Annotated in this window: 54 protein-coding genes (2 of these 54 running past the window's edge); 35 read left to right on the top strand and 19 right to left on the bottom strand. The window is 60.1% G+C overall.

The annotated features are described in order from the left end of the window. The 5 genes from DYI22_RS13405 to DYI22_RS13385 all read left to right on the top strand — a co-directional run. Positions 1-1,453: the 3' portion of a xanthine dehydrogenase family protein molybdopterin-binding subunit gene (locus DYI22_RS13405; RefSeq protein WP_228301014.1), read on the top strand. Its footprint begins 749 nt before the window's first position; 1,453 of the gene's 2,202 nt are visible here — the last part of the coding sequence; its start codon lies off the left edge, out of view; it ends in the stop codon at positions 1,451-1,453. A gap of 110 nt (positions 1,454-1,563) precedes the next feature. Then, positions 1,564-2,184 (top strand): methylthioribulose 1-phosphate dehydratase, encoded by a 621-nt coding sequence (locus tag DYI22_RS13400; RefSeq protein WP_213478598.1) that lies wholly within the window; start codon positions 1,564-1,566, stop codon positions 2,182-2,184. Beyond that, the gene (locus DYI22_RS13395; RefSeq protein ID WP_213478597.1) at positions 2,184-2,741 is read left to right on the top strand and encodes a 1,2-dihydroxy-3-keto-5-methylthiopentene dioxygenase; all 558 of its coding nucleotides are present in this window, start codon (positions 2,184-2,186) and stop codon (positions 2,739-2,741) included. Before DYI22_RS13400 ends, DYI22_RS13395 begins: the two co-directional genes overlap by 1 nt. Next, positions 2,741-3,433: an acireductone synthase gene (gene mtnC, locus DYI22_RS13390; protein ID WP_213478596.1), complete on the top strand. Its 693-nt coding sequence runs from the start codon at positions 2,741-2,743 to the stop codon at positions 3,431-3,433. The genes DYI22_RS13395 and mtnC overlap by 1 nt, the downstream gene beginning before the upstream one ends. Before the next feature lie 142 nt (positions 3,434-3,575). Further along, on the top strand, positions 3,576-4,544 hold the full coding sequence (locus DYI22_RS13385) for a DUF3080 domain-containing protein (protein ID WP_213478595.1): 969 nt from the start codon (positions 3,576-3,578) through the stop codon (positions 4,542-4,544). Positions 4,545-4,550: 6 nt separating this feature from the next. On the opposite strand, the gene DYI22_RS13380 is transcribed toward DYI22_RS13385, so the two are convergent. From DYI22_RS13380 to arsC, 4 genes are read right to left on the bottom strand one after another with little or no spacing between them, the layout of a single operon-like run. Then, the gene (locus DYI22_RS13380; RefSeq protein ID WP_213478594.1) at positions 4,551-6,332 is read right to left on the bottom strand and encodes a GspE/PulE family protein; all 1,782 of its coding nucleotides are present in this window, start codon (positions 6,330-6,332) and stop codon (positions 4,551-4,553) included. An 11-nt stretch (positions 6,333-6,343) separates the two neighbouring features. Next, positions 6,344-6,712, bottom strand: coding sequence for a DUF2069 domain-containing protein (locus DYI22_RS13375; protein ID WP_213478593.1), 369 nt, complete (start codon positions 6,710-6,712; stop codon positions 6,344-6,346). 42 nt (positions 6,713-6,754) lie between these two features. Then, a complete protein-coding gene (gene wrbA, locus DYI22_RS13370; protein ID WP_213478592.1) occupies positions 6,755-7,357 on the bottom strand; it encodes an NAD(P)H:quinone oxidoreductase in 603 nt (200 codons plus the stop codon). Between the two features lie 13 nt (positions 7,358-7,370). Next, a complete protein-coding gene (arsC, locus tag DYI22_RS13365) occupies positions 7,371-7,724 on the bottom strand; it encodes an arsenate reductase (glutaredoxin) (RefSeq protein ID WP_213478591.1) in 354 nt (117 codons plus the stop codon). 69 nt (positions 7,725-7,793) lie between these two features. Between arsC and DYI22_RS13360 the strand changes: the two genes are divergently transcribed. From DYI22_RS13360 to DYI22_RS13280, 17 genes are all read left to right on the top strand, one after another. Then, positions 7,794-8,261, top strand: coding sequence for a TlpA family protein disulfide reductase (locus DYI22_RS13360; RefSeq protein ID WP_416234601.1), 468 nt, complete (start codon positions 7,794-7,796; stop codon positions 8,259-8,261). A 44-nt stretch (positions 8,262-8,305) separates the two neighbouring features. Next, positions 8,306-11,788, top strand: coding sequence for a DNA polymerase III subunit alpha (gene dnaE, locus DYI22_RS13355; protein ID WP_213478589.1), 3,483 nt, complete (start codon positions 8,306-8,308; stop codon positions 11,786-11,788). A gap of 179 nt (positions 11,789-11,967) precedes the next feature. Then, a complete protein-coding gene (gene accA / locus DYI22_RS13350) occupies positions 11,968-12,921 on the top strand; it encodes an acetyl-CoA carboxylase carboxyl transferase subunit alpha (protein ID WP_213478588.1) in 954 nt (317 codons plus the stop codon). After that, positions 12,905-14,257: a tRNA lysidine(34) synthetase TilS gene (tilS, locus tag DYI22_RS13345; protein WP_213478587.1), complete on the top strand. Its 1,353-nt coding sequence runs from the start codon at positions 12,905-12,907 to the stop codon at positions 14,255-14,257. The genes accA and tilS overlap by 17 nt, the downstream gene beginning before the upstream one ends. A gap of 88 nt (positions 14,258-14,345) precedes the next feature. Next, a complete protein-coding gene (locus DYI22_RS13340; RefSeq protein ID WP_213478586.1) occupies positions 14,346-15,974 on the top strand; it encodes a CTP synthase in 1,629 nt (542 codons plus the stop codon). A 2-nt stretch (positions 15,975-15,976) separates the two neighbouring features. Further along, a complete protein-coding gene (kdsA, locus tag DYI22_RS13335; protein WP_213478585.1) occupies positions 15,977-16,822 on the top strand; it encodes a 3-deoxy-8-phosphooctulonate synthase in 846 nt (281 codons plus the stop codon). A 206-nt stretch (positions 16,823-17,028) separates the two neighbouring features. Then, positions 17,029-18,324 carry a phosphopyruvate hydratase gene (eno, locus tag DYI22_RS13330; RefSeq protein WP_213478584.1) on the top strand — a complete coding sequence of 432 codons (1,296 nt, stop codon included), beginning with the start codon at positions 17,029-17,031 and terminating at the stop codon, positions 18,322-18,324. A gap of 203 nt (positions 18,325-18,527) precedes the next feature. Further along, positions 18,528-18,800 carry a septum formation initiator family protein gene (locus DYI22_RS13325; protein ID WP_213478583.1) on the top strand — a complete coding sequence of 91 codons (273 nt, stop codon included), beginning with the start codon at positions 18,528-18,530 and terminating at the stop codon, positions 18,798-18,800. A 9-nt stretch (positions 18,801-18,809) separates the two neighbouring features. Then, positions 18,810-19,511: a 2-C-methyl-D-erythritol 4-phosphate cytidylyltransferase gene (gene ispD, locus DYI22_RS13320; protein ID WP_213478582.1), complete on the top strand. Its 702-nt coding sequence runs from the start codon at positions 18,810-18,812 to the stop codon at positions 19,509-19,511. 33 nt (positions 19,512-19,544) lie between these two features. Continuing rightward, on the top strand, positions 19,545-20,024 hold the full coding sequence (ispF, locus tag DYI22_RS13315) for a 2-C-methyl-D-erythritol 2,4-cyclodiphosphate synthase (RefSeq protein ID WP_213478581.1): 480 nt from the start codon (positions 19,545-19,547) through the stop codon (positions 20,022-20,024). Next, positions 20,021-21,118 carry a tRNA pseudouridine(13) synthase TruD gene (gene truD / locus DYI22_RS13310; RefSeq protein ID WP_213478580.1) on the top strand — a complete coding sequence of 366 codons (1,098 nt, stop codon included), beginning with the start codon at positions 20,021-20,023 and terminating at the stop codon, positions 21,116-21,118. The genes ispF and truD overlap by 4 nt, the downstream gene beginning before the upstream one ends. Before the next feature lie 69 nt (positions 21,119-21,187). Further along, positions 21,188-21,952, top strand: a complete 765-nt coding sequence (gene surE, locus DYI22_RS13305) for a 5'/3'-nucleotidase SurE (RefSeq protein ID WP_213478579.1) — start codon at positions 21,188-21,190, stop codon at positions 21,950-21,952. Further along, entirely contained in the window at positions 21,952-22,608 is a 657-nt protein-coding gene (locus tag DYI22_RS13300; RefSeq protein WP_213478578.1) for a protein-L-isoaspartate(D-aspartate) O-methyltransferase, read from the top strand. The genes surE and DYI22_RS13300 overlap by 1 nt, the downstream gene beginning before the upstream one ends. Positions 22,609-22,661: 53 nt before the next feature. Further along, positions 22,662-23,546 carry a DUF368 domain-containing protein gene (locus DYI22_RS13295; RefSeq protein ID WP_213478615.1) on the top strand — a complete coding sequence of 295 codons (885 nt, stop codon included), beginning with the start codon at positions 22,662-22,664 and terminating at the stop codon, positions 23,544-23,546. Positions 23,547-23,801: 255 nt separating this feature from the next. Further along, positions 23,802-24,611: a peptidoglycan DD-metalloendopeptidase family protein gene (locus tag DYI22_RS13290; RefSeq protein ID WP_416234600.1), complete on the top strand. Its 810-nt coding sequence runs from the start codon at positions 23,802-23,804 to the stop codon at positions 24,609-24,611. A 193-nt stretch (positions 24,612-24,804) separates the two neighbouring features. Further along, complete coding sequence (gene rpoS / locus DYI22_RS13285; RefSeq protein WP_213478577.1) at positions 24,805-25,803, top strand: RNA polymerase sigma factor RpoS; 999 nt, start codon at positions 24,805-24,807, stop codon at positions 25,801-25,803. 203 nt (positions 25,804-26,006) lie between these two features. Further along, complete coding sequence (locus tag DYI22_RS13280) at positions 26,007-26,582, top strand: chalcone isomerase family protein (RefSeq protein WP_213478576.1); 576 nt, start codon at positions 26,007-26,009, stop codon at positions 26,580-26,582. Positions 26,583-26,633: 51 nt separating this feature from the next. On the opposite strand, the gene nth is transcribed toward DYI22_RS13280, so the two are convergent. From nth to metG, 8 genes are read right to left on the bottom strand one after another with little or no spacing between them, the layout of a single operon-like run. Beyond that, a complete protein-coding gene (gene nth / locus DYI22_RS13275; RefSeq protein WP_213478575.1) occupies positions 26,634-27,272 on the bottom strand; it encodes an endonuclease III in 639 nt (212 codons plus the stop codon). Position 27,273: 1 nt separating this feature from the next. Continuing rightward, the gene (locus DYI22_RS13270) at positions 27,274-27,990 is read right to left on the bottom strand and encodes an electron transport complex subunit E (RefSeq protein ID WP_213478574.1); all 717 of its coding nucleotides are present in this window, start codon (positions 27,988-27,990) and stop codon (positions 27,274-27,276) included. Between the two features lie 2 nt (positions 27,991-27,992). Continuing rightward, positions 27,993-28,694, bottom strand: coding sequence for an electron transport complex subunit RsxG (gene rsxG / locus DYI22_RS13265; RefSeq protein ID WP_213478573.1), 702 nt, complete (start codon positions 28,692-28,694; stop codon positions 27,993-27,995). 3 nt (positions 28,695-28,697) lie between these two features. Further along, positions 28,698-29,750: an electron transport complex subunit RsxD gene (gene rsxD / locus DYI22_RS13260; RefSeq protein ID WP_213478572.1), complete on the bottom strand. Its 1,053-nt coding sequence runs from the start codon at positions 29,748-29,750 to the stop codon at positions 28,698-28,700. 22 nt (positions 29,751-29,772) lie between these two features. Continuing rightward, positions 29,773-31,566 (bottom strand): electron transport complex subunit RsxC, encoded by a 1,794-nt coding sequence (gene rsxC / locus DYI22_RS13255; RefSeq protein WP_213478571.1) that lies wholly within the window; start codon positions 31,564-31,566, stop codon positions 29,773-29,775. Continuing rightward, positions 31,566-32,144: an electron transport complex subunit RsxB gene (rsxB, locus tag DYI22_RS13250; RefSeq protein WP_213478570.1), complete on the bottom strand. Its 579-nt coding sequence runs from the start codon at positions 32,142-32,144 to the stop codon at positions 31,566-31,568. Before rsxB ends, rsxC begins: the two co-directional genes overlap by 1 nt. A gap of 28 nt (positions 32,145-32,172) precedes the next feature. Beyond that, the gene (rsxA, locus tag DYI22_RS13245; protein ID WP_213478569.1) at positions 32,173-32,754 is read right to left on the bottom strand and encodes an electron transport complex subunit RsxA; all 582 of its coding nucleotides are present in this window, start codon (positions 32,752-32,754) and stop codon (positions 32,173-32,175) included. A 37-nt stretch (positions 32,755-32,791) separates the two neighbouring features. Beyond that, positions 32,792-34,825: a methionine--tRNA ligase gene (metG, locus tag DYI22_RS13240; protein ID WP_213478568.1), complete on the bottom strand. Its 2,034-nt coding sequence runs from the start codon at positions 34,823-34,825 to the stop codon at positions 32,792-32,794. Positions 34,826-35,014: 189 nt separating this feature from the next. Between metG and apbC the strand changes: the two genes are divergently transcribed. The 4 genes from apbC (at position 35,015) to DYI22_RS13220 (ending at position 38,855) form a co-directional block, all read left to right on the top strand. Beyond that, positions 35,015-36,115 (top strand): iron-sulfur cluster carrier protein ApbC, encoded by a 1,101-nt coding sequence (apbC, locus tag DYI22_RS13235; RefSeq protein WP_213478567.1) that lies wholly within the window; start codon positions 35,015-35,017, stop codon positions 36,113-36,115. A gap of 242 nt (positions 36,116-36,357) precedes the next feature. Then, a complete protein-coding gene (gene dcd, locus DYI22_RS13230) occupies positions 36,358-36,924 on the top strand; it encodes a dCTP deaminase (protein WP_213478566.1) in 567 nt (188 codons plus the stop codon). Next, on the top strand, positions 36,921-37,520 hold the full coding sequence (locus tag DYI22_RS13225) for a YjaG family protein (RefSeq protein WP_213478565.1): 600 nt from the start codon (positions 36,921-36,923) through the stop codon (positions 37,518-37,520). Before dcd ends, DYI22_RS13225 begins: the two co-directional genes overlap by 4 nt. A 66-nt stretch (positions 37,521-37,586) precedes the next feature. Then, positions 37,587-38,855: a valine--pyruvate transaminase gene (locus DYI22_RS13220; RefSeq protein WP_213478564.1), complete on the top strand. Its 1,269-nt coding sequence runs from the start codon at positions 37,587-37,589 to the stop codon at positions 38,853-38,855. On the opposite strand, the gene DYI22_RS13215 is transcribed toward DYI22_RS13220, so the two are convergent. The 3 genes from DYI22_RS13215 to purM all read right to left on the bottom strand — a co-directional run bounded on the left by DYI22_RS13215 (position 38,852) and on the right by purM (position 41,445). Then, positions 38,852-39,631, bottom strand: a complete 780-nt coding sequence (locus DYI22_RS13215) for a DUF3108 domain-containing protein (protein ID WP_213478563.1) — start codon at positions 39,629-39,631, stop codon at positions 38,852-38,854. The two genes, DYI22_RS13220 and DYI22_RS13215, sit on opposite strands and share 4 nt — an antisense overlap. 78 nt (positions 39,632-39,709) lie before the next feature. After that, entirely contained in the window at positions 39,710-40,384 is a 675-nt protein-coding gene (purN, locus tag DYI22_RS13210; protein ID WP_213478562.1) for a phosphoribosylglycinamide formyltransferase, read from the bottom strand. Continuing rightward, positions 40,381-41,445 (bottom strand): phosphoribosylformylglycinamidine cyclo-ligase, encoded by a 1,065-nt coding sequence (gene purM / locus DYI22_RS13205; RefSeq protein WP_213478561.1) that lies wholly within the window; start codon positions 41,443-41,445, stop codon positions 40,381-40,383. The genes purN and purM overlap by 4 nt, the downstream gene beginning before the upstream one ends. Before the next feature lie 193 nt (positions 41,446-41,638). Between purM and DYI22_RS13200 the strand changes: the two genes are divergently transcribed. The 5 genes from DYI22_RS13200 to DYI22_RS13180 all read left to right on the top strand — a co-directional run bounded on the left by DYI22_RS13200 (position 41,639) and on the right by DYI22_RS13180 (position 45,431). Next, the gene (locus tag DYI22_RS13200; protein ID WP_213478560.1) at positions 41,639-42,922 is read left to right on the top strand and encodes a DUF2066 domain-containing protein; all 1,284 of its coding nucleotides are present in this window, start codon (positions 41,639-41,641) and stop codon (positions 42,920-42,922) included. A gap of 24 nt (positions 42,923-42,946) precedes the next feature. Next, positions 42,947-43,504: a CDP-alcohol phosphatidyltransferase family protein gene (locus DYI22_RS13195; protein WP_213478559.1), complete on the top strand. Its 558-nt coding sequence runs from the start codon at positions 42,947-42,949 to the stop codon at positions 43,502-43,504. After that, positions 43,501-44,199 (top strand): DnaA regulatory inactivator Hda, encoded by a 699-nt coding sequence (gene hda / locus DYI22_RS13190; protein ID WP_213478558.1) that lies wholly within the window; start codon positions 43,501-43,503, stop codon positions 44,197-44,199. Before DYI22_RS13195 ends, hda begins: the two co-directional genes overlap by 4 nt. 83 nt (positions 44,200-44,282) lie before the next feature. Next, positions 44,283-45,080, top strand: a complete 798-nt coding sequence (locus DYI22_RS13185; protein ID WP_213478557.1) for a ParA family protein — start codon at positions 44,283-44,285, stop codon at positions 45,078-45,080. A gap of 12 nt (positions 45,081-45,092) precedes the next feature. Next, positions 45,093-45,431: a YqcC family protein gene (locus DYI22_RS13180; RefSeq protein WP_213478556.1), complete on the top strand. Its 339-nt coding sequence runs from the start codon at positions 45,093-45,095 to the stop codon at positions 45,429-45,431. Between the two features lie 8 nt (positions 45,432-45,439). On the opposite strand, the gene nadC is transcribed toward DYI22_RS13180, so the two are convergent. Then, positions 45,440-46,279, bottom strand: coding sequence for a carboxylating nicotinate-nucleotide diphosphorylase (gene nadC, locus DYI22_RS13175; RefSeq protein WP_213478555.1), 840 nt, complete (start codon positions 46,277-46,279; stop codon positions 45,440-45,442). Positions 46,280-46,510: 231 nt separating this feature from the next. On the opposite strand from nadC, the gene DYI22_RS13170 reads away from it, so the two are divergent. The 4 genes from DYI22_RS13170 to DYI22_RS13155 all read left to right on the top strand — a co-directional run bounded on the left by DYI22_RS13170 (position 46,511) and on the right by DYI22_RS13155 (position 52,504). Then, positions 46,511-48,757, top strand: coding sequence for a DUF1631 domain-containing protein (locus DYI22_RS13170; protein ID WP_213478554.1), 2,247 nt, complete (start codon positions 46,511-46,513; stop codon positions 48,755-48,757). 75 nt (positions 48,758-48,832) lie between these two features. After that, positions 48,833-49,462 (top strand): 1,6-anhydro-N-acetylmuramyl-L-alanine amidase AmpD, encoded by a 630-nt coding sequence (gene ampD / locus DYI22_RS13165; protein ID WP_213478553.1) that lies wholly within the window; start codon positions 48,833-48,835, stop codon positions 49,460-49,462. Beyond that, positions 49,462-50,349, top strand: coding sequence for a histidine kinase (locus DYI22_RS13160; protein ID WP_213478552.1), 888 nt, complete (start codon positions 49,462-49,464; stop codon positions 50,347-50,349). Before ampD ends, DYI22_RS13160 begins: the two co-directional genes overlap by 1 nt. Positions 50,350-50,521: 172 nt before the next feature. Next, positions 50,522-52,504 (top strand): methyl-accepting chemotaxis protein, encoded by a 1,983-nt coding sequence (locus tag DYI22_RS13155; protein WP_228301013.1) that lies wholly within the window; start codon positions 50,522-50,524, stop codon positions 52,502-52,504. Between the two features lie 34 nt (positions 52,505-52,538). Here DYI22_RS13155 and DYI22_RS13150 read toward each other — a convergent pair whose 3' ends face one another. The 3 genes in view from DYI22_RS13150 to DYI22_RS13140 are tightly spaced (at most 13 nt apart) and all read right to left on the bottom strand, a layout consistent with a single transcriptional unit that may run on beyond the window. Beyond that, on the bottom strand, positions 52,539-53,096 hold the full coding sequence (locus DYI22_RS13150) for a cob(I)yrinic acid a,c-diamide adenosyltransferase (RefSeq protein ID WP_213478550.1): 558 nt from the start codon (positions 53,094-53,096) through the stop codon (positions 52,539-52,541). Between the two features lie 13 nt (positions 53,097-53,109). Beyond that, the gene (locus tag DYI22_RS13145; protein ID WP_213478549.1) at positions 53,110-54,003 is read right to left on the bottom strand and encodes a ketopantoate reductase family protein; all 894 of its coding nucleotides are present in this window, start codon (positions 54,001-54,003) and stop codon (positions 53,110-53,112) included. Between the two features lie 5 nt (positions 54,004-54,008). Next, positions 54,009-56,798 carry the 3' portion of a valine--tRNA ligase gene (locus tag DYI22_RS13140; RefSeq protein ID WP_213478548.1) on the bottom strand. 63 nt of this gene lie beyond the right edge of the window, so only the last 2,790 of its 2,853 coding nucleotides appear in the window; its start codon lies beyond the right edge, outside the window; it ends in the stop codon at positions 54,009-54,011.

Below are 56,798 nucleotides of genomic sequence, written 5' to 3'. Positions count from 1 at the left end.
CGTGCTCGAGATTGAGCGCGGCGTGGCCATTGTGGCCAGCAAATACTGGCAGGCCCGCAAGGCCCAGCAACAACTGAAGGTGGAATGGGACAACACCGACGCCCTCGACCTGTCCACGGATGATGTGTTTGCGCATTATCACCGTGCAGCGGATGAGGATGCAGGCGAACGCGAGCGCAACGACGGCAGTTTTACCGGCGCGGCGGAATCCGCCGAGCGGGTAGTGGAAGCCAGTTACGAGCAGCCCTACCTGGCGCACGCCACATTGGAGCCCATGAACGCGACGGCCTGGTATCGCGGAAACACCATGGAAGTCTGGGCCCCTACGCAGGCGCCGGATCTTGGCCGTATTGCGGCGGCGCGTGTCAGCGACCTTTCCCCGAGTGATGTGACCATTAACACCACCTTTCTCGGTGGCGGATTCGGCCGCCGGCTGACCCAGGATTACATCGAAGAGGCCGCTGCCGTGGCCTACCGGGTCAAACAACCGGTGAAAGTGATCTGGAGCCGGGAAGAGGACACCCGCCACGACCTGTTCCGTCCGGCCATGCTGCATCGCATGAAAGCGAGCGTTTCCGGTAATCAGGTGACCGGATGGCACCATCAGGTGGTCGGGCCCCAGATTCTGGACTGGTACGTGCGCAATGCAGCGCCGGCGCAATACCCGTGGTCTCCGAAGTTCCTCTACGACACCCTGGGTAGGGTCGGCCTGATGGCCGAGGGCATTGCGACGCCAAAGGATATGTCCGCCATCGAGGGCGCCGTCGATTACCCCTATGAAGTGGCTAACGTTGAAATTCGACATACCCATACCGATCCGGGTGTTCCCATTACCTGGTGGCGATCGGTGGGCTATTCCCACAACGGCTTTGCCGCCGAAACCTTCATGGACGAACTGGCCCATGAAACCGGGAATGACCCCTATGATTTCAGGCGGGGCCTGCTCAAGGACCAGCCCCGGCATCTGGCGGTACTCGATCGGGTTGCCGCTATAGCGGACTGGCGGGCCGGTGCGCCCGCCGGGCGGGCCCGCGGCCTGGCTCTGTTCCAGAGTTTCGGTACTTATGTGGCGCAGGTGATTGAAGCGAGTATCGAAAATGGCGAAATACGTATTCACCGGGTCTGGTGCGCCGTGGATTGCGGGCAGGTGGTCAATCCGGCCATCGTCCGCGACCAGATCGAAGGCGGCATCATTTTCGGCCTGACCGCGGCCCTGCACGGGGAAATCACTCTGGAGAACGGCGCGGTTCAGCAGAGTAACTTTCACGACTATGCACTGATGCGCAACTACGAGTTGCCGAGCGTAGAGGTCGATGTGGTCGACAGTACCGAGCCACCGACCGGGGTGGGTGAGCCCGGTGTTCCGCCGGTTCTGCCGGCACTGGGCAATGCCTTGTTCGCGCTGACCGGCAAGCGGCAACGGACGTTGCCGTTAAAATCCGCTGCAGGGTAGTACAAGGGTAGTAAAACGGTGGCGCGAGATCGTTTGCGGGCGTCGCCTCCGGCTTTATAATGGCCGCACATTCCCGCCGCAGCAGCGCGGGCTGAAACCGGAGACTGCCAGTGTTTGACGTAACCCGCTACGCTCAGGTGGCCGAAACCATTGCCGAGGCCGGGCGCTTTCTGTACGGGCGGGGTTGGTCCCCCGCCACCAGCAGCAATTATTCTGCTCGCATTGATGACAACCACATCGCCATCACCGTGTCCGGTCGCCACAAGGGCGAGTTGGGCGCGGGGGATGTCATGGTTGTGGATCTGGCCGGGCAGCCGGAGCAGAGTCAGTGCCGTTCGTCCGCAGAAACCCTGCTCCACACGGTCCTGTATAACGTCTTTCCGGACGTCGGTGCCGTGCTGCACACCCACTCGGTCAACGCCACCGTTCTGAGCCGGCTGGTCACAGAGCCATTCCTGACCCTGGAAGGTTACGAGCTGCAAAAAGCGTTTCCGGGCCACGACAGCCACGAAACAAGTTTGGTGGTGCCGGTGTTCGACAACACCCAGGATATCCCGGACCTGGCGGAGCGAACCGGGCAATGGTTCCGCGCCCACCCTGACCAGCCCGGTTATCTTATCCGCGGCCATGGCCTTTATACCTGGGGGCGGACCATGGCAGACTGCCTGAGGCACGTCGAAGCGTTTGAATTTCTGTTTGAATGTGAACTTGCAACCATGAGGCTTCGTTGATGACGACCCTGAGCATCTTTGATCAAAACCGGCCAGAACAGCCACAATCTGTGACGGAAGACCCCGCTGAAATCCGTCGCCTGTTGGCCGAGCAAGGGATCCGCTTTGAGCAGTGGCAGACCCGGGATCTTCCTGATGACGCCTCTCAGGAGGCCATTCTGGAAGCCTATCGGGAGGAAGTGGCTGCGTTGAAAGCGGAGTGCGGCTTCCAGACCGCCGATGTGGTCAGCCTGAACCCGGACAACCCACAGAAAGACGCGTTCCGTCAGAAGTTCCTGGATGAGCACGTCCACAGCGAAGATGAAGTCCGCTTTTTCGTGCGTGGCCAGGGCCTGTTTTACCTGCATTTTCAGGAGCAGGTCTACGCGGTGTTGTGCCAGAAGAACGACCTTATCAGTGTACCCGATGGCACCCGGCACTGGTTTGACATGGGCCCGCAGCCCAGGTTCACCTGCATCCGTCTGTTCAGCAATCCCGAAGGCTGGGTTGCGGATTTCACCGGTGAGGATATTGCTCGTCAGTTGCCCCGCTATGAACAGTTGGCCGGGGTGGCCTGATGATCCGGGTGATTCTCACCGACATTGAGGGCACGACCAGCTCTATCTCCTTCGTCCACGACGTGCTGTTTCCCTATGCGGCGGACCACATCGCGGCTTTCGTCCGCGAGGGTCAGTCGGACAACCCGGCCATTGCCAGCCAGCTCGATGCCGTAGCGGAGCGCTCCGGTGTCCCGCGGGAGGACGTTGAAGCCCTGATTGAGGTTCTGCAGGGCTGGATCAGGAACGATCACAAGGAAACGCCTCTGAAAGCGCTGCAAGGTATGCTCTGGGCCCAGGGCTATCAGCAGGGTGCTTTCCGTGGCCACGTATACGAGGATGCGGCTGAATACCTGCAGCGGTGGCATGATCGGGGATTGCGATTGTTCGTATACTCTTCCGGATCGGTGCAGGCCCAGAAGCTGATTTTTGGTTTCAGTGAAGCCGGCGATCTGACGCCGTTTTTTTCCGGGTACTTCGATACCCGGGTTGGTGGCAAGAAAGAGCCGGAGTCTTACCGCAATATTCTGGAGCAGCTGGGCGTGGAGGCCGACACGGTGCTGTTTCTCTCCGATGTGGAAGCGGAGCTTGATGCGGCCGAGAGCGCTGGCATGGCCACGGCATGGTTGATCCGGGATGGCGTCATTCCGGAGACCGGGCGGCCGGTTGCCCGCACGTTCGCCGAGGTGGACAGACTGCTGCAGCGGCGCTGACCCCCGGTATCCGTCGCGGGTCGGCTGTTCACTGAATCAGGGGAGCCGCAGGGTGTTCTTTCGCCGACCTTTTCCATTAATACTTTGTTCATTGGCAACCCTCGTGCTGGCGGGCTGTAACCCGTTTTCCCAGGCGGATTCCATGATGGATGAATACGTGGAGCGGGTTGCGCGAGTACTGGACGGCGAGGCGGAACTGTCTGATCCGGTTGCGCCGCAGCGCATGCCGTTGCGGCGCAACCGACGGCTCGACATGCCGGAACTCGACATCGATATTCTGGATTTTCTCTCCCTGTACGGCTGCCAGTTGCAGTATGTGGTGGGCGAGCGCAATTCGGTGATGGGGCGGGTCATGGATCCACTGAACCGTCTGCGCTACGAACTGCGGTTCATCGATGCCGCCCGGGATTGCCTGCCGGATATTGACCGCAAGTCGTTGAAGACCAGCGTTCAGGATGCCATTGCCAGCAAGCGTGAGTCCTTACCCGTTGCGATCTGGAACGCCACCTGGGCAACCGAAGAGATCGAGGCGCTGTTCACGCTCTCCAAAGGGTATTATCCGGTGTCACCCGAGGGCAATCCGGTGTCGGATCTGTCGCTGGATCTTGACCGGCTCAATAACACGCTGGCCGCGCTGTTGGCAGGGCAGCTGGACCACTCGCTGGACTACGTTGGCGAGGTGCATCAGCGCTGGCAGGCGGAGCACCGCGCGGGGCAGTTACTCAACAGCGCCAGCTTGCTGATCGCCAGGCTGGACGACGCCACGGCTGTTATCCGCACGCGTCTGGGCAAGCGGCCGCTGTGTTTCGACGGCAAGCCCAACAATCAGTCCGATATTGTTCGCAACATGTTTTTCAGCGTGTACATCGACCGTATCCAGCCGTACATGAGCGATGTCCGCCGGGGGCAGGACGCGCTGATCCTGCCGCTCCAGCAAATGGCGGAGGCCCAGAGTGGCGTCATGCCGGAGACGTTCCGGGGGTGGGCCCAGCGGCATCTTCGTCAGGATGGCGATGCCAGTATCTGGCAGGAACTCGATCGCGCGATGGCCGAGCACACGGAAAGCTGGCAAAGTCTGCTCGGTCAATGCGGTCTGAGGCCCGGAGCGTGACGGCCGTCAGCGCTGGCTTTCCGGTGTCACCCGCAGGATTTCTTCGATGGTGGTCTGGCCGGCGGCGACCTTCTGGGCACCACTCAAACGCAGGGACTTCATGCCGGTTTTGTAAGCCTCCAGTCGCAGCTCTTCCAGCTCGCACTGATCGGTGATCCGCACACTGAGGTCGCCGGAGAGTTTGAGAATTTCATAAACACCCGCGCGGCCGTAATAGCCGGTATTGCGGCATTCCAGGCAGCCCACCGGGCGGTAGATCTGTTCCGGGGTTGCCGCTTTCCAGGGGCGGGTCAGGCTTTGCCAGGCCTGCTCATCCACCGGGCCGGGGGCTTTGCAGTGAGGGCACAGGGTACGGGCCAGCCGCTGCGCCATTACCCCGAGCACCGTTGCCCGGATCAGATAGGGCGGAATGCCAAGCTCCATCAGCCGCGTAATGGCGCTGGGTGCATCGTTGGTGTGCAGGGTCGAGAGTACCAGGTGCCCGGTCAGTGCTGCCTGCACCGCCATTTCAGCGGTTTCCAGATCGCGGATCTCACCAATCATGATGATGTCCGGGTCCTGTCTCAGCAGGGCCCGTACACCGGCGGCGAAGGTCAGCTCGATGTTGTTCTGCACCTGCATCTGATTGAATGCCGGCTCGACCATTTCGATCGGATCCTCGATGGTGCAGATATTCACCTCGGAAGACGCCAGCTGTTTGAGGGTGGAATACAACGTGGTGGTTTTACCCGACCCCGTTGGCCCGGTCACCAGCACAATGCCGTGGGGCCGATCGGTGATGTCGTGCCAGCGTTCCCGGTCTTCGCGGGAAAACCCGAGTTGCTCATAGGATTTGAGCAGCACCTCGGGGTCGAAAATCCGCATCACCATTTTTTCGCCAAACGCGGTGGGCATGGTCGCCAGGCGCAATTCCACTTCGCTGTTGTCGGGCTTGCGGGTTTTGATGCGACCGTCCTGTGGACGGCGTTTCTCCGCCACGTTCAGCCGCCCGAGTATCTTCAATCGGCTGGTCACCGCTACCCCGACCTGCTCGGGGAACTCGTATACGTTGTGCAGCACGCCATCAATGCGGAAACGCACCTGGGTGACGTTGCGCCTGGGCTCGATGTGGATGTCCGAGGAGCGTTGGTCAAAGGCATATTGCAGTAACCAGTCAACGATCTTGACCACGTGCTGGTCATTCGCGTCCGGATGGTCGTTGGCCCCAAGATCCAGTAACTGTTCAAAATTCTGATTACCGGCCGAGCCTTCGCCTTGCCGGCCACTGGCCTTGCTGACCGAGTTTGCCAGCTGGTAGAACTCGACGGTGTAGCGGCGCAGGTCTTCCGGATTGGCCACCACCCGGCGAATGTCCTTGCGAACGGCCTGGCGAAGGTTGCTTTCCCAGTCGCTCTTGAAGGGCTCTGCGCTGGCGATGAGTACTTCGTCCTGACCGATCTCGACCGCCAGTATGCCGTGGCGCTGGGCAAAGGCGTAGGACATCACCTTGGCGATGGCCGGAGTGTCAATCTTCAGCGGATCAATGTGGTACCAGGGCTGGCCTGCCCAGTCCGCCATCCATTGGGTGAGTCGGTCGAGGTCCAGCGTGCGGCCGCTGTTCTGGCTTTTCAGGGCTGCCAGTGCGATCAGTTCCAGCGGATGTCGTTGCCGCGTGTCCGTGCCGATATTGGCCTGCAGAACCCGGTCGGCGTCCTCCTGGGAAATTTCGCCGCTGGTCACCAGCGCGGTGATCAGATCGCGAAGGGTGAGTGTGCTTCGTGGTGGTGCAGGTGCGCGAAGATTACCCATGATGGCTCCGGTCAGGCGTCCGTGGTTGCCGCCGGACGGTTTACTTTCAGGTGCACCATGGCGACGGTAAACAGCAGGAACGTCAGGGTGGTGAGAATCAGCGGCGCGACGGCGCCCTCACTGAGCCAGGTCGATACCACCGCCTGAGTGAAATAGAAAATCACCACAAAGGCCATCCAGATATAGCCCCGGTTATGGCCGCGAAATACCGGTACGGCGAACGCCAGCAGTGGCAACAATTTGACCGCCAGCATCAGCGAGACCGACACCCCTTCCACCGGTGCCGGGTAGAACGTGGTGATCAGCAGCGTGGCCAGAACGGCGATGTAAAGCGCAATGGTCAGTCTGGCGGTAACGCGGGCTTTCGGGTTGTGGATCATGGCTACTTTCCGTTGGCTATCGATGGAGTTTTCACGGCGGTTCTAGCGGAGTTTCAGGGCGAGGGTCGCCAGCCGTTCGCCGAAACTCTGGCAAATTGCTTTCTCGTGTTCGGTCAGCGGGAGCTGCTCGCCCGTACCCGCCCAGTGAGACGGACCATAGGGTGTGCCACCGGATGATGTTTCATTCAGCGCCGCTTCGGAGTAGGGAACGCCGCACAATACCATGCCGTGGTGCAGCAGCGGCATCATCATGGTTAGCAGTGTCGTTTCCTGGCCGCCATGAAGGCTGCCGGTTGAGGTGAATGCGCCGGCCGGTTTGCCAGCGAGCGCGCCGCTCAGCCACAGGTCTCCGGTTCCGTCGAGAAAATGTTTCAATGGCGCCGCCATGTTGCCGAAGCGAGTCGGGCTGCCAATGGCAAGCCCGGCGCATTGAGCCAGGTCGTCCTTGCTTGCATAGGGCGCGCCCTCGTCAGGAACGGGCGGGAGCGAGGCGTCGGTATTCGGGGACACCGGCGGCACGGTGCGGATACGGGCCTCCATGCCGGGCATTCTGGCCACGCCACGGCCAATCTGGCGGGCCATTTCAGCGGTCTGGCCGCTGCGGCTGTAATACAACACCAGTACGTAGGTGGTCTCGGACGACATCAGCACGCTCCGATCAGAGTAGGGACAATACGTTTTCCGGGGGGCGCCCGAGCGCCGCCTTGCTGCCGCGGAGCACGATCGGGCGTTCAATAAGTTTTGGTGTCGCCACCATGGCCCGGATCAGGTCCTGGTCGCTCAGCGCCTCGTTGTCGAGATTCTGCTCGGCGTACTCTTTTTCGCCCTTGCGCATCAATTGGCGCGGCGCCATTCCAAGGGCATCCAGGATCTGTCGCAGCTCCTGCTCTGTTGGCGGGGTTTCAAGGTAGCGTATAATCTCCGGCTCGATACCACGCGCAGCAAGCAGTTCAAGGGTTTGTCTGGATTTTGAGCAGCGGGGGTTGTGGAAAATACGGGTCGGTTCTGTCATCTTCTGGCCTGAGTTGAGTGTGGCTGTCCTGATTTCCGGATGCCCCGTAGTCTAACAGGAGGACTCGCCGTGCAGTACCCTGCAAGGTTCCGTTGCCGGAATCCGTTTTCAAAAGTCGTTCTCGTGCTTGCCTTCGGGTGGCTGGCGGGCTGTGACACGCTGGAATTCGAACAGGCCGAGGGCGAGCCGGTGGGTTGGGACAGCCTGCGAGGGCAGTGGGTACTGGTCAACTACTGGGCGGAATGGTGCAAACCCTGCCTGGAAGAGATACCGGAACTGAACCGGGTGGATAAGAGTAGCCAGATCACCGTGCTTGGTGTCAATTTCGACGGCATCCGCGGTCAGGAACTGACGGATCTGGGCGACACCATGGGCATCGAGTTCACCATGCTGGCCGAAGACCCGGGCAGCGAATTTGGCTGGAAAACGCCCGTTGCTCTGCCGGCCACGTTTGTGATCGACCCGGACGGCGAGCTGCGCGAAACCCGCTTCGGGCCGCAGACTGAAGAAGAACTTAAAGCTCTGACCGGCGGCTGAAGCCGACGGTGACTGGAATTCAACCGCAGGAATACCCCGACGTTATGGCGCAAACCTTTGTACACCTCCGCGTACACTCCGAATACTCCATGGTGGATGGACTGGTGCGGGTCAAGCCGCTGGTCAACCGGGTTGCGGAGCTGAACATGCCTGCTGTCGGGCTGACCGAACAGTCCAACATGTGTTCGCTGGTGCGCTTCTACAAAGCCGCGACCGGTGCGGGGGTGAAGCCGATCATCGGTGCGGACCTGTGGGTGGACAACCCGGAAGAACCGGAGAACCCGTTTCGCCTCACCCTGTTGGCGCGTGACAACGACGGTTACCTCCACCTGACTGAGATCATCAGTCAGGGCTACACCGAGGGGCAGCGCTTCGGCAAGCCCATCATTCAGCGTGCCTGGCTGGAGGCCCGTGCCGGCGGGCTGATCGCCCTGTCGGGCGGCAAGATGGGCGATGTGGGCAAGGCGTTGCTGGCGGGCAAGCCGGACCTGGCCCGGGAAAGGGCCCGGTACTGGATGGAGCTATACCCTGACAGCTACTACCTCGAGCTCCAGCGCACCGGCCGCACGGGTGACGAAGACTGCCTGCACCTGAGTGTAGAGCTGGCGCAACAGCTGGACATTCCGGTGGTGGCCACCAACGACGTGCACTTCCTGACGGCAGACGACTTCGAGGCCCATGAAGCCCGGGTCTGTATCGGCGAAAGCCGCACCCTTGACGATCCCCGCCGCGATCGTCGCTTCAGCGACCAGCAATACCTGCGCAGCGCCGAAGACATGATCGAGCTGTTCAGCGATATCCCGGAAGCCATCGAGAATACCGTGGAAATTGCCCGTCGCTGCTCGGTCAAGGTTCGCATGGGAGAATACTTCCTGCCGAACTATCCGATCCCCGATGGCATGACCATGGACGAGTACTTCCGCAAGGTGTCCGAAGAGGGGCTGGAAGAGCGCCTGGCGAAAACCCTGAGCCGGGACGATCCCGAGTACGACGCCAAGCGCGAGGCCTATTACAAGCGCCTCAATTTTGAGCTGGATATCATCATCCAGATGGGGTTTCCCGGTTACTTCCTCATCGTTATGGACTTTATCAAGTGGGCGAAAAATAACGGCGTCCCGGTCGGTCCGGGCCGGGGTTCCGGTGCCGGCTCGCTGGTGGCCTACGCCCAGTTGATCACCGATCTGGACCCGCTGGAATACGATCTGCTGTTCGAGCGGTTCCTGAACCCGGAGCGGGTCTCCATGCCCGACTTCGACGTTGACTTCTGCATGGAGGGGCGCGACCGGGTCATCGCTTATGTGGCGGAGAAATACGGTCGCGAGGCGGTTTCCCAGATCATCACCTTCGGAACCATGGCCGCGAAGGCGGTTGTGCGGGATGTGGCACGGGTCCAGGGCAAGTCCTATGGTCTGGCCGACAAGCTGTCGAAGATGATTCCCTTCGAGCCCGGGATGACGCTGGAAAAAGCGCTGGAACAGGAGCCCCAGCTGACGGACTTCCTTGAACAGGATGAAGAAGCCCAGGAAATCTGGGACATGGCGCTCAAGCTTGAAGGCGTGTGCCGGAACGCCGGCAAGCACGCCGGGGGCGTGGTGATCGCGCCCACCAAAATCACCGATTTCTCGCCGCTGTATTGCGACGATGAGGGTGGCAGCCTGGTCACCCAGTTCGACAAGGGCGACGTGGAAGACGCCGGTCTGGTGAAATTCGACTTCCTCGGCCTGCGCACCCTGACCATCATCGACTGGGCCCTGAAGATGATCAACCCGCGCCGTGAGAAGCGCGGCCTGGCACCGCTGGATATCAATGAGATTCCGCTGGACGACGTGCCCTCGTTCGACATGCTCAAGAAGGCGGAGACCACCGCGGTGTTCCAGCTGGAATCCCGCGGCATGAAGGATCTGATCCGTCGCCTGCAGCCCGACTCCCTCGAGGACATGATCGCACTGGTGGCGTTGTTCCGCCCGGGCCCGCTGCAGTCGGGCATGGTGGACGACTTTATCGACCGGAAGCACGGGCGCCAGCCGATGTCGTTTCCCCATCCGGATTATCAGTACGAAGGCCTGAAGCCGGTACTGGAGCCCACCTACGGGGTCATCCTGTACCAGGAGCAGGTCATGCAGATCGCCCAGGTGATGGCGGGCTACACCCTCGGTGGCGCGGACATGCTGCGCCGGGCCATGGGTAAGAAAAAACCTGAGGAGATGGCCAAGCAGAAGCAGATCTTTCTGGATGGCTGCGAGAATAATGGCATCAACAAGACCCTGGCGGAGAACATCTTCGACCTGGTGGAAAAGTTCGCGGGCTACGGCTTCAACAAATCCCACTCGGCAGCCTACGCCCTGGTGTCTTACCAGACGCTGTGGCTGAAGGCCCATTTTCCGGCGGAATTCATGGCGGCGGTACTGACTGCGGATATGCAGAATACCGACAAAGTGGTCACGCTGGTGGAAGAGTGCCGGAACATGAAGCTGGACCTGCTGGTGCCGGATGTCAGCCGTTCCGAATACACCTTCACCGTTAATGACGAAGGCCAGATTGTTTATGGTCTGGGCGCCATCAAGGGACTCGGCGAGGGTCCGATCCAGAGCATCGTGGAAGGGCGGGGCGATGGCGAGCCCTACCAGGACATTTTTGATTTCTGCCGCCGGGTGGACCCGAAAAAGGTCAACAAGCGGGCGATGGAAGCGCTGATTCGCTCCGGTGCGATGGACAAGCTGGGTGCCGGTCGTGCGCAACTGATGGCCAGCATTGACAAGGCGGTTCAGCAGGCGGGTCAGCAGTCCCGCAACGACGCCGTGGGTATGATGGACATGTTCGGCGAAACCCTGGAGGCCAGTGGCGACACCGATCCCTACGAGGATGTGGCCCACGTCAGGGAATGGCCGGAGAAAGAGCGCCTGAAGGGTGAGAAGGATACCCTGGGGCTTTACCTGACCGGCCATCCGTTCGATGAATACGAGCGTGAAGTGCGCCGCTTCGTGCGCTCGTCCATTGCGGATCTTAAGCCCAACAAGTCGCCCCAGCGGGTAGCCGGTCTGGTGGTTGCCCAGCGCACCATGAAGACCCGCACCGGATCGACCATGTGTTTTATCACCCTCGACGATCGCAGTGCCCGCATAGAGGCTACTCTGTTCTCGGAAGCCTTCTTTGAGAACCGGGAACTGCTGCAGTCGGATCAGGTGATCGTGGTGGAGGGGCAGGTCAGCCATGACGACTACTCCGGGCAGATGAAGATGCGGGTCAGTTCGGTGATGGATGTGGGCACCGCACGCCAGCAGTTCAGCCGCGGGCTGCGGCTGTCGCTGCACGCCGATCAGCTGCAGAACGGCCTGCTCGACAAACTGGACAATACCCTCAGGCCGTTCCGTTGCGAAGGCAGCCCGGTGTGGATTGAGTACAGCAGCAACGACGCCAGAACCCGCATAGAACTGGGAGAAGGGTGGAGAGTTCAGCCAGATGACGACCTGTTACTGGAACTTCGCTACCTGATGGGCGACCGGGCCGTAGAACTGGTCTATGATTGAGGTAATCCGGCAAGGTTTGGTCTGGTTCATCAGCTGACATATTGATAAGTTACCGTTTTGTCGGAACGCGGTCTCATACCAATGTCCGCTTTAGCCATGGTCCGGGCGCTGTTATCTTTGTCCAAAATTCTGGTTTGGCGGGATGAAATTTCCGTCTGGCAATCAAATGATGGAACATCATGAACCCTAATTATCTGGATTTCGAACAACCCATTGCCGACCTGGAAGCGAAAATCGAAGAGCTTCGCATGGTGGGTAACGACACCGATATCAACATCTCCGATGAGATCAACCGGCTCAAGAACAAGAGCGTCAGTCTGACGGAGAGCATTTTTTCCGACCTGCAGCCCTGGGATGTGGCGCGCCTCGCCCGTCACCCCCGCCGTCCTTACACACTTGATTACATCGAAATGATGTTCGACGACTTTGACGAGCTGCACGGCGATCGCCGTTACGCGGACGATCTGTCGATTGTCGGCGGCACCGCGCGCCTGGACGACAAGCCGGTCATGGTCATCGGCCACCAGAAAGGCCGGGAAGTGCGTGACAAGGTCAAGCGCAACTTCGGTATGCCGCGGCCGGAGGGCTATCGTAAGGCGCTGCGCCTGATGGAAATGGCTGAACGTTTCCGCATGCCGATCCTGACGTTTATCGACACACCGGGTGCGTATCCTGGCATTGGTGCCGAGGAGCGTGGTCAAAGTGAGGCGATTGCCTTCAATCTGGCGGTTATGTCGCGCCTCAAAACCCCTATCATTTCCACGGTCATCGGCGAGGGTGGTTCCGGTGGTGCGCTGGCCATTGGCGTGTGTGACCAACTGAATATGCTGCAGTACTCGACCTATGCGGTAATTTCTCCCGAGGGTTGTGCCTCCATTCTGTGGAAGAGTGCGGAATACGCTGCCCAGGCTGCCGAAGCCATGGGGGTGACTGCCGATCGCCTGAAAGACCTGGGGCTGGCGGACAACGTGATCAGGGAGCCGCTGGGTGGTGCCCACCGGAACCCGGAAAAGATGTCCGAATCGCTTCGTGACACCCTGAAAAAAGGCGTCGCAGAGTTGAGTCGCCTTCCCGTCGATGAATTGGTGTCCCGCCGTTATGAGCGGCTGACACGATATGACACCGGGCGGTAAATCCGCCCCGGACTTCACCTGGCCGGCGGCCCTGAGTGAGTCGGTCAGGCACCTCCCGGATGCTACGCAGGTGTGGGTCGCCCTCAGCGGTGGCCTTGATTCTGTCTTGCTGCTTCACGTTGTATCCCGTCTTTGCAGCGCCGATCGCACTATCCGGGCGATTCACGTCAATCATCAGTTACAGACCAATGCGGATGATGTGGAGCGCTTCTGTCGCAACCTGTGTGAGAGCTTGAATGTGCCCCTGTACGTCGAGCGGGTGACCGTTGGGGCACACACAGGCTCACCGGCAGGTGGAGTGGAAGAAGCGGCCCGCCACGCCCGTTATGGCGTGTTCGAACGGGTTCTGCAGGCCGACGACCTGTTGTTGATGGCCCACCATGGCGACGACCAGGCCGAAACCGTGCTGTTTCGATTGTTGCGGGGCAGCGGTGTCGGTGGGCTCGCCGGCATGCCGTCCACCCGCACGATTGGCCATGGGCAATTGCACCGGCCATTGCTGGCGTTCAGTCGGCAACAGATTTGCGATTGGGCGCAGCAGGCTGACCTGCGGTGGATCGAAGATCCCAGTAACGCCGACCAGACCTTCGACCGGAATTTTCTGCGTCACTCGGTTATGCCACTGCTGAAATCGCGCTGGCCCTCCCTGATCAAACGCCTCTCCCACAGCGCCCACGCCTGCGCGGAACAGCAAGAGCTGGCCGCATCCCTGGCACAGATTCATTACGCGTCGGTTGCCGGCGGCGAGGGGCGCCTGCGAGTTGCCCAGATGCTGGGGTTGAGCCATGCCGAACAGAAGAACCTGCTGCACTGGTGGATAACCCGCCGAGGCTTCCCGTTTCCCGCCGTTGCCAACTGGGAGCAGGTGATCCGTGACCTGCTGCTGGCAGCGCCGGACCGGGAGCCGGAATTCCGCGGCGATGGCTATTGCCTGCGCCGCTTTCACGGCTGGATCTATCTGGTGCCGGATGGGGGCGGATTCGAGGTGGCACCGCAACCCCTGCGTCCCGGCCCGCCAGTGGTGATCGGCAACTGGCGTTTGAAGCTGTTATCCGCAGCTACCCCAGAGTGCCCGCCGCCGCCAATACGGATATCTACGAGGCAGGGGGGTGAGCGCATCCGGCCGCGGGTGGGCGGGCCGTCGACATCACTGAAAAAATGGCTGCAGGCGCAGCGTGTGCCACCTTGGGAGAGGCCTTGTATCCCGCTGGTTTTCGAGGGAGCTGAGGGCGAGGGGGAGTTGGTTGCGGTTGGCGATTTGTGGCTTTCCGACAGATACTGTGGGGAGGCCCCGGCCGCTGGCTGGCGCATCGTTGTGGAGCGGGAATGTGATTGAGTCAGAGGGGGCTTTCTGGTAGTCTGGCGTCCCATCTTGAGATGACAATCTCCCTCCTTCACCGAACCAGACAAATCACGGAATCTGCATGACGCGTTATATTTTCGTCACCGGCGGTGTCGTGTCCTCCTTGGGGAAAGGTATCGCATCAGCCTCACTGGCTGCGATCCTCGAGGCACGCGGCCTGAAGGTCACTATTCTCAAGCTGGACCCGTATATCAACGTGGACCCCGGCACCATGAGCCCGTTCCAGCACGGTGAAGTTTTTGTTACCGAAGACGGCGCGGAAACCGACCTTGACCTGGGCCACTACGAACGCTTCATTCGTACCCCGATGAGCAAGCGCAACAACTTCACCACCGGCCGGGTGTACGAAGAAGTTATCCGCAAGGAGCGTCGCGGCGATTACCTCGGTGGTACCGTGCAGGTGATTCCTCATATCACTGACGAGATCAAGCGTCGGGTGGTGGAAGGTGCCGCCGGAGCCGACGTTGCGCTGATCGAGATCGGCGGTACAGTGGGTGACATCGAATCACTGCCGTTCCTTGAGGCCTGCCGTCAGCTGAAGGTGGAGGTGGGTGCCCAGCGTGCGTTGTTCATGCACCTGACTCTGGTTCCGTATATCGCGACCGCCGGCGAAATCAAGACCAAGCCGACCCAGCATTCGGTGAAGGAAATGCGGTCCATCGGTCTGCAGCCGGACATCCTGCTGTGCCGCTCCGAGCACGAAGTGGATGCCAGTTCCCGTCGCAAGATTGCCCTGTTCACCAACGTGGAAGAGCGTGCGGTCATCCCTCTGCAGGATGCGAAGTCGATCTACGCCATCCCCCGCATGCTCCATGAATACGGACTTGATCAGCTGGTCATTGAGCGCTTCAATCTCGACGCCCGCCCGGCGGATCTGAGCGAGTGGGATGAAGTGGTCGATTCGCTGATGAATCCCGAAAACGAAGTCACCATCGCGATGGTGGGTAAGTACATGGAGTTGCTGGAGGCCTACAAGTCTCTGATCGAATCGTTACTTCATGCCGGCATCAAGACCCGCACCAAGGTAAACATCAACTACATCGATTCCGAAGACATTGAGCGTGATGGTACCGGCGCGCTCGAGAGCGCAGACGCCATCCTGGTGCCCGGCGGTTTCGGTGAGCGTGGTGTGGAAGGCAAGATCCGCACGGTGCAGTATGCCCGTGAAAACAAAGTGCCTTACCTGGGTATCTGCCTGGGTATGCAGGTAGCTGTTATCGAGTACGCCCGCAACGTGGCCGGCCTGAAAGATGCGCACAGCACCGAGTTCCGCGAGCATACGCCGGAGCCTGTGGTGGGTCTGATCACCGAGTGGCTGGACGCCAGCGGTGCCACAGAAGAGCGTACTGAGGAGTCGGATCTGGGCGGTACCATGCGTCTGGGTGCTCAGGATTGCGTACTGACAGATGGCTCGACCATCGCCAACTGTTATGGCAAGAAAACGATCCGTGAGCGTCATCGCCACCGTTATGAGGTGAATAACCACTTCCTGCCGAACCTGGAAGAAGCTGGCCTGCAGATCTCCGGTCGATCCACCGACGGTCGCCTGGTGGAAGTGGTTGAGGCTCCGGACCATCCGTGGTTCGTGGCGTGCCAGTTCCACCCGGAATTCACCTCAACGCCACGTGACGGTCACCCCCTGTTCAAGGGCTTTGTCCAGGCAGCGCTGGCCCGTAAAAAGGAATTCTGATCATGGCTCAGAGCACGGTCAATGTCGCCGGCATAGACGTTGCCAACGATCAGCCCTTCGTGCTGTTTGGCGGCATGAACGTTCTTGAATCGCCTGAACTGGCGATGGAAGTGGCCGAGGCCTATGTGGAAGCCACGGGCAAGCTGGGCATTCCGTATGTGTTCAAAGCCTCCTTTGACAAGGCCAATCGCTCCTCGGTGAATTCGTTCCGGGGCCCGGGTCTGGAAAAAGGCTTACAGATACTGGCGGACATCAAGAGCAAGTTCGGTGTACCCATTATTTCCGACGTTCACGAGCCGGCTCAGGCCGCGCCAGCGGCCGAGGTGTGCGACATCATCCAGCTGCCGGCGTTTCTGAGCCGTCAGACCGATCTGGTGGTGGCCATGGCCAAAACCGGTGCGGTGATTAACATCAAGAAGGCCCAGTTCCTGGCGCCCCAGGAAATGAAGCACATCATCACCAAGTGCGAAGAGGCTGGTAACGATAAGATCATCCTGTGCGAGCGGGGCAGCAGCTTCGGCTACAACAACCTGGTGGTTGATATGCTCGGCTTCGGCATCATGAAGTCGATGAACGTGCCAGTGATGTTCGACGTGACTCATTCCCTACAGATGCCTGGCGGGCGAGCGGATTCTGCCGGCGGCCGACGCGCCCAGGTCACCGACCTGGCGCTGGCGGGTATGTCCCAGGGGCTGGCGGGCCTGTTCCTCGAGGCCCACCCGGACCCGGATCAGGCCAAATGCGATGGCCCCTGCGCCCTACGCCTGAGCCAGCTGGAGCCATTCCTCCAGCGGGTCAAAGCAGTGGATGATCTTGTTAAGAGCTTTAAACCTATCGACACCGCCTGATTGGCGGTGTTCGTTTTTGTCCTGTTCAGGAGTACGAGCAGGTGGGGGATGGCTTTCCGAAACACGCTCCTTGCGGCACGTCCATGTGACGCTTGGGCTCCGCCATCCATGGCTCCGCACAGTTTCGGAAAGCCATCCCCCACCTGCTTTGGACGAATCAACGAGTTAAAACCTTTAAGACATTGAAAACCTGGAGAACCAGAAGAATGACCAAGATTGCCAACATCAAAGCCCGTGAGGTTCTGGATTCACGCGGTAACCCCACCGTAGAAGCGGACGTGATTCTTGAGGACGGCACGCTGGGCCGCGCCTGTGCGCCATCAGGTGCTTCCACCGGCTCCCGCGAAGCGCTGGAACTTCGTGACGGTGATGCGTCCCGCTACCTTGGCAAAGGTGTTCGCAAGGCCGTTGAGGCGGTGAATGGCAAGATCTGTGACGCGCTTGTCGGCAAAGACGCCGCGGATCAGCGTGGCCTGGACAACGCCATGCTGGCGCTGGACGGTACCGACAACAAAGGTAACCTCGGCGCAAACGCGATTCTTGCGGTGTCTCTGGCTGCCGCCAAGGCAGCGGCAATCTCTCTGGGCAAGCCATTGTACGAGCACATTGCCGACATCAACGGCACGTCCGGCAAGTTCTCCATGCCGGTGCCGATGATGAATATCCTGAATGGCGGTGAGCACGCAGACAACAACGTCGATATCCAGGAATTCATGGTTCAGCCGGTGGCTGCAAAAAGCTTTGGCGAAGCCCTGCGCATCGGCGCGGAGATTTTCCACAGCCTGAAGAAAGTGTTGAAGTCACAGGGCCTGAACACCGCGGTGGGTGATGAGGGCGGTTTTGCTCCCAACCTGCCGTCCAACGAAGCCGCGCTGGCGGTTATTCAGGAAGCCGTAGAGAAAGCCGGGTACAAACTGGGCAGCGATGTCACTCTGGCTCTGGATTGTGCCTCCTCCGAGTTCTTCAAGGATGGCCAGTATCAGCTGTCCGGTGAAGGTAAGAGCTTTGATTCTGCAGGTTTCGCTGACTACCTGGCCGGCCTGTGCGAGCGCTATCCGATTGTGTCCATCGAAGACGGCATGGACGAGAGCGACTGGGACGGCTGGAAGATTCTCACCGACAAACTGGGTAGCAAGGTTCAACTGGTGGGTGACGACCTGTTTGTCACCAATACCAAGATCCTCAAGCAGGGGATCGACAAGGGCGTTGGCAACTCCATTCTGATCAAGTTCAACCAGATCGGCAGCCTGAGCGAGACCCTGGACGCCATCAAGATGGCCCAGGATGCCGGATTCACGGCGGTGATTTCTCACCGTTCCGGAGAAACCGAAGACACCACCATTGCTGACCTGGCCGTGGCGACCTGTGCGGGTCAGATCAAGACCGGTTCTCTGTGCCGCTCTGATCGTGTGGCCAAGTACAACCAGCTGCTGCGCATCGAGGAGGCTCTGGAAGGTAAGGCGCCTTACCGCGGGCTGACTGAAATCAAGGGCCAGGGCTGAACCCGGTCAGCGGCATTTTTTACCTGCATTAGCCCCGATTCCAGGTAACAAAATGTTAAGGCCATCGTGTTCTGAATGAAAATTCAGTCACGGTGGCCTTTTTACACAATCATTTAGCAGAATTTGTTGTTAATCTACTCTAACGTCTATACTCAACATCCGATGTTGATTTTTTGTTCGGCTTTCACGAAACGGAATGAGCAATGAAGTTGCTTTGGTCCATCATGGCTGTGCTGATACTCCTGCTGCAGGTTCGCCTGTGGATCGGGGAGGGCAGCTTTGCGCAGGTCTGGACCCTGGAGCAATCCATCGCTGAGCAACGTGAAGAAAATGCCGAGCTGGCGGTTCGCAACGAACGCCTATACGCCGAGGTCCGCAACCTGCGCAACGAACAGGGTGCCGTTGAAGAGCGTGCTCGGATGAATCTCGGTCTGATCCGTGAAGACGAAACTTTCTTCCTCGTCGTGGAAAACTGATCGGTTCCAATGGCGCCCCCCCGTTTCTGGTTGATTGTCCCCGCCGCTGGCATCGGTCAGCGCATGCAAGCTGAATGCCCCAAGCAATACCTGAAGATTGACCAACGCTTTATCCTCGACATCACCCTGTCCAGAACGCTGAGCGCTGCGCCCTTTGCCGGCTGTGTGGTCGCACTCAATGAGGCGGACTCCTGGTGGTCGTCCACCGAGGCCAGCAAGGACTCCCGCATACACGCCTGTCGCGGTGGCTCAGAGCGTGCCGATTCGGTTCTGGCGGCAGTGGATGCGCTGTCCGGTCGGGCCGCACCGGAGGATTGGGTCCTGGTACATGACGCGGCCCGTCCGTGCCTGCATCCGGATGATCTGGGCCGCCTCATCTCGCGGCTGGAACACCACGAGGTCGGTGGCCTGCTGGCGGCACCGATCGCGGATACCATCAAGCGAAGCGATCCCGCAGGTACCCTGAACGTGGTGGAAACCGTGGATCGCCGCCAGCTATGGCGCGCGTTGACGCCCCAGATGTTCCGCTACTCGGTTCTGGCAAACGCACTGCGGCAAGCGCTGAATGAAGGACTTCCGGTCACAGATGAATCCTCCGCCGTGGAGTTTTCAGGTAACATACCCCTACTGGTAGAGGGGCGGCCCGACAACATCAAAGTGACCGTGCCTGCGGATCTCGCACTGGCGGGATTCATCCTCAGCCAACTCTGAATTTTCCTGCACTTTTTTTCGGGAACAGCACCTATGCGTATTGGTCAGGGCTTTGATGTCCATGCCTTTTGCGAAGGCGATTTTGTGACCCTCGGGGGCGTGCGTGTGCCCCATAACCAGGGATTAAAAGCCCATTCCGATGGCGATGTGTTGTTGCACGCGTTGGCGGATGCTCTGCTTGGCGCCCTGGCACTGGGGGATATCGGGCACCTGTTTCCGGATACCAGCGAGGAATGGGCAGGCGCGGACAGCCGGGATTTGCTACGGCGGGTAATGGCCCGGATTCAGGAGGAAGGGTACGGCGTTGTTAACGTCGACACCACCATCGTTGCCCAGGCCCCTAAAATGGCCCCCCATGTTGAAGCGATGCGACTCAATATCGCTGAGGATCTTGGTGTTCCGGCCAGCAGGGTCAGTGTCAAGGCGACCACCACGGAACGTCTGGGTTTTACGGGCCGTGGCGAGGGCATCGCCTGCCAGGCTATCTGTCTGCTTGAGCCGGTGGCCCTGTGAGCGATCCGACGCAGGCATCCGGCACCTGGCGGCTTGATTGGCCAACCTCTCGCGGAGGCCGGGTTGCAGCGGCGGAGCTGAAAAGAACGCCGGAGGACTTCAGAGTCTTTGAAGACCTCGGACTGGCGGGGTTTCCGGACGAGGAAGAGCCTGCGAATGCGCCGTCCGCCGGCGAACACCTTTGCCTGCAGTTGGAGAAGAGCGGCGACAACACCGAGTATGTGGCGCGCCAGCTGGCGTCGCTGAGCGGTTGTCGTCATTTCGATGTGGGCTTTTGCGGGCTGAAAGACCGCCACGCCGTGACCCGGCAGTGGTTCAGTCTCTACCGCCCTGGCATGGACGCCGGCGATGAGGCCTTTGTCGCGCGGGTTTGCGAGCGATGGCCGGTTCTGGCCTGGATTCGGTCACCGCGCAAGCTCCGCCGTGGCGATCATCGGGGCAATCGGTTTGAGATTACTCTGCGTGATGTGGCCGGCGAGCCCGCAGCCATAGACCAGGCGCTGTCGGAGCTGGCGGTCTCCGGCGCTCCGAACTACTTTGGCCCGCAGCGCTTTGGTCGTCATGGCGCCAATCTGGATCGCGCCCTGACTCTGGACCCCACAACGCTCAACAGGCCAGGTCGCAAAGGCGGCAAAAAGGGTGGGCGCGGGCGGCGTAGCTCTGGCAGTCAGGACAGTAAAAACGTATTGTACTTTTCTGCCGCGCGCTCCTGGTTGTTCAATGAGGTGCTGGGGCTGCGCGTCGTCGAGGGTAACTGGCGCGAGCTCCTTGACGGTGAGCCGGGGAGCGGCCCGGAGCCGATGCCTCAGGTTACAGGTCCTCTGTGGGGGGATGGCGGCACCGAAGCGGTGGCCGTACAGGGTGCACTGGAGCGCGAAGTGGTTGCGCAGGCGCCCGGACTGGAGGCGTTGTTCTCGAAAACCCGGATGAAACCGGAGCGCCGCCCGCTCGTCGCCATACCACAGCAGCTGCATTGGCAATGGCTTGAGGCGGACGTATTACGGATCGATTTCTGGCTGGCGCCGGGACAATACGCCACCACGATATTGGCAGACGTTTTTGAGTTGCGAGAAGGGGCATCGAACCCCGAATAAAAAATATCCGGGCAGGCAATCTGGTGACAGATGCGATGACCCGGAACGAAAAGGCTAGCGGAGAAAATTGTGCGCATACTGTTATCCAACGATGACGGTGTTCATTCACCGGGTCTTCAGGCGTTGTATGAGGGGCTCTCGGGGATCGGCGATCTGCAGGTTGTTGCCCCGGATCGCGACCACAGCGGAGCCAGCAATGCCCTGACACTCAACCGGCCCTTGACGGTGGAGACGCATCCGAACGGCTTCCGTTCCGTGGATGGAACGCCGACCGACTGCGTTCATCTGGCGGTGAACGGGCTGTTTGAACAGCCGTTTGACCGCGTGGTGTCCGGCATCAACACCCACGCCAATCTGGGCGACGATATCATCTATTCCGGCACGGTCGCGGCGGCGACCGAGGGTCGCAATCTGGGGTTGCCGGCCATTGCCGTCTCCCTGGTTAACGAAGGGCGCTTCCACTACGAGACAGCAGCCCGGGTAGTCAGGATTCTGCTGGAAGGGAAGAAGCCACTGGTCCTTGGCCCGCGCTGTATCCTGAACGTGAATGTGCCGGACGTGCCCTGGGAACGGATCGCCGGTTTCAGAGTGACGCGCCTGGGCCATCGCGATCGTGCCGAAGGGGCGATTCCCATGACCTGTCCGCGCGGCAAGGAACGCTATTGGATTGGTGCCGCCGGAAAAGGCAGTGATGCCGGGCCGGGAACCGATTTCCATGCGGTCCGCGAAAATTATGTATCCATTACCCCCGTGCATGTGGACATGACCCGTCACGAAGCACTGTCGCCGCTGCGCGACTGGGTCGAGGAAGTGAATGCCGGGGAGGTGCGCTGATGGTCGCGGAACTCCAGGGTATCGGCATGACCTCTCGCAGAACCCGCCTGCGGCTGATCCAGCGTTTGAGAGAAGCGGGCATCCAGGATGAGCGGGTACTTGCCATTATGGGCGATGTGCCGCGCCACATATTTCTGGACGAAGCCCTGTCCCATCGGGCTTACGAAGATACCTCCCTGCCGATCGGCTACAGTCAGACACTGTCACAGCCTTATATCGTCGCCCGAATGACGGAAATCCTGATGCAGCATAATCCGACACGGGTGCTGGAACTGGGCACCGGGTCTGGCTACCAGACGGCAATATTGGCTCATCTGGTGGATCTGGTCTTCAGCGTCGAGAGAATCAAGCCGCTTCAGGACCGGGCCCGCGACAGGTTGCGTCAACTGAACCTGCGTAACACTCTGCTGAAACACGCCGATGGTGGTATGGGCTGGCCGGAAAAAGGCCCGTTTGATGGCATCATGCTGACGGCGGCACCGAAGGATGTTCCGGCGGAACTGAAAGTCCAGCTGGCGGACGGCGGGGTGATCGTCGCCCCGGTGGGGGAGAGCGAACAAACCCTGGTGAAGATGGTCCGGCGCGGCGACAGTTTTGAGACAACACGAATCGAAGCCGTTAATTTTGTGCCGCTTCTTGGCGGGGTAATCCGGTGACTGATCCCTCCCGCGAGCATCGTCTGTTTGCCGTTTTCCTGCGCGGAATCGGTATGGGCGCAGCCGATATCGTCCCTGGGGTGTCCGGCGGCACCATCGCGTTCATTACCGGTATCTATTTCCGCTTGCTGGAGGCCATCAACTCGGTGCCCGGCGCTGTGGTTACCCAGCTTTTTCGCGGCGACGTGAAGGGATTCTGGTGGCGCTGCGATGGTAACTTCCTTGTGTGTCTGCTGGCCGGCGTGCTGGTAAGCGTCGCCACGCTGGCCTCGGCGATCAGTTATGCCCTGGAAACCTATCCGATCCTCATCTGGAGTTTCTTTTTCGGACTGATTCTGGCCTCGGTCTGGCACGTGGGTCGTCAGGTGCGTAGCGTTGCGCCTGCCCTGTTGCTGCCCCTGTGCGCCGGCATCGTGTTCGCCTGGTGGGTCACCACGCTGCCGGCGGGGCAGGTAGATCCCTCGGGCGCGGTGTTTCTCGGGGCCGGCGCGCTCGCTATCTGCGCCATGATCCTGCCGGGGATATCGGGCAGTTTCATCCTGGTCATCATCGGCATGTATGCGCCGGTGCTGGAGGCGATCGGTAATCTGCAGGCGGGGCTTCTGCTGTTGTTTGCGATGGGATGCGTGGTCGGTTTGCTTTCCATAGCGCGGGTCATCACCTGGGCTTTTCACCGGTACCATGATCCTGTGCTGGCGCTGCTGACAGGGTTCATGATCGGTGCGCTCAACAAGGTCTGGCCCTGGAAAGAAACCCTGAGCTGGCGGACCAACAGCTCAGGTGAGCAGGTGGCGTTGAACGAAGCCAGCGTGAGCCCGTATCGCTACGCCGAGTTGACCGGGCTGGATCCCCACGTGGCCTTCGCGGTTGGTATGGCGCTAGCCGGTTTTACCCTGGTGCTGGCCGTTGAATGGTTGGGTTCGCGGAGCCGAACGTGACCCGCGCAGGTGTTACTTTTTGAACAGCGTATGTGGGTGAAGCGGTAACAGACGTGGCTGCCGAGTAACTTGGCTTTGCTCACAAAATATGCAATATATTAGCGGGTTACTTCAATTACTTCTGACGCAGTCGTATTTTTCATACGGAAATTTTATAAAGGGGCCGTTTTTATACCTGTGAGATGTTTGCGTAGGTCTCCCCAATCCGGCGATAGCGCCCGTTTCCGGTTCCCTCCTGGTGCCCGGCGTAAGCTGTTGTCCCGCAGGCTGGCCCGCCTGCCCACCACGATTTCACTGTTGCTTGCGCTGCTTGCTGGTCCACTACTGATCACCGGTTGCAACACCGCCGCCATTTATCAGGATGACCGTTACAACCCGCCGGTATTCTGGGGGCGACATGTGGTCAAACCGGGCGAAACCCTCTACAGCATAGCCTGGCGGTACGGTCGGGACTATCGGGAGCTCGGCAATGCCAATGGCCTGCGGGAACCCTGGACCCTGAGGGCCGGGCAGGTCCTGCGACTGGATGTTCGCGGAACTGTCACATCCACGGCGCACAATACCCGTAAACCGGTAACGGCGCCGCCGGCGCGGCAAGTGACCAAGGCGCCTCCGAAGCCGGAACCCCGGCCAAGGGTGTCGAAGGCGCCTGATCGCACGTCGGCGTTGACCCAGCAATCCCAGACGGTCGCCAGTATCAACTGGCGCTGGCCACACGTTGGCACCGTAATTGCAGGTTACTCAACGTCCGGAAAAGTCAATAAAGGTGTTGATATTGCAGGAAATCCGGGAGATGCTGTGAAGGCAGCCGCCGGTGGCAATGTGGTTTACGCCGGAAGCGGATTGCTTGGTTACGGTAATCTGATTATCGTTAACCATAATGAGCACTATCTCAGTGCTTACGCTCACAACCGAAAGATTCTGGTGCGCGAAGGGGAGGACGTAAAAGCCGGGCAGGTTATCGCAGAGCTCGGAAGCAGCGGTTCAGATCGACCCAAATTGCATTTTGAGATTCGCAAGAACGGCAATCCGGTTGATCCCACGCATTATCTGCCGCCACGCTGACCGTGAAGCCTTGACCAGCAACAGGTTCCCGGCACTGACAGACACAGCCGACAACGAAAAATAAGAAAAACGGTTACAACCGTTGTAACCAGCCAATAGCTAATGTCCTGAAAACAAGTGAATACAGAAAGGGCCCGCAATAATAAGAAGTCGTGGGCGAACAACCAGGATGATTGAAAGGCGGGGCAAGATTATGTCAGCAGATCAAGACGAGCTTATCATTGACCGTGTGAGCGACATCGAAGACGCAGAAGATCAGCTTCTGGCGGAAGACAAGGTCGAGAAGGAAGCTTCTGACACCGAGGTGGCAGAAGTTGAAGAAGGCATTCCGGCCCAGGGCCGTTACTTCACCAGTCAGAAACAACTCGACGCTACCCAGCTGTACCTGAACGAGATTGGTTTCTCCCCACTACTTACCCCTGAAGAAGAAGTCTATTTTGCCCGGCTTGCCCGAAAAGGCGAGGAGTCCGGCCGCAAGCGGATGATCGAGAGCAATCTGCGTCTGGTGGTGAAAATAGCGCGCCGTTACGTCAACCGGGGCCTGACGCTGCTAGACCTTATTGAAGAGGGCAACCTTGGCCTGATCCGCGCCGTGGAGAAATTCGATCCAGAGCGGGGTTTCCGTTTTTCCACCTACGCGACCTGGTGGATCCGCCAGACCATCGAGCGGGCGATCATGAATCAGACCCGCACCATCCGCCTGCCGATTCACGTGGTAAAGGAGTTGAACCTGTACCTGCGGGCCGCCCGTGAATTGACCCAGAAGCTGGATCATGAACCGTCGGCGGAAGAAATCGCCCGTATGGTCGACAAGCCGGTGGACGATGTGAAGCGCATGCTGGGTCTGAACGAGCGTGTGGCTTCCATGGATACGCCCATTGGCGCCGGTGGCGAGAAGTCGCTGCTCGACACCGTGGCGGATGAGGGAGCGTCGGATCCGGCCGACCTGCTGCAGGACAACAACATGTGCTCCTGTGTAGAGAAGTGGATCGATCAGCTCAGTGACAAGCAGCAAGAGGTGCTTTCACGCCGCTTTGGCTTGCGGGGCTACCCGGTCAGTACCCTGGAAGAAGTTGGCCAGGAGATCGGCTTGACCCGTGAACGGGTGCGCCAGATTCAGGTGGAAGCACTGCGTCGACTGCGTGAGATTCTCGAGAAAGAGGGGTTGTCAGGCAACCTGTTGTTCAAGTAGGCCTCAACGCCCCGTCAGTCCCGAAAGCCGGCCATGGATAATGGCCGGCTTTTCTGTTTCAGTAGATCCGCAAATGAGAACCAGGTTGCGCAAAGTGGCTCGTACCCCCTGCTAGAATGGTTTCCCGGGCAGGGATTGGCTGTCGAAACCCGGTATAAAAACGAGAAAAATCTCAATAATAACGACTGAATAAGGAAAGGACGATGAAGAAGGCTCTCTCAACAGGCTTTGCCTCACTGGTACTTACCGCTGCGCTGGCAGCACCCGCTGCGGCCCTTACGGTTGAAGGCGTGGATGTGCCGGATACCTACTCCGCCATGGATACCGAGCTCAAGCTGAATGGTGCGGGAACCCGTTCCAAGTGGTTCATGGATCTGTATGTTGGCGGTCTTTACGTGCCGGAAACCATTGACGATGGTGAGGCGGTCATTAATGCCGATGAACCCCAGGCAATTACCCTCCACATCATTTCAGGAATGATCACCAGCGAGCGCATGACCGAAGCCACCCTGGAAGGTTTTGAAAGTTCCACCGACGGCGACCTGTCTGCCATCCAGAGTGACGTCGACCAGTTCATGGCAGTCTTCGAGGAAGAGATCAAGGAAGGCGATGTGTTCGACCTGGTCTACCTCCCGTCAGAAGGCGTGCGCGTGCTGAAAAATGGTGAAGTTCGCGATACCGTCGGTGACCTCGCGTTCAAGAAGGCGCTGTTCGGCATCTGGCTCTCTGACAAGCCCGCTCAGGAAGACCTGAAGGAAAAGATGCTGGGTCAGCGTTAAGCCCTGCTATTGCGAGCGCTGGCGGGCTATTGCGCCCGTCAGCGCCTGCCGTTACAGATAATCCCGCTTCTGCTTGAACTCACACAGATCCTCTATCAGACAGGCACCACACTTGGGTTTTCTCGCTGTGCAGGTGTAACGACCGTGCAGTATGAGCCAATGGTGGGCGTCCAGCAGGAACTCTCTGGGAACCAGCCTGACCAGCCGTTTTTCCACTTCCAGCACGTTCTTGCCCGGCGCGATGCCGGTCCGGTTTGAAACCCGGAAAATGTGGGTGTCGACGGCCATTGCCGGTTGTCCGAACGCGGTGTTGAGGACCACATTCGCCGTTTTACGGCCAACGCCGGGGAGCGCTTCGAGGGCTTCGCGGCTGTCCGGTACCTCACCGCCGTGATGCTCCAGCAATGCCCGGCAGGTCTTGATCACGTTCTCTGCCTTGCTGTTGAACAGGCCGATGGTCTTAATGTACTCCTTCAGGCCATCCACGCCCAGCGCAAGTATGGCTTCTGGCGTGTTGGCGACAGGGTAGAGCTTGTCGGTGGCCTTGTTCACCCCGACGTCTGTGGCCTGGGCAGACAGAATGACGGCTATCAGCAACTCGAACGGCGTTGAATAGTTCAGTTCGGTGGTCGGATTGGGGTTGTTGGCCCGCAGCCGCGCGAAGATTTCCGTGCGTTTATCCCGGTTCATATCAGGACACCTGCCCCGTTACCCGCACGCGCTTGCTACCGGCAGCCACCGGCTCGACCACAGTGGCCTCGCGGCGTTTCTCGCGGTGATTGTCTATGCCGTTTTTCAGGGCGATCAACAATCCCAGCCCTACGAACGCACCGGGAGGCAACACCATGAACAGCACGTCGGGGTAGTTTTCCAGCGGGCGGATCCCCCAGTCTGCTGCCACCGGCCCGAGCAGCAGATCCATGTCGGTAAACAACGTACCCTGGCCAATCAGCTCCCTGAGCCCGCCCAGTACCACCAGCACCGCAAGAAAGCCCAGCCCCATCATCACGCCGTCCAGTAGCGCGGGCAGCGGACCGTTCTTGGAAGCGAATGCGTCTGCCCGGCCCAGAATGGCGCAATTGGTCACGATCAGCGGAATGAAGATGCCGAGGATCTGGTACAGCTCATAGGTAAAGGCCTGCATCAGTAACTCGGCACAGGTGACAAACGAGGCAATAATCATCACAAACGCCGGCAGGCGCACGGATTCACTGACGAGGTGGCGAATCAGTGAGACCGCCAGATTGGAGCCCATCAGCACCAGCAGTGTCGCCAGCCCCAGCCCGAAGGCGTTGACGACGGTGCTGGTCACCGCCAGTAGCGGGCACAGACCCAGCACCTGCACCAGGGCCGGGTTGTTGGTCCACAACCCGTCACGGATGATTTCAGCGTTGGTTTTGGTTGCCATAATCAGGAATGCTCCGCTTCTGGCTGTTGGCCGGCAATGACGTCCGGGGTCAGAGGGTTACCTCGGGTGTCCGGTGGTTCGTTCAGTATCTTGCGTATTTCCGACCGGTTCTGGCGAAAATAGACCAGGGTTTTCTGCACCGCTTTCACAACAGCCCGGGGGGTGATGGTGGCGCCGGTAAACTGGTCGAATACGCCGCCATTCTTTTTCACGTTCCAACGGTTCGGCCGGGGGTCTCCGAGGGAGCGGCCGTCGAAGGATCGGATCCAGTCTGATTTCTTGGTCTCGATCCGGTCACCCAGGCCCGGTGTTTCACGGTGGCTGGTTACCCGCACGCCCAATACCTGCCCCTCGGGATCAATACCCACCAGCAAGCGGATATCCCCACTGTAGCCATCCGGAGCCACGGCGGGAAGTATCAGCCCGACGGTGCGGCCATTCTCACGGGCGACCCAGGCAGTCACTGGCCCCGGCGTGGCCAGCCGATCGCTCGGCGGCAGCAGTACCGTGTCCCGCAACAGATCGTTGGTGTGCTGGCTTTCCGGGATGATCTCGAACAGCGCTTTGGCTTCGGCCCGTGCCGCCTGCTGGGCGATGCGCTCGGCAGTCAGTACCTGGGTGAGGGCAATGGTACCGCCGGTGACGATGGCGAACAGACCGAGTCCCAGGGCACTGCGACGAACAGATTTTGCTATGGCTGTCATGGCTTACCCCTGTGTCCTGCCGGGAAGGCCGCGGCGGGCCTTGTGATGGCCAAAGGTGCGCGGCGGGGTGTAGTGATCAATAAAGGGGACCGCGAAATTCATCAGCAGCACACTGAATGCGACGGCATCCGGGTAATTACCCCATGCGCGGATGACGTAGACCAGAACACCGATACCGGCGCCATAGATCAGCTTGCCCTGATGGCTGGTCCCGGCGGATACCGGGTCAGTGGCAATGAAAAATGCGCCCAGCATGGTGCCACCGGCGAGCAGGTGGAGGCTCAGGGGGGCATGCTGGTCCGGGTTGCTGCCAAAGGCCAGGCTCATCAGCGCGATGCCGGCCAGCATGCTCACCGGTATGTGCCAGGTGATGATCTTCAGTGCCAGCAACACCACGCCACCGAGAAGAAACGCGGCGTTGACCCATTCCCAGCCGCGGGCCACGCCGGCGCCGAAGGTGGGGTGTTGCAGGACTTCGGTGGCGGTGTGGCTGGCAATTTTGTGTTTGTATTCATCCAGTGGCGTGGCCATGGTGTAGGCGTCAACAGCCGTTTGCTGGCCGGAGGCGATGATGCTGAGTGTCTCACTGAAGCCGGGGGCGGATTGCCACAGCATGCCGGCTTCCGCCCAGTTGGTGGTCATAGCCACCGGGAAGGAAATCAGCACCAGGGCGTAGCCGACCATGGCCGGGTTGAACGGATTGGAGCCCAGCCCACCGTATAGTTGCTTGGCCATCACGATAGCTGACAGCACCGCAATGGCCGAGACCCAGAAGGGGACAAACTGGGGTAAGGATAGCCCCAGCAGCAAACCAGTCACGGCGGCGGTGTTGTCCTTCAGGAAAAACGCCAGCGGCTTCTTGCGCAGCGCCAGCATGGCGGCTTCCGCCCCGAGGGCGACAAGCATGCACCAGAGCACGTTGATCAGGTTACCCCAGCCAAAGAACAGGGTTTGCATGAGCAGCCCCGGCAGGGCTGCCAGAATCACCCAGAGCATGACCCGGGACGTTGGCCGGGCGTGACGCGCGTGGGGAGAGGACTGCTGTGCTAATGCCATGTGAAGGTGGCCCTGATGTCCATTAATCGGTGGATTGGGTTGCGGAGGAGGCAGCCGCATTGGCGTCCGCCAGCGCTTTCTCGGCTCGCGTCACCCGGTCGTGATTCTTTGCAACCGCCCGCTCCAGTTTCTCAACGTTATCGGCCTGTTGCGCTCTGGCGTCTTCCAGCATCGACTGCATGGTCTCCAGTTTGGATTTTGCCTGGGCCAGCTGCTTTTCCAGTTCGGCCTTATCCGGAGCCTCGGCGGCCGCTTCTGTTGTCTTCGCTTTCTTGCGGGCGAGGGCTTCCTGCACCAGCGCGGCTTTTGCAGCACGCTCGTCCTGGGCTCCGGTTTCCGCGGCGGCCTGTTCGGCCTCCGCCTGCTTCCGCGCCTGAGCCTCAGCGGCCGCTTTGGCCCGTTCCTGGCGGCGCAGCTCCTTCTCCTGTTGTTCCCGGTCCAGCCTGGCCTGGCGGGCCTCGAAGCGTTCACGAGCCCGATCCGCCTTGAGCTGTTCGGCCTGCTGTACACGAATTTCGCCTTTCGCAAACCGGTAATACTGAACCAGGGGGATCGAGCTGGGGCAGACATAGGAGCAGGCGCCGCATTCGATGCAATCGAACAGATTCAGGTGTTCGGCCTTTTCAAATTCGCCAGCCTTCGAATACCAGAACAACTGTTGCGGCAGCAGCTCCATTGGGCAGGCCTCTGCGCACATGCCACAACGAATACAGGCCTGCTCCGGCGCGGGGTCCGGCAACTCCTGGGCGCTGGCGGCAATCACGCAGTTGCTGGTTTTCACCACCGGTACCTCGGCCGTGTTCAGGGTGTAACCCATCATGGGGCCGCCGAGCACCAGGCGGTGCAGGCGGGGTTCCTGAAGGGTGGCCGCAGCGAGCAGATCCGTCACCGGAGTGCCGATCAGGGAGTCGAGATTACCGGGCTCGGCGACCGCTTCCCCGGTTATGGTCACGACCCGACTGATCAGCGGTTCGCCCCTGAGAATGGCGCGGCCGACAGCAATGGCGGTACCCACGTTCTGACACATGACGCCAATATCCGCCGGAATGCCCCCGCTGGGCACTTCCATGCCGGTCAGAACGTGGATCAACTGTTTTTCCCCGCCAGAGGGGTACTTGGTCGGTATGACCGCCACTTCAATCTGGGTGCCATCGGTGGCTTTGACCATGGCCGCGACCGCTTCGGGCTTGTTGTCTTCGATGGCCACCACGCAGCGTTCCGGGCGTAGTAGCCAGGCCATGATCTTCAGGCCGTCAACGATTTCATCGGCCCGCTCGCGCATGCTCATGTCATCGGCGGTGATGTAGGGCTCGCACTCCGCGCCGTTGAGAATCAGCGTGCTGACTTTGCGGTCTTTCGGCGGGCGCAGCTTGATGTCGGTGGGAAAACCGGCCCCGCCCATCCCGGAAATACCGGCATTGCGGATGGCATCGAGAACCGCTGCCCGTTCGTGGTTGCGGTAATCCGGTGTCGGCGTACGCTCGCCCCAGCGGTCGTCGCCGTCCGGAATAAGGATCACGCACCAGTCTTCCATTCCGGAAGGGTGCGGCACCGGCAGGCGCGCAATGTTTTCAACCGTACCGGAGGTCGGTGCGTGTACCGGCACCCCCATGCCATCGACGACATCGGCAATTTTCTCGCCTTTCAGGACATGCTGTCCGGGCTCGACGATGGCCTCGGCGGGCACGCCGATGTGCTGTTGCAGTGGCAGAATCAGCCGTTCCGGCATCGGCGCATTACGGATCGCCCGGGTGGTGGACTGATGTTTGTTTTCCGCGGGGTGAATGCCACCGGCAAAATCCCATAGCTGTGTCATCAGGCGCTGGCCCCCTGCCGGTCAGTGGCAATGATCCCGCTCGGCGGCGGGCTCCAGGTCCAGGTACGGATGTCAGGCTCAATGGTAATCATGTCGATGCAGTCGACCGGGCAGGGCTCTACGCAGAGATCGCATCCGGTGCACTCGCTTTCTATCACGGTGTGCATGTGTTTTGCCGACCCCAGAATGGCATCCACCGGGCAGGCCTGGATGCACTTGGTGCAGCCAATGCACTCGTCTTCGCGGATCACCGCCACCCGTTTTTCCTGCTCAACGCCATGTTCGGCATCCAGCGGTTCCGGCTCCACATCGAGCAGGTCTGCAAGCGCCTTTATGGTCCCCTCGCCCCCCGGTGGACACTTGTTGATGGGGCCGCCATCGGCAATGGATTCCGCGTAGGGGCGGCAGCCGGGGTACCCGCACTGCCCGCACTGGGTCTGGGGCAGCAGCGAATCGATCTGTTCAACCAGGGGATTCCCCTCCACCCTGAAGCGCTCGGCAGCGAAGCCAAGCAGGCCACCGAACACCACCGCCAGCGCCAGCAGCACAACAACCGCGATAACAATGCTTGTCCACATAAACCGTTACTCCAGAACCTTCACCGGGTTACACGCCTACCAGGCCGGTAAAGCCCAGAAACGCCAGTGACATCAGCCCGGCGGTCACCATGCCGATGGCGGCACCGCGAAAGGCTACGGGTACATCGGCCACGGCAATGCGCTCGCGCAGGGCGGCGAACAGCACCAGCACCAGGGAAAATCCGGCAGCCGCGCCAAAGCCGTACAACACCGATTCCACGAAGTTGTTGTTCTTGTTGAGGTTAAGCAGGGCGACGCCAAGCACCGCGCAGTTGGTGGTGATCAACGGCAGGAAAATGCCGAGAACGCGATACAGCAGCGGGCTGGTCTTGCGTACCACCATTTCAGTGAACTGGACCACCACCGCAATCACCAGAATGAAGGTGATGGTTTTCAGGAACGCCAGGTCCAGCGGCTCCAGCAGATAGGTGTACGCCAGATAACTGCACACCGACGCCAGCGTCAGTACAAAGGTAGTGGCCAGAGACATGCCCATGGCGGTCTCCAGTTTGCCGGACACGCCCATGAAAGGGCACAGCCCGAGAAACTGAACCAGCACAAAGTTGTTCACCAGAATGGTGCTGACCAGAATCAGCAAATACTCGGTCATTGGCCTTGCTCCGTTACACTCTGATTGCGCAGGCGCCTTACATGATCCGCATGCCCGGCGCAGCGCCGGAATCCGGTGACAGGATAAAGATCTCCTTGCCGCCCGGCCCGGCTGCCAGAACCATGCCCTCAGACATGCCGAATTTCATCTTTCGTGGCTTGAGGTTGGCCACCATCACCGTCAGCCGGCCTTCGAGATCTTCCGGTTTGTAAGCGGATTTGATGCCGGCGAACACGTTGCGCTCGCCATGGCCGATATCGAGCGTCAGCCGCAACAGTTTGTCCGCGCCCTCAACGTGTTCGGCTTTGACGATTTTGGCCACCCGCAGATCCACCTTGGCGAAATCGCCGAACTCAATCTCCTCAGCCACCGGCTCCAGGTTGGCCGCCTCGGCCGGCTTTCCGGTCGCTGCGGGCAGCTCTTCTTTCGAGGCATCCAGCATCTTCTCGATCTGCGCCATGTCGACCCGGTTCATCAATGGCTTGAACTTGTTGATGCCGTGGTTCTCCAGGCGTTCACCGCGGTTGTTCCAATCCAGACGGGCGTTCAGGAAGGCCTCGGCCGCCTTTGCGGTTTCCGGCAGCACGGGCGCCAGGTACGTCATCAGCAGGTGGAACATGTTGAGGGCGTTGGTGCAGATGGCCTGCAGTTTATCGTCCTGCCCGTCCTGCTTGGCAATGACCCAGGGCTGTTCGTCGTTCACGTACTGGTTGGCAATGTCGGCCAGTTCCATGATCCGGCGCATGGCGCGGCCGAACTCACGGGCTTCGAAGAATTCCTCGAGCTGCTGACCGGCATCAATAAACTCTTTCAGCTTGTCATGCTCGGTGATCTGCCCCAGTTGCCCGTCAAATCGCTTGGTAATGAACCCGGCGCTGCGGCTGGCTATGTTGACCACCTTGCCCACGAGATCGGAATTCACCCGTGCGGCAAAATCCTCCAGGTTCAGGTCCATGTCATCGACGCCACCGGTCAGCTTGGCTGCAAAGTAGTAGCGCAGGTATTCCGGGTTCAGATGGTCCAGGTAGGTCCGGGCCATGATGAAGGTTCCCCGGGACTTGGACATCTTCTTGCCGTTGACCGTCACAAAGCCATGGGCCCATACGGCCGTCGGCGTGCGGAAACCGGCATCGTGCAGCATGGAGGGCCAGAACAGCGCGTGGAAATTGATGATGTCCTTGCCGATGAAGTGGTACACCTCGGCTGTGGAGTCCGCCTTCCAGAAGTGCTCAAAGTCGATGTTTTCCCGCACGCACAGGTTCTTGAAGCTGGCGAGGTAGCCGATGGGTGCGTCCAGCCAGACGTAGAAATACTTGCCCGGGGCGTCCGGAATCTCAAAGCCGAAGTAGGGCGCATCGCGGCTGATGTCCCACTCCTGCAGGCCCGCGTCGAGCCACTCCGCCAGCTTGTTGGCCACCTGCGTCTGTAACGCGCCACTGCGGGTCCACTTGGCCAGGAAATCGGCGAAGTCCGGCAGCTTGAAGAAATAGTGCTCGGATTCCTTCTCAACCGGCGTGGCCCCGGACACGGCAGACCTTGGATTGATCAACTCAGCCGGTGTATACGTGGCGCCACAGGCCTCGCAGTTATCGCCGTACTGGTCTTCGGTCTTGCACTTGGGGCAGGTGCCCTTGATGAACCGGTCCGCCAGGAACATGTTCTTCTCGGGATCGAAAAACTGGGTAATCTTGCGCGTCGCAATGTGCCCGTTTTCCTGAAGCTGACGGTAGATGTACTCCGAGAACTGACGATTCTCCTCGGAGTGTGTGGTGTAGTAGTTGTCAAAGCGGATATGGAAACCGCTGAAATCCTCCTGATGCTCCTCGCGGATGCGATCAATCAGCTGCTCGGAGGTAATGCCTTCGCGCTCGGCGCGGAGCATAATAGCCGTTCCGTGGGCATCATCGGCGCAAACGTAGTAGCAGTTCTGGCCGCGCATTTTCTGATAACGCACCCAGATGTCGGTCTGAATGTATTCCAGCAGGTGGCCCAGATGGATCGGCCCGTTGGCGTAGGGCAGGGCGCTGGTCACCAGAATATCGCGCTGTTGCTTTGAACTCGCTTGCGTCATGTTGGTATCCGAACCTTCAATGAATAAGGATTTGGCGTTAATCAGGTCCACAGAGCCTGCCGTTGATCCGGGTAAAGACTCCGTATGGTCAGAAACGGGCACAGATGATACCTTCCGGCCAGACTTTTTTCATCCGAAACACCTGTTTCCGTGCTCATAATCGAGCATTAGCTTATTCCGGAGAATCCGATGACACAGATTTCAGAGCAGGCGCTGCAAATGGCGGTTCGCGAGTATCGTGACCCCTACCTCAACAAGGATCTCTACGAGCTGGGCGCGGTTAAATCCCTGAGTTCGGACGACAATGGCAAAGTAACCCTGATGGTGGAGTTGCCGTATCCCTCGAAAGGCATAGCGGGTGCCCTGAAACAGCTGGTCAGCAACGCCCTGGAAAATGTGGATGGGGTCGAAGACGTCGCCGTCCACGTGGGTCAGAAGATCCATTCCTACAAAGTGCAGAAAGACCTGCCCTCCGTGCCCGGCGTGAAAAACATCATTGCCGTCGCCTCCGGCAAGGGCGGCGTCGGTAAATCCACCACCGCCGTGAACCTCGCCCTGGCCCTGCAGGCCGAAGGCGCAAGAGTGGGCATCCTCGACGCCGATATATACGGCCCCAACATCGGCATGATGCTCGGTGTACCCGAAGGGAAACGCCCGGATACCCGTGAAAACAAATACTTCGTACCCATGGACGCCCACGGCCTGCAGGCCAACTCCATGGCCTTCGTGGTCACCGAGAAAACCCCCATGGTCTGGCGCGGCCCCATGGTCAGCGGCGCGGTGATGCAGTTGCTGCAACAGACCCTGTGGAACGAACTGGATTACCTCATCGTCGACATGCCCCCCGGCACCGGCGATATCCAGCTTACCCTGGCCCAGAAAGTGCCCGTTACCGGCGCGGTAATCGTCACCACGCCCCAGGACATCGCCCTGCTGGACGGCAAGAAAGGCATCGAAATGTTCCGCAAGGTCGACATCCCGGTGCTGGGTGTGGTCGAGAACATGAGCGTGCACATCTGCAGCAACTGCGGCCACGAAGAACCACTCTTCGGCCACGGTGGCGGCGAACGCATTGCGGAAGAATACGACACCACACTGCTGGGCCAGTTGCCCCTGCACATGACCATCCGCGAACAGACCGACGGCGGCACGCCTTCCGTTGTGGCTGAACCAGACTCCGAAGTGGCACGCCGCTACCGGGATATTGCCCGAAAAGTCGGGGCTGAGCTGTCAACCAGAGAGCGCAACCTGAGTGGTTCCATATCCAGCGTATCCGTAACCGAGCACTAGATTTTTATAGTCCGGATCACTCGCTCAGAAGTTCGATCGAGGGGGCGGGAAGGGCGGACCAAAAATCTCGGAGGCCATGGACGGCCGGAGAGAAGCGCACATGGACGTGCTCGTAGCGGTTTTTGGGCCGCCCTTCCTGCACCCGAAGCCCCCAAGTTCGGGAGATGGAAGGGCTTCGACAGACCCCCGACGAACAGGTAAACTACGCCTCAATTTTTCCCAGTGAAAACGAGACTTCACCCATGAGCATCAAATCCGATAAGTGGATTCGCCGGATGTCCCAGGAACACGGCATGATCGAGCCATTCGAGGCCGGCCAGGTCCGTGAAACCGAAAAGGGCCGCGTAATCTCCTATGGCACCTCCAGCTACGGCTACGACGTACGCTGTAGCAACGAATTCAAGATCTTTACCAACGTTCACTCAGCCACCGTCGACCCCAAGAACTTCGACGAAAACAGCTTCGTGAACTACACCGGCGACGTCTGCATTATCCCGCCGAACTCCTTTGCGCTGGCCCGCACCGTGGAATATTTCCGCATTCCCCGCAGCGTGCTCACCATCTGCCTGGGCAAATCCACCTACGCCCGTTGCGGCATCATAGTCAATGTCACGCCGCTGGAGCCGGAGTGGGAAGGCCAGGTTACGCTGGAGTTCTCCAACACCACCAATCTGCCGGCGAAAATCTACGCCAACGAAGGCGTGGCCCAGATGCTGTTCTTCGAATCCGACGAAATCTGCGAAACCAGCTACAAAGACCGGGGCGGCAAATACCTCGGCCAGACCGGTGTCACGTTGCCGAAAACATGAACGCCAACCAGTTCCTCAAGGCAGTCTCTCAACTCCAGGGCTGGCGGGAATGCGCCTTCCTGCTGGCGCTGGCTGAACGCTCGTTTCCCAACTATGCGTTGTTTGCGGAGGCCGTTGAGCTGAAAACCGGCGCCAAAATGCGCCAGCTCCTCGATCTGGCCTGGGACATGCTGCAAAAAGATGCTTCTGAGGCGGCCATACCGCAACTTCTCGCCAAACTGGAGACGTTGTCACCGGATGTGAACGCCTACGACGCCTACGGTGTCTACCCCGCATTCGATTTCTGTCAGCTGCTCGAGCAGGCGTTATTGAACCGCCTGAACCCCGGCAAGCACCGGGCCACCGATGCCGCCCGTATGGCTACGGCCACTGTTATGAATTTTGTTGAGATGTCGGAAGGTGAAGACCTCGACGAAGACGAGCTGGTCCGATTGTTGGAGCAGCACCCGCTGATGAAAGAAGACAAGGCATTTCAGCGGGATCTCGTGCTTGAGCTGAAGCGTCAGCGCACACCCACCAGTCAGTTTGTCGAGCGCCTGCGCCAGCGGGCAGTGAACGACGGCGTGAGTAACCTGGGGGTCTCCCTCGGAGACTGAGCCGGCGGTTGCGGTGGCACTGGCCTACACTCATATCTGTAATCCTCTGTTGAATTGGTAAGGTTCATGAAGCTTTCAGCGTTTGGCCGGAAATTCACCGCCGATGCCGGTATCACTTCCTTGATGGATGATCTGGGCAACGCGCTGGCCGCGGGCGACGACATGATCATGATGGGCGGCGGCAATCCCGGGCACATTCCGGAGGTCCAGCAGCGGGTGCGTGAGATCCTGACGGACATTACCGGGAATCCGGCGGATATGCGCCGGCTGGTGGGGGTCTATGATCCGCCGCAGGGCGAAAAGCAATTCATTGCATCCCTGGCGGACCTGCTGAACCGAGAGTATGGCTGGGGTCTGAAGCCCGAGAACATTGCCCTGACCAACGGCAGTCAGGCCGCCTTTTTCATGCTGTTCAACATGTTTGCCGGCGACTACGGCGACGGGCATCGCAAGCACATACTGCTGCCGCTGGCGCCGGAATACATCGGTTACGCCGACGCCGGTATCGAACAGGACCTGTTCCGCGCGGTGCAGCCGGATATATCCTTCACCGACGCCCACGAATTCAAGTACCGGGTGGACTTCGACGCGGTCGAAGTCACCGGTGAGACCGGTGCCATCTGCGTTTCGCGCCCGACCAACCCCACCGGGAACGTCATCACCGATGACGAGCTGGCAAGGCTCGAACAACTGGCCCGTCAGCACGACGTGCCGCTGATCGTTGACGGTGCTTACGGTACCCCGTTTCCCAGCCTGCTGTTCGTGGAGGCAACACCAACCTGGAACGAGCAGATTATCCTGTGCCTGAGCCTCTCGAAGCTGGGCCTGCCGGCGGCACGAACCGGTATCGTGATCGCCGCCGAACCGGTGATCAAGGCGTTATCCGGGATCAACGCCATCATGAATCTGGCGACCGGCAGTTTCGGCGCGATGATCGCTGAGCCACTGGTGAGGTCGGGAGAAATCCTGTCGCTAAGTCGTGATGTAGTGTGCCCGTTTTATCGGACCAAGATGGAGAAGGCCGTTGCGGTGTTCCGGGAGGCCATGGGTGAGGACAGTTGCCACTGGTACGTCCACAAGCCCGAAGGCGCCATGTTTCTGTGGTTATGGTTTCCCGACCTGCCGATCACCAGCCTGGAGTTGTACCAGCGCCTGAAGGCCCGCGGTGTGCTGGTGGTGTCCGGTCACTACTTCTTTCCGGGGTTGCCGGAGGATGGCTGGCAGCACCGTCACGAGTGTCTCCGAGTGACTTACTCCCAGGACGACGAGCGGGTGGCGGAAGGTTTGCGCATCATCGCAGACGAAGTCAAAGCGGTCTGGGCTGAGGCAGGTTAGCGGCGAATTTCCGCGTCGTTGATGAGGATTTCATAGCGACTGCCGTCGGGTTCCACCTGTAGCAGCCGTACCAGTACATACTCCTGGTCCGGGGCGAACCACATCAGCGTCTGTCGCTTGCTGTCATCGTCCCGTACCTTTTCCGCTTTGAGCGCCTCCACCGGCCCGTGGTTGGTATTGAGCGTTTCTTTATCAATCACCGCGAACCGGTCGGTATCGTAGTCACCCTTGTCGATCACCCGATATTCCATTTGCCGCTTGCCCGCGCGTATGTCCTGGTGCAACTGGAGCTGGTAGCCCATCGGGTCCAGCGCGCCGGCTTCCAGTTCCAGAGAGAAGCGTTCGCCTTCATGATGGCCACTCGCCACGCCGGTTTCCCAGTCAAAGTCGATGGTTTCTTCGCGATTGCGAATCAGGAAGCCCGACAGGCGATAACGGTATTTCAGTGGCACCACCCGATTGTCGACCCAGCGAAGGGTCAGGGATTCGTCAATGTCGGCAATAAAGGAGTCGACCTTGGTGCGGTAGATCCACGTACCGTCGTCGCGTTCTTCCAGGGTGCGGGTCGCGCTGCCGTTGAGGGAGATGCCCTTGTCCATTGCGGCGGTGTAGCTGACTTTGAGGGGGAGCAGGGGCGGGGTCTGGCTTTCCGCTGCTGAGGGGAGGGTTTCGGGCTGCGGCGATTTGGCATCCGGCTCCTGCGCAGCAACGTTGGCCGCCAGCGTAACCCCTGCAAGGATTGCAATGGCATATCGACGTATAACGGTTGCGGGCATAAAGGCGCTCCTGTTGCGCGAGGCTACATGATGAGCACAGTGTAGCTCGCGCCGCGAGACCGGAGGATGACAATCTGTTTAATGAGTAACGCGCTCGTCAGGCAGCCGCATCGGCTTGCGCAGCAGTTCTCCGTCGAACAGAACGTAATCGCTGCCGAGCTGGATACGACCCTCGCAGAACCAGCGTACAACGATCGGGTACAGCAGGTGTTCCTTGAGTTGAACCTTCTGCGCCAGAGACTCCGCAGTGTCGTCCGGATCTACCGTAACCTCGGCCTGGGCAATCACCGGGCCGCCGTCCAGCTCTTCGGTGACAAAATGCACGGATACGCCATGAACCTCGTCGCCCGCTTCCAGCGCCCGCTGGTGGGTGTTGAGGCCAGTGTAGCGCGGCAGCAGGGAAGGGTGGATGTTAAGCAAAGAGCCACGCAGCGCACGCACAAAATCAGTGGTAAGAATTCGCATGAAGCCCGCCAGTACCACCAGGTCCGGATTGTGTCGACGAATTTCGGCCATCAGGGCGCCGTCGAATTCTTCCCGGGAGTCGTATTTCTTGTGGTCGACAACGAAGGTATCGATGTTGGCCTGCGCCGCCCGCTCCAGAGCGAACGCGCCGGGGCGGTTGCAGCCCACGGCAACCACCTGGCCGGGAAAATCACGTTCGCGGCTGGCGTCGATCAACGCCTGCAGGTTGGTGCCGTTCCCGGAGGCGAGAATCAGGATACGGGGGAGCGGAGCCGGATCTGCATTCATTCTGAGAGCAGCCCCGGTGCGTAACGCACCACCGGTTTCGCCGCGGCGTCGTCGCTGCTTTCGATCACGCCCACCTGCCAGGCGTTCTCGCCCATCGCCCTGAGCGTATCGAGGGCAAGGTCCTTCTGATTGGCCGGCACGCAAATCACCATGCCCATGCCGCAGTTGAAGGTGCGGTACATCTCCTCAATGGCAACGCCGCCGGCGTTTTGCAGCCACTGGAATACCGCTGGCAGTGTCCAGCTGTTGGTGTCGATGGCCGCCACGGTGCCGTCCGGCAGCACCCGGGGAATGTTCTCCGGAAGCCCGCCGCCGGTAATGTGCGACAGGGCCCGCACGTCCACTTCGCGGATCAGTTGCAGCAGGTTCTTCACGTAAATGCGGGTGGGAGCCATCAACGCATCCGCAAGGGTGGCATCGCCCATCGGCTGGCTTAGATCGGCATCACTGACCTCAAGGATCTTGCGAATCAGCGAGTAACCATTGGAGTGGGGGCCGGATGAGCCCAGCGCCAGCAGCACATCTCCGGATTGAACCCGGCTGCCGTCAATGATTTCGCTACGTTCGGCCACGCCAACACAGAAACCGGCGAGGTCGTAATCGTCGCCCTCATACATGCCCGGCATTTCCGCCGTTTCGCCCCCGACCAGTGCGCAGCCGGCCTGTTCGCAGCCTTCACCAATGCCGGAAACCACCTGGGTTGCTACGTCCACGTTCAGCTTGCCGGTGGCGTAGTAATCGAGGAAGAATAATGGTTCCGCACCGCCAACCACCAGGTCATTGACGCACATGGCCACCAGGTCGATCCCGATGGAGTCGTGCTTGCCCAGCTGCATGGCCAGGCGTAACTTGGTGCCCACGCCGTCGGTACCGGATACCAGAACCGGCTCGCGGTAGCCGGCGGGAATGGCGACCATTGCGCCGAAACCGCCGAGCCCTCCGAGCACTTCGGGACGACGGGTGCGAGCCGCGGTGTCCTTGATGCGGTTAACGAGTTCGTTTCCGGCGTCAATATCAACGCCTGCGTCCCGGTAGGTGAGGGAGGGCTTCTGTTCGCTCATGGTGTGCTTAACCGTTTGGCCAGTGGGTCAGGCGGCGGATTTTAACAGGTGAGAGGTGGCGCTCCAAATTGATTTTCCGAAATCCCCGTTAGCTACTCACGCCTTGGGCCTTGGTGTATCCTATGCGCCATTCAGGCGAATTGCAGGGTGTTTCATGTCATTATCAGGACGAATCTCGACACAGGCGGCGCAAATGATCCGACGGCTGGTGCTCGTCAGCGCTGTTCTGCTGGCGGCGGTAGCGGCCCCCGCAAGCGCGGTGACGGTGACCGGGCTTTACTCCGTGGAGGTCCCCGTTCGCGGATCCAGTCCGGCAGAGCTGAGCCAGGGCTACTCCGATGGGCTGGCGAAAGTGTTTGTCCGGGTATCCGGAAGCCGTGATGTCCTTAATAATGAGGGCGTGAGGGCGCTGCTTGGTGATGCTGAAACCCTGTTGCAGTCCTATCAGGTACTGCGCAGCAACAGCGGGGACCTGCTGCGAATGACCTTCGGAGCGGTCGGCGTGAACAACGCCCTGGCGTCGGTAAACGCACCGGTGTGGGGCGCCAACCGGCCATTGACCCTGGCGTGGGTGGCGGTGGAGGAGCGTGGCTCCCGCACTTTGCTGACCCGTTCGGGGTCCACAGACCAGACCGGTGGTGGCAGTGATACCCGCTGGTCGCGGGCGTTCAGTCAGGCAGCGCTGGATCGCGGGCTGCCGATTACCCTGCCGCCGGAAACGATGGCCAGCGACCGGGAATTGCTCTCCGACATCTGGGGGCAGTTTACCTCCCGCGTTAAATCGTCCTCGGAAGACATCGGCCATGATGTGATGGCGCTCGTTCGGGTCAGCCGCTCCGGTGGGCAGTGGCGCGCTGGCTGGATCTTCGACGGTATGGGAATGGACGAAGGCGAACAGTCCGTGACGGCCGACACTGAGCAACAACTGGCCGAAGAGGTCATTGGGCTGTGGGCCGAGGCTTTCGCCAGCCGCTATGCGGTAGCCGCCGGCGATGTCGATGAGTTGCCAAAAGTGGATATTGTGATCAGTGGTGTGGCGACGCTGAAGGATTACGGCAACATCGTGGATGTACTGGACGACCTCACGCCAGTTCAGGACGTTAACGCCTCTCGTGTGGCCGGTGACCAGCTGACTTTGCGGGTGGCGTTCTCCGGTGAGCTGGAACAGCTGCGGGAGTACATTGCACTGGACACCCGATTTGTTCCTTTATCGGAGAGTGAGCGCCGAAACGCCGGCGGCGACCCCGGCAGCAACACTGACAACACGGCTGGTGAGGCGTCCCGGCCTGCCGAAGCGGCTGCAGGGCCCGGCGAGCCAGAAGCCGAGCCGGTAGACCCTTTGTCAGACCCGCTGTTTGCCTATCAACCACTGCTTGCCGATGCCGAAGAGGCAGAGGAAGCATTTGAATCCCTCTATGAGATTCTTCATTATCGCTGGCAGCCGGCGTCGGTAATCGGTTCGGATGCCGGGGAGTAAGCCAGCGGCAGAAGGAGCCTGCGAATGACGCAACAGTGGCGATGGATACCCAATGCCCTGACGTTCTTGCGTATTCTGCTCATCGTGCCGTTTGCGGCGGCGCTGCTGGCGGCGCAGTACCGGCTGGCCCTGATTATTTTTTTTGTGGCTGCGGCCACCGACGCCTTCGACGGTTTTCTGGCCCGGCATTTCAACTGGAAGTCGCGCCTGGGGGCCATTGCGGATCCGCTGGCGGACAAGGCGCTGCTGATTACCGCCTACCTGATGCTTACGCTCAACGGCGTGCTGCCAATATGGCTGTTCGCGCTGGTCCTTGGCAGAGATTTACTGATTGTGGTCGGTGGTATGGCCTTTCACTACGGCGTGGGTCGGTTTGAAATGGAACCCAGCCTGCCCGGCAAGCTCAATACGCTGGTACAGATCCTGGTGGTGCTCGCGATTATTATCCTGCTCGCCGGGCTCCCGATGCAGCCCTGGGTCCGTGATGTTGGCATCATACTGGTGACGGCATCGGCGATCTTCAGCGGTGGCCACTATCTGGTGGTGTGGAGCGCAAGGGCGTGGAGGGCGAAACGACAGTGAGTGCCTCTCAGATGGTCCTCGGGGTGAAACTGCGGGACGATGCGCGGTTCGACAATTTTCACGGTGACCGCAACGCCGATGCGGCCGCTCGCCTGAGGTCCATCTGCAGTGCCAGTGGGGGCATTCCCGTTGTGGTGGTATGTGGAGATGCCGACACCGGCAAAAGCCATCTGCTGCAGGCGGCTTGTCACTTCACCGAAAGTCGCGGTCAGGGTGCGGTCTGTGTCAGCATCGAAGAGCTGTTGCCGTTTGGGCCAGAAGCATTGGCGGGCCTTGAACATCAGGCATTGATCTGCCTTGATGATGTCGACCTCGTTGCCGGCCGGAAAGAGTGGGAAGAGGCGATTTTCCACCTTTACAATCGGGTGCTCGACAACGGCAACCTGCTGATCGTCAGCCTGTCGGATGTGCCGGCGGCGTCGGCTCTGGTACTCGCCGATCTGGTGTCCCGGTTGTCCCATGGCCTGTTGCTGCAGTTGGGTATCTATCGTGACGACGATCGCCTGAGAATTCTCATGGCGCGGGCCGAACAGCGTGGTCTGGTGATGGGGGACGAGGTGGCCGGTTTTATCCTGCGTCGGGCGCCAAGAAAACTCGGTGAGCTACTGGCAATTCTCGACCGGCTCGATGAAAATTCTCTGCAGGCGCAGCGTCGTCTGACCATACCATTTGTCAAATCGGTCATGGGCTGGTAATCGCCCGGGAACCTAAGAATAACATCGGAACGTCCGGGAGGCTGGCTATGCCAGTCACTGCCGGTAGCATGTCAGGGGGAGTAATGAGACGAGTCGTATTCAATCAGAAAGGTGGTGTGGGGAAGTCCAGCATTACCTGCAATCTGGCGGCAATCAGTGCAGCCAGGGGTAAACGCACGCTGGTGGTGGATCTCGATCCCCAGGGCAATTCCACTCACTACCTGCTGGGCAAGCCGGCCAGTGAGTTGCGGGATACGGTCGCGGACATGCTGGAGCAGACGGTGGCGTTTACCGTTTTCAATCGCCGGCCGGACGAATTTGTCCATGCCTCCCCGTTCGACAACCTGTTTGTCATGCCGTCCAGTCCCGAACTGGATTTCCTCGAGCGCAAGCTGGAGGCAAAGCATAAGATCTATAAATTGAGAGAGGCCCTGAAGAAGCTGGGGGAAACCTTCGATGCGATCTATATCGACACCGCGCCGGCGCTGAACTTTTACACCCGTTCAGCCCTGATCGCGGCCCAGCGGTGCCTGATTCCTTTCGATTGTGACGACTTCTCGCGCCAGGCTCTCTACAATATTCTCAATGAGATCCGTGACTTGCAGGAAGATCATAATGAGGATCTGGTGGTCGAAGGCATTGTTGCCAACCAGTTCCAGCCGCGGGCGAGCCTGCCCAAGCAGCTCGTTCGTGAGTTGATGGAAGAGGGGTTGCCGGTACTTCCGGTGCGTTTGTCGAGTTCCGTCAAAATGAAAGAATCCCACCAGAGCCGGCAGCCATTGATTCATATGGCGCCAAAACATGCACTGACCAGGCAGTACGAAGACCTGTTCCGGGTACTTCACGGTGAAACCGTGGAGCTGGAACCGCTCGCCGACTGACCAAGGACCACTATGGCCACGTCACCCGATCGGATCAGTGAGGTTGCCGACAGCCTGCTGAAGATAGAACTCGAGCTTCGTCAGTTGGGCGCCTGGGAGAGTGAATCGCCACCCGAGGAGGCGTTTCGCAGTCCCCAGCCGTTCTGCATCGATACCCTGGAGTTTACCCAGTGGCTGCAGTTTGTGTTCGTTGCGCGGATGAAAGTGCTGGTGGAAAGCGATCATCCGCTCCCTCAGGTGTCCGGCATGGCGCCCATGGCGGAAGAACACTTTCGCGGGCGGCCGGAATCCGGTGCGGGCCTGATTAGGGCGCTGGAAGAGATGGACCGGCTACTTTCCGGTCGTTCCTGACGGTGCCTTCAGTCCAGTCGCATTGACAGATCGATGGCCCTGACGTCCTTGGTCAGGGCGCCAATGGAAATGAAATCCACCCCGGTCTCAGCGATGGGAATCAGGGTCTGCGCGTTGATGCCGCCGGACGCTTCCAGTTTTGCTTTTCCCTTGGCCGTGGCGACCGCGCGCTCCATGTCGGCCAGTGGGAATTCGTCAAGCATGATGATGTCAGCACCTGCTGCCAGCGCCTGTTCAAGCTCATCAAGGTTTTCCGTTTCCACTTCCACCGGCCTGTGCGGAGCGATGCGCCGGGCCTCGTTCACGGCTGCGGCGATAGAGCCGCACGCGGCGATGTGATTCTCCTTGATAAGAAACGCGTCCCAGAGACCGATGCGGTGGTTGAAACAGCCCCCGCAGGTGACTGCGTATTTCTGCGCCAGACGCAACCCGGGGAGGGTTTTGCGGGTGTCCAGCAGGCGCACGCCGGTGTGGGCCACCTGCGAGGCGTAGTCTGCACAGACGGTAGCGGTGCCTGACAACGTCTGCAGCCAGTTCAGTGCCGCCCGCTCCGCAGTGAGCAGGCTGCGGGCAGGCCCTTCAAAGCGGAACAGCACGCTGTCTGCGTCCACTCGGTCACCGTCCTGTGCCAGCCAGGTCAGCGTTACCGCCGGATCCACCTGGCGGAATACCTCCTCAACCCATTGGCGGCCTGCCAATACCGCAGCCTCACGGGTGATCACCTGGCCACTGCCTGTCCGCTCCTGGGGGATCAGCCGCGCGGTAATGTCACCATCTCCTACATCTTCACGCAGGCTTTGGGCAACGGTTTCAACGCGGGATTGACGAAGCAGTTCGGCTGGGATCATGGCGGCGGTCCGGTTTTCGGTGTGAGTCAGTGGGGGCTGATGGCCCGAGGCGTGATTCTATAGGCAGCGATCGAATTGAACAAACGGGATCGGATGGACTGCTAGAATGTGAACTGGGTCCCCTGATCACAAAAGGTGACAAATTCTGACACAAGGTGACGCTGGCAAAGCCTAAGATATTAAGTAGAAATTTCCCCCCGATCTTGACCAGTTGACCTCCGGAGCAGCCTCATGGCGCAGGATAACAAGGTAGTCAGTTTTGCAACCCAGAAAACCGGAGGCGGCTTCGCATTACCCCATGCCCTGGTGAGGCTGCGTGACGTTTCTGGTCAGTCACTCAAGACGGTGCTTGCCGGGTTTTTCGACCGGGCTGACGACGCGTTGTTCGAGCTGGCAGACAAAGCCCGGTCCAATCAGGACCAGACTGCCTATTTCGACGCCATGAGGGAACTCCGGTTGCGCCGCAAGGCGATGACGGTGTCGATGCTGCAATATGTGAGTCGTGCTTTCAATGACATCGGGAAGTTCAATCCCGCCAACGCAGGCGGCAGTCTCGATGAGGTTGACCAGGACTCGCTGACGCTGCTTGACCATTCCGAGCTGGAGCAGAAGGTCGCTATTGAAAACCTGGTCAACAAGTTGCGGAATCAGCACGGTGAGGCGATCCGGTTACTGAACGCCCGCGTGGCGCACCTGTTGCCGCACATGGCGTTGTCAGATGGCCAGATGCCGCTCAGCCCGGAAGTGATCTGCGGGGGCGTTGGCGAAGCCTGCGCTGATCTCGACATCGACATTCGCGCCAAACTGGTGGTTCTCAAGCTTTTTGATCGACTGCTGGGGGACAAACTCAGCCAGCTTTATCAGGAAGCCAACACGACACTGATTGCCGAAGGGGTGCTTCCGGACATGAAGCGGCCTCCCGTTGGTGGCCACCCGCCCGCATCATCACGTCGCGGCGCCGTCGCACCGCCGTCGTCTTCCGTCCCGGGCCAGTCACCACCGCTGGCCCCCGGTGCCGGCGCGACAGGGCCGGTAACTGGCGAGTCGTCCGGGGTGACGTTCTCTGAACTGAGCGCGTTGTTACATCAGGGCCGAGGCGCGGGCGACGGTGGCACCGGCGCCGGCGGTCACGCTGTCCTCAACACCACTACTCTGTTGAACCGCCTGAACGAGGCGCAAGCACTCCCGTCAGAATGGAGCGAAGGGCGGGTGCCGCCGCTGAGCGAGCAGCTTGTGCCGGTTCTGCGAGGGGAGGATGGCAACGCCTACACCGTGGGCCAGGTGGACAGTGATGTCATTAACCTGGTGTCGATGCTGTTTGATTTCATTCTGGAGGATCGTCAGCTTCACCCGGTCATGAAGGCGATGATCGGTCGACTGCAGATCCCGGTTCTGAAAGTCGCCCTTAGCGACAAGAATTTTTTCAACCGCGGTGGTCACCCGGTTCGCAAATTGCTGAACGAGCTGGCCATGTCGGCGATTGGCTGGAGCGAGAAGAAGGCCGGTCAGCGTGACCCGCTGCGGGAAAAGATCGAGTCGGTGGTGGATCGGGTGCTCAACGAGTTCACCAACAATGTCGAATTGTTCGAGGAACTGCTCAGCGATTTCAGTCATTTCATGGATCTGGACCGCCGCCGTCGGGAACTGGTCGAGCAACGTCTGCGCGACGCCGAAGAGGGGCGGGCAAGGCAGGAGCGGGCGGCAGCATCTGCCAGCGAGCTAATAAGTGAATCGACCGCCGGGCATGAGTTGCCTGAGCCGTTGCAGGGCCTGTTGTCCGAGGCCTGGAGCAAGTTCCTGCAGTGGACGGTGCTGCGGGAAGGGGAGGACAGCCAGGCGTGGGCGCGGGCCGGTGAGCTGACCCGCAAACTGGTGTGGAGCGTCGATCCGCGGCCGGTCACCGAATCCACCCGCACGGAGTTGTTGCGGGCCATTCCCTCGATTGTTGACGACCTGCGCCATGCCCTGCAGGAGATTTCCTGGGATCCTTTTGCCACCGACACACTGATCCGCGATCTTGAGCTGGTTCACGTTGATGTATTCCAGCGGCTGGTCACCTCTCCGGCTGCACCGGAGCCAGAACCGACGCCCGAGCCGCAGCAACTGGAACAGGAGGCGTTTGTCCCCGCAGAGCCCGCGCCTCCGGTCGAGGAGCCGGTTGCCGTGAAAGCCTCCAATGACGACGCGTCCAGTGTGGATCCGTCGTGGCTCGAGAAAGCGGATCGGTTGCGGGTTGGTTCGTGGATTGAGCTGAGCCGCGAAGGCACCCGCACTCGCTGTAAACTGGCTGCCTTCATCAAGGCCACCGGCAAGTACATTTTCGTCAACCGCAGTGGTGCCAAGGTTGCAGAGTACCAGCGCGACCAGTTAGCCGCTGCAATGGCGGAGGATGAGATTACGCTGCTGGATGACGGGCTGATCTTTGATCGGGCGCTGGAATCCATCATCGATAATCTGCGCAGCAGCCGCAAAGACTGAACGGGCGTGGCAACCCGTTCGGCTTTGTGATTCAATCAGGCCGTTACTCACAGCTACGAACTTGCTGGAATTACCGTGCCTGACTCGATTCAATCCCAAAGCCCGGCCCCTTGCACCAGTGCATCCATTGACCGTCTGCGCCGAAGCGGGCGGGTGTCCTGGGCCCGCTGGTGTCCGTCGCCAAACTTTGGGCCGCGCCCTGAAAATGCCGACATTTCCCTGTTGGTGGTCCATAACATAAGCCTGCCGCCGGGGCAGTTCGGTGGTGACGCCATTGAGCGCTTCTTCTGCAATTCCCTCGATGCCTGCGAACACCCTTATTTCGAGACCATTGCCGGAATGAAGGTGTCGGCCCACGCACTGGTTCGCCGGGACGGCACCGTGGTCCAGTTTGTCAGCTTCCTCGACCGCGCCTGGCATGCCGGCAGATCCTGCTTCCAGGGCGAAGACGAGTGCAATGACTTTTCCATTGGCATCGAACTGGAAGGCGCTGACGACATTCCCTATACCCCGGAGCAATATCAGAGCCTGGCCGCGTTGTCCGCCCTCGCGATGAGCGCATGGCCGAGGATCACCCGTGACCGGATTACCGGGCATTGTGATATCGCCCCCGGCAGAAAGACCGATCCCGGGCCGGCATTCGACTGGGCACATTATCACCAGCAATTGCTCGCGCTTGGCGCCGATGCCGGGGAGCCCGGGTAATGGTGTTGGTGACCTTCCTGCTGGCCTGGCTGGTGCGCCGTCGGCTGGACCTGGTGGGTGCTCTGCCCGGTGACGACCTGTGGCGGGCCTGGTTTCACGCAGGGCGTAAAGCAGCCGCGGGTCAGGAGGCCGAAGTATGGCGCGGCCTGCTGCGAGTGGTGCTGCCATCGGTGTTGCTTGTGGGGCTGGTATGGACGGCGCAGCAGACAGGCTGGCGACTGGCGCTTTATCCGCTGGAGTTCGGATTGCTACTTTTGCTGATGGGCGCGCCCGGCTGGAAATCCCAGCTACAGGCCTACGGTGAGGCGTGGAGCCGGGGCGATATGCAGGGCGCGTGGCATCACATCCAGGATTCGCTGCCGGCGGCAGAGCGCGGTCAGGCGCTCTCTCCGGATGAAATGCACTTGTCCCTCTGCAGAAAACTGATGGCCACCCTGTTCGAGCGCTTCTTCCTCGTGGCCTTCTGGTATGCAGTGGGGGGCATCGGGCTGGCACTGTTGGCCCGCGGCCTGGTTGCCTTGCAGGAGCAGTGGCCACAGGCTGCTGCCCGCCCCCGCTTTGCGCGGATGGCCGCTTTGGCCGCCTGGATACCGGTGCGTTTGCTGGCGTTCACCTTTGGCCTGGCTGGCGACCTGGCCGGCTGGCTCAGGGAGGCCCGGAGTGGGCTGCTTGCCCCGCATCTGAGTCCCGCGGACGTCTTGATGACGGCCGCCAACGGTGCGCTGACCGGCTACGCACTGGACCCTGCCGGTTTTTCCCGGGTGCACCCGGAGGAGTGGGGGCAATTCGGCAGTAAAAGCCTGCTTGCGATCCGGGATCTGCTGAACCGGAGCATGCTGGTGTGGGTGTGCGGAATGGCGCTGCTGGTGATCGCAGGGGTCATCTGAGGCAGGTATGGCAACAAATATTACAGATAAACACCAAAATGCCCTCAAGTTTTTAGTACTTTAGGCGACAATATAGAAAAGGGAATCACGTTTCATCTTTTTGAAACACTGTGCGGGGGCAAATGTGAAACAACTAATAAAACCTGCAGTCGCGCTAATGAATCGGCTGCCAATGTTTTACAAGTTCAGCCTGATTAGCGTGCTGTTCCTGCTTCCGATCGGCGGACTTTCCTGGCTGGTGATCAGCGAGCTCAATCGTTCGGTGGACACCATGACCCGGGGCGTGGAAGGCCTGCGACAACTGGAGCAGGTGGACACGCTGCTGGATGCTGCATTTGATTACCGGGATTACCGTGCCCCTGGCAAGGTCAAGGACGAAACGGCGTTGCTGGACCGATCCGATGAGGCGGCCGAGACCATCAGCCGCATTCTCGATGAACTCTCAACCCGCGACCTGGCATTCGATACTTCGGGAAACTGGAATCAGCAGATCGTTCAGTTAAAGCAAGAGTGGGAGGCCCTGCGCAGCGCCGACAGCTATCAGGGCAACATCGACCCCCAGTTCAAGTACTACCAGGGGTTTGTTCAGAAAGTCCGCGCCATGCTGTCGGCGACGATCGAGATTTCCGGTCTGGGCCAGGATGCGTCTCGGGACAACTTGCTGATGCTGGGGCTGGTGCGGCAGGCGTTGCCGGATGCCCGCAATGTTGTGGGCCGTGCCCGCGCTTTTGGCATTTTTGCACTGGTTGAAGGGCAGGTGGGCTATAACCTCAGCGATGGTCTTAATGAAATTTACGATGAATTGACCAATCGCGGCTCATTGCTTGCACCTGCTTTGGCCGTGGCGCTGGATGCTTCCCCGCGATTTGCGGACGAGGGCGCCGCAACGGCAGAGCGCATCAATGCAAGTCTGGAGAACGTCCGTAACGAGCTCGACGTTAACGTCATTACGCCCATGCGCCTGGAGCTGCCATGGCAGGAGTTCGATGGCTTCATCGCCAGTGAGCTAGCCCACTACAGCAGCCTGAAGGACACGGTATTCGATGTGGTGGGGGCTAACCTCGACTCCCGCCTGCAGGGCGAAATGCGTCAGCGCCAGTTGATTATTGTGGCACTGATTGTGGTTCTGCTGATCGTGGTTTATCTCTACATCGGCTTCTTCATGTCGGTGCGAACCGCCATCAACCAGTTCAGTACAGCAGCACGGAGCGTGGCGGCAGGGGACATGACCACCCATATCCAGCTGGAGAACCGAGACGAACTGGGTGAGCTGACCACAGAGTTCAACAACATGACCGATCGCATTGCCGAGCTGGTGCGTTCCGTGACCCGTACCACATCGGAAGTGGATCAGCAGGCGACCCGGGTGAAGGATACGGCCTCCGCCAACAGTGAGGCGGTTGCCCGGCAGATGGAAGAGTCTGGCCAGATCAACGAGGCCATGGCCCAGATGGTGGAGGCGGTTCACGAAGTCACAGAAAGCGCCCACCGGGTGTCAGACAGTGCGGGAACTGCGGAGAGCGACACCGAAAAAGGTCGGGAAGTGGTGGCGGACACCGTTGCTACCATCAACCAACTTGCTACCGAAATCGCCGGTGCTGTTGAGGTGATCAACCGGGTCAGTGCCGACAGCAACAACATCAGTCAGGTTCTGGTGGAGATCAAGGCCATTGCGGAGCAGACCAACCTGCTGGCCCTGAACGCGGCCATAGAGGCTGCCCGAGCCGGCGAGCAGGGTCGGGGTTTTGCTGTGGTGGCGGACGAGGTGCGATCCTTGTCACAGCGCACGCACAAATCCACAGAAGAAATAGAAGAGATGATTTCCCGCCTGCAGAACGGCGTTAAAGATGCGGTGTCGGCGATGACCAACAGCCACGAAGTCACTGAAACTACCGTGCGCAAGTCATCCGAAGTGACCGAGGCGCTGGACCGGATTGCACGGGGCATCTCGACCATCGTGGATATGAGCCATCAGATCGCCCAGGCGGCGGAAGAGCAGTCCGCTGTTGCCAAAAACGTCAACGACAACGTGGAGCAGATCAGCGTGCTGGGGCGGACCACCGCGAGCAACGCCGAGGAGACCCTGGGTTCATCCCGGCAGATGTCGGAACTCACCGCATCGCTGCAACGTCTGGTGGAGGCGTTCAAGGTCTGAGCTCAGCAAGTACTCCGCTAAAAAAATCCGGCCATCACAGGCCGGATTTTTTTTGTTCCCAGAGAATCTCTTCGCCGTTATCCCGGCGAGCCAGCACCCGCGCAAGAACGAACAAGAGGTCCGACAGGCGATTCAGGTAGTGCCTGGAAGCGGCATTGATGGAGTCTTCATGGCCAAGGGCTACCACCACACGTTCAGCCCGGCGTGATACCGCGCGCGCAAGGTGGCACTGGGCGGCCGCCGGAGTGCCGCCCGGCAGGATGAAGTTCTTCAGCGGCGGCAGGCTTTCGTTGTACTGGTCGAGGGTGTTTTCCAGCCATTCGATGTGGTCATCGCTGATGACCCGGCTGCCCGGAATGGCGAATTCACCACCCAGATCAAACAGATGGTGCTGGATGCGGCGAAGGCTTGTGACCAGTTCGTCGTCGCTGTCCAGGGTTTCGATCAACAAGCCGATGTGGCAGTTCAGCTCATCGGCCGTTCCCATGGCTTCAACCCGCTGCGCGTTCTTGGCAATGCGATTGCCGTCGGCAAGACCCGTGGAGCCATCATCTCCGGTGCGGGTGTAAATCTTGGAAAGGCGATTGCCCATCAGTTTGCTCCTGTTAAGGTGACGACAGTTGTTGTACCCGTTCGGTCAGCATTTGGTTCACCGGTGTTTCGATGCCGAGTTCGTTTCCCAGCCGTGCCAGGTAGCCGTTAATAAAGTCTATCTCGGTTCGGCGGTGGTGGAGTACATCGGCGCGCATCGACGAGGTGTTGCCGGCGGTGTTCCTCGCAACCTGCTCGATGCGGTGGCGCAGGGCCTCCGGTGACTTTTCGCCCTGGCCAGCGCCGGCCATCAGCCGGGAGAGCTCCCCGCACAGATCGTCAATGGTGCTCTGGTAGAGAGCGGAGGCAAGGATCTCGCCGTTGGGGCAATCCAGGATGGCGGTGTAAGGATTGATGCCTGCATTGATGATGAGCTTCTGCCAGAGCCGCTGCAGGATATCGGGCTCCTGATGAACCTTGAGGCCGGTGGCCTGGAACATTGCAATGACGTTGTCAACGCAGGCTCTGGCGGGATCTGTCATGGCACCGATCCAGGTGTCACCGCTGCCGGCGTGGACCAACAGGTCCGGGTCTGGTCGGTTGGCGCCTTCAGTCGTGCTCGCCGCGAGGATGGGGTGATGCGGCCATTGGGCGGCCACCGCCTGTTGGCTGCCGAGGCCGTTTTGAAACAGCAGTATCGGAGTGGCGCCGGGTAATCGATTAATCACACCGGAAATGGCGTCAACGGTGTCGCCGGCCTTGGTGGTGACCAGGATTAACCCAGGCTCGTCACCGGGGCGGACAAAGGGAATCCGGATCGTTGTTTCCGGCCCTTTAACGGGCCGGAAGCGGTAACTGAGATCGGTGCCGGTCGGCTCATCGGGCCGGGCAATGAACGCAACACGGCCGACGGGCAGTGTTGCGGCCCAGAGCCTGCCCAGCGAGCCCGCACCGAGAATGCCGATCATACCGGTTACATGGCCTCGATGTCGGCCCTTTGCTGGCTCAGGCGAGCCTGGCTGCTTTGGGCGTCACGGAGTTTCTCCTGCTCCTTCTCGACCACTTCGGCCGGGGCCTTGGCGGTAAACTTCTCGTTACCCAGTTTGCCCTCGAGGCGGCCGATCTCTTTCTGCAGCCGCTCCAGTTCCTTGTCCAGGCGCTTGAGTTCCGCGTCCTTGTCGATCAGGCCGGCCATGGGGACCAGTACTTCCATCTCGCCAACCAGCTGGGTGGCGGACATCGGGGCTTTATCACCGTCGAACCAGTCGAGGCTTTCCAGTTTGGCCAGGGAGCTCAGGAACTGGCGGTTGTCGTTCATGCGGCGCTGATCGTCGCCGTCTTTGCCGCGCAGCAGAACGGGGATCTTTTTCGCGGGGGAAATGTTCATCTCGCCGCGAATGTTGCGCACAGCGACGATCACGCCTTTCAGCCACTCGATATCAGCAGAGACGGCAGCGTCCTGCTTGCTTTCGTCAGGCTGGGGGTAAGCCTGCAGCATGATGCTGTCACCGGTCTTGCCTGCCAGGGGCGCAATGCGCTGCCAGATTTCCTCGGTGATGAACGGCATCATCGGGTGGGCCAGGCGCAAGACGGCTTCCAGAACCCGAACCAGAGTGCGGCGGGTACCGCGCTTCGCCTCGGCGGTGGCGTTTTCGTCATTGAGCACCGGCTTGGAAAGCTCCAGATACCAGTCGCAGTATTCGTTCCAGATGAACTCGTAGAGCGCGTAGGCGGCCAGGTCGAAGCGGTACTGATCCAGATGGCGGATCACTTCCTGCTCGCAGTGTTGCAGTTCGCTGATGATCCAGCGGTCGGCCAGGGACAAGGCCACCGGCTCTTCGTTGACACCGCAGTCTTCGCCTTCGGTGTTCATTAACACGTAACGGGCGGCATTCCACAGCTTGTTGCAGAAGTTGCGGTAGCCTTCCAGGCGCTTCATGTCCCAGTTGATGTCACGGCCGGTGGTGGCCATGGCTGCCAGGGTGAAGCGCAGGGCGTCGGTGCCGTGGGCGGCGATACCCTCGGGGAATTCTTTCTCGGTGCGTTTGCCGATCTTCTCCGCCAGTTTCGGCTGCATCAGGTTGCCGGTGCGCTTCTCCAGCAGGTCCGGCAGGCTGATGCCGTCGATCATGTCCAGCGGGTCGATCACGTTGCCCTTGGATTTGGACATCTTGTCGCCATGCTCGTCCCGGATCAGACCGGTGACGTACACGGTCTTGAACGGTACCTGGGGCGTGCCGTCGTCGTTCTTCACGAAGTGCATGGTCATCATGATCATCCGGGCCACCCAGAAGAAAATGATGTCGAACCCGGTCACCAGCACGTCGGTAGGGTGGAAGGCTTTCAGGCGTTCGGTGATCTCCGGCCAGCCGAGGGTGCCGAAGGTCCACAGGGCCGAGCTGAACCAGGTGTCCAGTACGTCGTCGTCCTGCTTCAGTTCCAGATCGGCGCCCAGGTTATGCTTCTGGCGAACCTCGTCTTCGTTACGGCCTACATAGATCCTGCCTTCGGCGTCGTACCAGGCCGGGATGCGGTGGCCCCACCAGAGCTGGCGGGAAATACACCAGTCCTGAATGTCCCGCATCCACGAGAAGTACATGTTCTCGTACTGTTTGGGCACGAACTGGATCCGGCCGTCTTCTACCGCTTCAATGGCCGGCTTGGCCAGGGTCTTGGCATCGGCAAACCACTGATCGGTGAGCATTGGCTCGATGATCAGGCCGGAGCGGTCACCCCGGGGAACGCTGAGCACGTGATCCTCGATGTTTTCGACCAGGCCCTCGGCTTCCATGTCGGCGACGATCTGTTTGCGGGCCGCCTCGCGGGTCAATCCGGCGTAGGCGCTCGGCAGGGTGCCGTCGATGTCTGTGTTTTCGGTGCCATCGGCATTGAATACTTCGGCCACGTCCCGGATGTTGGCGTCCTGGGTCATGACGTTGATCATCGGCAGGTTGTTGCGCTTGCCGACGGCGTAGTCGTTGAAGTCGTGGGCCGGGGTGATCTTCACGCAGCCGGAGCCTTTCTCCGGATCGGCGTGATGGTCGGCAACAATCGGAATCCGGCGATTCACCAGCGGCAGCATCACGTGCTTGCCAATCAGGTGCTGGTAGCGTTCGTCGTCCGGATGCACGGCCACGGCCGTGTCGCCGAGCATGGTTTCCGGCCGGGTGGTGGCGACCACCAGGTAATCCTTGCCATCCCGGGTTTGCGCGCCATCAGCCAGCGGGTAACGCAGGTGCCAGAAAAAGCCTTTTTCTTCCTTGTTTTCCACTTCCAGGTCGGAAATGGCGGTGTGCAGTTTCGGGTCCCAGTTGACCAGCCGTTTGCCCCGGTACACCAGGCCTTCGTCATACAGGCGGATGAACACTTCCTGTACGGCCTTGTAGAAGCCGTCGTCCATGGTGAAGCGTTCGTTGTCCCAGTCCACGGAGTTGCCGACACGACGGATCTGGCGGGTGATGGTGCCGCCGGAATGCTCTTTCCAGTCCCAGATGCGCTTGATGAATTCTTCCCGGTCCAGATCGTGGCGGGTTTTTTCCTCTTCGGCGGCCAGTTTGCGCTCGACCACCATCTGGGTGGCGATGCCGGCATGGTCAGTGCCCACGGTCCACAAGGTGTTGCGGCCCTGCATGCGCTTGAAACGGGTAAGGGTGTCCATGATGGTGTGCTGGAACGCATGGCCCATGTGCAGGCTGCCGGTGACGTTGGGCGGCGGGATGGCGATGCTGTAGGACTGGCCTTCACCGCTGGGGCGGAAGTACCC

The organism is Marinobacter lipolyticus (assembly GCF_018424605.1).
Taxonomy (GTDB): domain Bacteria; phylum Pseudomonadota; class Gammaproteobacteria; order Pseudomonadales; family Oleiphilaceae; genus Marinobacter; species Marinobacter lipolyticus_B.
This window is presented reverse-complemented; position numbering and strand designations above follow the sequence as displayed.

Excerpts from the sequence above, each read along its gene's own strand:
- DYI22_RS13200 (WP_213478560.1), top strand. The coding sequence starts at position 41,639 with ATGATCCGACGGCTGGTGCTCGTCAGCGCTGTTCTGCTGGCGGCGGTA.
- DYI22_RS13220 (WP_213478564.1), top strand. The coding sequence starts at position 37,587 with ATGAAGCTTTCAGCGTTTGGCCGGAAATTCACCGCCGATGCCGGTATC.
- eno (WP_213478584.1), top strand. The coding sequence starts at position 17,029 with ATGACCAAGATTGCCAACATCAAAGCCCGTGAGGTTCTGGATTCACGC.
- ispD (WP_213478582.1), top strand. The coding sequence starts at position 18,810 with ATGGCGCCCCCCCGTTTCTGGTTGATTGTCCCCGCCGCTGGCATCGGT.
- metG (WP_213478568.1), bottom strand. The coding sequence starts at position 34,825 with ATGACGCAAGCGAGTTCAAAGCAACAGCGCGATATTCTGGTGACCAGC.
- DYI22_RS13380 (WP_213478594.1), bottom strand. The coding sequence starts at position 6,332 with ATGGGTAATCTTCGCGCACCTGCACCACCACGAAGCACACTCACCCTT.
- DYI22_RS13385 (WP_213478595.1), top strand. The coding sequence starts at position 3,576 with ATGATGGATGAATACGTGGAGCGGGTTGCGCGAGTACTGGACGGCGAG.
- rsxD (WP_213478572.1), bottom strand. The coding sequence starts at position 29,750 with ATGGCATTAGCACAGCAGTCCTCTCCCCACGCGCGTCACGCCCGGCCA.
- DYI22_RS13170 (WP_213478554.1), top strand. The coding sequence starts at position 46,511 with ATGGCGCAGGATAACAAGGTAGTCAGTTTTGCAACCCAGAAAACCGGA.
- rsxA (WP_213478569.1), bottom strand. The coding sequence starts at position 32,754 with ATGACCGAGTATTTGCTGATTCTGGTCAGCACCATTCTGGTGAACAAC.
- DYI22_RS13295 (WP_213478615.1), top strand. The coding sequence starts at position 22,662 with ATGGGCGCAGCCGATATCGTCCCTGGGGTGTCCGGCGGCACCATCGCG.
- DYI22_RS13280 (WP_213478576.1), top strand. The coding sequence starts at position 26,007 with ATGAAGAAGGCTCTCTCAACAGGCTTTGCCTCACTGGTACTTACCGCT.
- DYI22_RS13325 (WP_213478583.1), top strand. The coding sequence starts at position 18,528 with ATGAAGTTGCTTTGGTCCATCATGGCTGTGCTGATACTCCTGCTGCAG.
- ispF (WP_213478581.1), top strand. The coding sequence starts at position 19,545 with ATGCGTATTGGTCAGGGCTTTGATGTCCATGCCTTTTGCGAAGGCGAT.
- tilS (WP_213478587.1), top strand. The coding sequence starts at position 12,905 with ATGACACCGGGCGGTAAATCCGCCCCGGACTTCACCTGGCCGGCGGCC.
- nadC (WP_213478555.1), bottom strand. The coding sequence starts at position 46,279 with ATGATCCCAGCCGAACTGCTTCGTCAATCCCGCGTTGAAACCGTTGCC.
- mtnC (WP_213478596.1), top strand. The coding sequence starts at position 2,741 with ATGATCCGGGTGATTCTCACCGACATTGAGGGCACGACCAGCTCTATC.
- rsxG (WP_213478573.1), bottom strand. The coding sequence starts at position 28,694 with ATGACAGCCATAGCAAAATCTGTTCGTCGCAGTGCCCTGGGACTCGGT.
- arsC (WP_213478591.1), bottom strand. The coding sequence starts at position 7,724 with ATGACAGAACCGACCCGTATTTTCCACAACCCCCGCTGCTCAAAATCC.
- DYI22_RS13180 (WP_213478556.1), top strand. The coding sequence starts at position 45,093 with ATGGCCACGTCACCCGATCGGATCAGTGAGGTTGCCGACAGCCTGCTG.
- purN (WP_213478562.1), bottom strand. The coding sequence starts at position 40,384 with ATGAATGCAGATCCGGCTCCGCTCCCCCGTATCCTGATTCTCGCCTCC.
- DYI22_RS13300 (WP_213478578.1), top strand. The coding sequence starts at position 21,952 with ATGGTCGCGGAACTCCAGGGTATCGGCATGACCTCTCGCAGAACCCGC.
- rsxB (WP_213478570.1), bottom strand. The coding sequence starts at position 32,144 with ATGTGGACAAGCATTGTTATCGCGGTTGTTGTGCTGCTGGCGCTGGCG.
- dnaE (WP_213478589.1), top strand. The coding sequence starts at position 8,306 with ATGGCGCAAACCTTTGTACACCTCCGCGTACACTCCGAATACTCCATG.
- apbC (WP_213478567.1), top strand. The coding sequence starts at position 35,015 with ATGACACAGATTTCAGAGCAGGCGCTGCAAATGGCGGTTCGCGAGTAT.
- DYI22_RS13185 (WP_213478557.1), top strand. The coding sequence starts at position 44,283 with ATGAGACGAGTCGTATTCAATCAGAAAGGTGGTGTGGGGAAGTCCAGC.
- rpoS (WP_213478577.1), top strand. The coding sequence starts at position 24,805 with ATGTCAGCAGATCAAGACGAGCTTATCATTGACCGTGTGAGCGACATC.
- purM (WP_213478561.1), bottom strand. The coding sequence starts at position 41,445 with ATGAGCGAACAGAAGCCCTCCCTCACCTACCGGGACGCAGGCGTTGAT.
- DYI22_RS13145 (WP_213478549.1), bottom strand. The coding sequence starts at position 54,003 with ATGATCGGCATTCTCGGTGCGGGCTCGCTGGGCAGGCTCTGGGCCGCA.
- DYI22_RS13395 (WP_213478597.1), top strand. The coding sequence starts at position 2,184 with ATGACGACCCTGAGCATCTTTGATCAAAACCGGCCAGAACAGCCACAA.
- DYI22_RS13160 (WP_213478552.1), top strand. The coding sequence starts at position 49,462 with ATGGTGTTGGTGACCTTCCTGCTGGCCTGGCTGGTGCGCCGTCGGCTG.
- DYI22_RS13225 (WP_213478565.1), top strand. The coding sequence starts at position 36,921 with ATGAACGCCAACCAGTTCCTCAAGGCAGTCTCTCAACTCCAGGGCTGG.
- DYI22_RS13195 (WP_213478559.1), top strand. The coding sequence starts at position 42,947 with ATGACGCAACAGTGGCGATGGATACCCAATGCCCTGACGTTCTTGCGT.
- DYI22_RS13155 (WP_228301013.1), top strand. The coding sequence starts at position 50,522 with ATGTTTTACAAGTTCAGCCTGATTAGCGTGCTGTTCCTGCTTCCGATC.
- rsxC (WP_213478571.1), bottom strand. The coding sequence starts at position 31,566 with ATGACACAGCTATGGGATTTTGCCGGTGGCATTCACCCCGCGGAAAAC.
- kdsA (WP_213478585.1), top strand. The coding sequence starts at position 15,977 with ATGGCTCAGAGCACGGTCAATGTCGCCGGCATAGACGTTGCCAACGAT.
- DYI22_RS13375 (WP_213478593.1), bottom strand. The coding sequence starts at position 6,712 with ATGATCCACAACCCGAAAGCCCGCGTTACCGCCAGACTGACCATTGCG.
- DYI22_RS13215 (WP_213478563.1), bottom strand. The coding sequence starts at position 39,631 with ATGCCCGCAACCGTTATACGTCGATATGCCATTGCAATCCTTGCAGGG.
- DYI22_RS13150 (WP_213478550.1), bottom strand. The coding sequence starts at position 53,096 with ATGGGCAATCGCCTTTCCAAGATTTACACCCGCACCGGAGATGATGGC.
- DYI22_RS13340 (WP_213478586.1), top strand. The coding sequence starts at position 14,346 with ATGACGCGTTATATTTTCGTCACCGGCGGTGTCGTGTCCTCCTTGGGG.
- accA (WP_213478588.1), top strand. The coding sequence starts at position 11,968 with ATGAACCCTAATTATCTGGATTTCGAACAACCCATTGCCGACCTGGAA.
- dcd (WP_213478566.1), top strand. The coding sequence starts at position 36,358 with ATGAGCATCAAATCCGATAAGTGGATTCGCCGGATGTCCCAGGAACAC.
- wrbA (WP_213478592.1), bottom strand. The coding sequence starts at position 7,357 with ATGTCGTCCGAGACCACCTACGTACTGGTGTTGTATTACAGCCGCAGC.
- DYI22_RS13270 (WP_213478574.1), bottom strand. The coding sequence starts at position 27,990 with ATGGCAACCAAAACCAACGCTGAAATCATCCGTGACGGGTTGTGGACC.
- nth (WP_213478575.1), bottom strand. The coding sequence starts at position 27,272 with ATGAACCGGGATAAACGCACGGAAATCTTCGCGCGGCTGCGGGCCAAC.